Origin of the sequence: Acinetobacter sp. RIT698, assembly GCF_009668065.1 — a bacterium.
GTDB classification, from domain to species: Bacteria; Pseudomonadota; Gammaproteobacteria; order Pseudomonadales; family Moraxellaceae; genus Acinetobacter; species Acinetobacter guillouiae.
Genome location: NZ_WJYH01000020.1, coordinates 1 through 57,363, shown reverse-complemented (window position 1 = coordinate 57,363; position 57,363 = coordinate 1). Strand labels below are relative to the sequence as shown.

Below are 57,363 nucleotides of genomic sequence, written 5' to 3'. Positions count from 1 at the left end.
CATCATCAGGTCCTTGAATCCAGTGTTTTGACCCACGACACATGTCATTCCATTCAAGCTCAATACCAGCATAACCCGCTTGACAGGCACGGAATTCTTCAAGGTCATCAGGGGTTGCCATGCCCGAAGCATTAAAGAAATCTTCGTATTGGCGAATACGTCGTGTACGCGCTTCAGGGCTTTCACCTACAGGTGCAATACAGTAAATCGTCACTTCAGTTTTATTGACTGAAATTGGACGCAATACACGAATTTGTGAACCAAATTGATCCATGAAATAGACATTTGGATAAAGGCATAAGTTACGTGAACGTTCGATCATCCATTTCGACATTGGGGCACCGAATTTTTCAGTGTACTCATCAGCTTTTGGATAATTAGGACGATCTTCAGGGTTTGCCCATTGAGTCCATAACAACATATGTCCATGCTCAAAACCGTATGAGCCGCCACCTTGTTTGCCCCAAGCACCTGCACTCATTGCACGTACATTGTCATTTTCTTGCTGTTTTTCTTTACGTTGCTGTGTGGTCGCTGCATAGTTCCAATGTACAGCTGAAACATGATAACCATCTGCACCATTTTCAGCAGTCAGTTTCCAGTTACCTTCATAGGTATAGGTTGAAGCACCACGTAAAACTTCTAAGCCTTGCTCAGATTGATCAACAATCATGTCAATGATTTTGGTTGTTTCACCTAAAAATTCTTCTAAACTTGGTACATCTGGATTTAAACTGCCAAATAAGAAACCTTTATAGCTTTCAAAACGAGCTACTTTTTTCAGATCGTGTGAACCTTCTTTATTGAAGCAGTCTGAATAACCAGCATCGCTTGGATCTTTAACTTTGAGTAGTTTCCCAGAGTTATTAAATGTCCATCCATGGAATGGGCATGTATAAGTCGCTTTATTACCACGCTTATGGCGGCAAAGCTGTGCGCCACGGTGTGAACACGCATTGATCATGGCATTTAATTCACCATTGCGATTACGCGCAATCATAATGGGCTGACGCCCCATAGTGGTGGTGTAATAATCGTTGTTATTTGGAATTTGGCTTTCATGTGCCAAGTAAACCCAGTTGCCTTCAAAGATGTATTTCATTTCTAGGTCAAAAAGGGCTTGATCTGTGAAAACAGAACGATGAAGTTTAAATTCACCCGTTTCAAAATTATCGACTAAAAGTTCGTCAATTCGATCAAGATGGCTGGTATTTATAACAGGAATACGTGGCATATGGGTTCTCCGACTTTCCAAATGAGAGGAAGTCCCCGAAGTGCTGCAATTGTGCAAACATTTCGGTTCCGTGCGTGTGGGTTTAAGCGCTTGCGCGACGACGATCTACTTCTGTAGATGGTGCTTTAGATTGTTCTTTTACCAGTGCTACATTGAATGAAATCCGTTTAAATGGTTTGTTGAGACCACGACGGGCAATTTCAGCTTCATCACTGATATCAATAGCTGTTGCCACTAAGCCATCACGTGTTGCAAAAGCAAAATCATCCCAAAGGTATTGATCACCTTCGATGTTGAATTGTGTGGTTAATTTGCGATAGCCGGGTGCAGATACGAAATAATGCACATGAGATGGGCGGTTACCATGGCGGCCTAATTTGTTCAGTACAAACTGAGTCGTCCCTTGTGGTGGACAGCCATAGCCAACAGGCATAGTTGTTTGTGCAACGTACTGACCATTGCTATCAGTCAATATGCTACGGCGTAGATTAAAATCTGACTGTGATTTATCAAAGAAAGAGTAATTACCTAAACTGTTGGCATGCCAAATTTCAACTTTAGCATTTGGGATAAGATTGCCATCTGTGTCTGTTACTGTACCTTCAATAAATAGGGTGTCGATTTTATCGCTCTCTGAACCATCGTCCATGCGAGAAAAGCCGACGGACTCAGGCGCACCAGCGACATATAATGGGCCTTCAATGGTGCGTGGTGTGCCACCTGTGATACCTGCTTTTGCATCTGCTTCATCAGCACGTAAATCCAAATAATGTTCCAAACCTAAACCCGCTGCTAAAAGACCAAGTTCATTGGCTTGACCTGCATCAGTAAAATATTCTAGGCCTTTCCATAATTCACTTTGTGAAATGTCTAAATCTTCAATGGCTTGAAACAAGTCAGCTAATAAACGTACCACTACTTGTTGTACACGTGTATCGACTGCACCTGTTGCAGTGTCTACATTCATTTGTTTGACCAAAGTATCGATTTCTTGACGGTTCATACTAGATCTCCTGCAGTATGCGTGGTTTGGCATTGCATACGAAAAAAATCGTTTGAAACTTTGCTACCCACTTTCCATGTTCTTCATGTGCGAGATTTAAAGCTTGAACTGATAAAAGTGATTCATTGGGCTAACAGAATGAGATTCTTTGGCTGGCTGTGAATATCAAAAGTTTTACAGTCTTGCTTTACATCTTGCTTTTGATATACCTTAAAAGAATGGATGATCGCTGTCTAAGATCAAATTTGCATTTTTTTATATCTTAAAGGTATGGAGTTTGAGATGGAACTCAGGCATTTGCGCTATTTTGTTGCTGTTGTAGAAGAACAAAGTTTTACCAAAGCAGCAGAAAAGCTTTATATTGCTCAGCCTCCACTGAGCAGACAGATTCAAAACCTTGAAGGTGAATTGGGTATCGCGCTTTTTGAACGTGGAAGCCGTCCGTTAAAAACCACAGAAGCGGGGCAATTTTTTTATCAACATGCTGTTAAACTTTTGTCTAATGCCGAAGAAGTAAAGTCCATGACCAAGCGAATTGGCTTGATCGAAAAAACCGTAACAATGGGGTTTGTGGGCTCTTTATTGTATGGTTTATTACCCAAAATCGTTTATATGTTCCGTCAACAACAGCCGCATTTAAAAATTGAGCTGATTGAAATGAGTACCAAAGATCAAATTCAGGCGCTTAAAGAAGGGCGTATTGATGTTGGATTTGGACGTTTAAGAATTTCTGATCCTGCCATTAGGCGAGTTTTGTTACGAGAGGAGCCATTAATGTTGGCTGTCCATATCAGTCATCATCTCGCTACAGATTCTAAAGGCACTTATTTTGCCGATATTGAAGATGAGAACTTATTCCTTTACCCAAGTCACCCTAAGCCCAATTTTTCCACTCAAGTACGTCATCTGTTTTCCGAGCATGGTCTAGATCCTAAGAATCTAAAAGAAGTTCGAGAAATTCAACTGGCTTTGGGATTGGTTGCTGCAGGTGAAGGGGTATGTATTGTGCCCGAGAGTGCAAAGACCATTCAATTGCCGAATTTAATCTATATCCCATTGTTAGATAGCTCTGCAAAAAGCCCAATCTTTATGGCAATACGTTGTATGGATGAAAGTGAAAATATTCGGTCTTTATTTGATTGTATTTATCAGGTTTATGATTTAGAAGGCTTTCAATATGATCGTGCGAGCTTTACGACCATCTATTAAACCGCTGTCATCAATCAAAAAATGCGCATATATTGTTAATAAATTAGCATTGAAAGTTCCTTCTCCCTTTGGGAGAAGGCTAGGAAGAGGGTACTTTTATATCGATTTATGATTTAAAAAGGGACTTAGGATAGAAATCCATTCAGTTCAATCATTGAATGAAAAGTTATTTATAGATGTTGTTTTGTGTGAAAAGTAACATATTGAAAAATCAGAACAAGTCGATTGATTTATTCTAAAACTCTAAAAATATCGAGATAATCATTAAAATAAAAAATAAATCATTAAAAATATAAAGCTCGATTTCTTTAATAATTCTTTTTAATCCCTTGTTTATTCATCAAAAAATATTAAACCGACTTTTAAGGTATGGATATATATGCAATCGGTTTTGGACAAAAAATAACAGCTGCCTCATTGTTTGAAAAAATTTCGTAGCGTTTCACCGCAGGAGGCAAAAGTGCAAACGAGCAAACTAAATATTAATCGCATCGTGGATGAAGCAAAATTCACCCCTTTTCATTGGGGGGTTCTATTGTGGTGTTTATTAATTATTATTTTTGATGGATATGATCTTGTTATTTATGGCGTAGCTTTACCTTTATTGATGCAAGAGTGGGGCTTAACTGCTGTACAAGCAGGCTTGCTGGCCAGTACAGCACTTTTTGGCATGATGTTTGGTGCAATGAGTTTTGGAACACTGTCTGATAAGTTGGGCCGTAAAAAAACCATCATGATTTGTGTGGCTATTTTTAGTGGATTTACTTTTCTTGGTGCATTTGCATCAACACCTGTTGAATTTGGAATTCTCAGATTTTTAGCAGGACTTGGTATTGGTGGTGTGATGCCGAACGTGGTGGCTTTAATGACTGAGTATGCGCCTAAACGTATACGTAGCACACTGGTCGCTGTTATGTTTAGTGGCTATGCCATTGGTGGTATGACATCTGCCTTGCTGGGTGCTTGGCTGGTGGTCGATTATGGTTGGAAAATCATGTTTTATATCGCGATTATCCCATTCTTAGCTTTACCCCTTATTTGGAAGTTTTTACCTGAATCATTGATGTTTCTAACTCACCAAGGCAAGACCGATCAAGTGCGAGAAGTGGTACAGAAAATTGCACCGCAGCAACAGATCCATTCCTCGACTCAATTTGAATTAAATGAAGTCACCGCTGGTGATGAAGCACCGTTACGTGCATTGTTTCAGCAAGGCCGTCGATCAAGCACAGTAATGTTCTGGATTGCTTTCTTTATGTGTTTATTGATGGTTTATGCACTCGGAAGTTGGTTGCCTAAATTAATGATCCAAGCAGGCTATTCACTGGGTGCAAGTATGATCTTCTTATTTGCATTAAATATTGGTGGCATGGTTGGTGCAATTGGTGGTGGTGCTTTGGCGGATAAATTTCATATTAAACCCGTATTGACCATAATGTTTACGGTTGGTGCGATTGCGCTCATTTTCCTTGGTTTTAAAAGCCCACAATTCATTCTCTATACCTTGATTGCAATTGCTGGTGCAGCAACCATTGGTTCACAAATTTTACTCTATACCTTTGTTGCACAATTTTATCCAGCAACAGTACGTTCTACAGGTATGGGGTGGGCATCAGGCATTGGACGAATTGGTGCCATTGTTGGACCAGTCTTAACAGGTGCATTGTTGACCCTAGAGTTGCCTCACCAAATGAATTTTCTTGTTATCGCTGTCCCAGGATTTATTGCAGCACTAGCGATATTCTTTGTGAATTTAAATGCTTCAGTGGAAAAAACTCAAACGGCCGAAGCGCCAACAGCTCAGAAAAATATTGTTGGAAATACAATTAACTAAGTTCGTAAACCAAACTCACGCACAAACTGACTTGGTATTTCAGCCTGAATCATGAGGATTAAGGCTGGTTCAAAATAATCAATCGTAGAGAATAGGATGCTTTCTACAATGAAAAAATTTAACTACAACATCATTTTGGTGTCAATGGGATTACTTAGCCTAAATATGGCGCATGCAGATTCGATGACAGAAGTTGAACAGTTACGTAATGAAGTTAAACAATTACGTGAAATGATTGAACAACAGCAACACGTGCAAAATAAGCAAATTGTGGCATTGGAAAATAATGTTAAAGCGGCACAGGTTGTATCGCAGGCAAAAGATCAAACCTTTGCACGAACAAAAGCAGGTGCAGAAGTAACATTATATGGGAATATCCGTGCGGATCTATTGTATCAGTCGGAAGGTGGAAGTGCCGATCGACTGTATAATCAGATCAATAGCGTACCGCTTAAAGGCCATAATGAAAGTAGTGATCAATTAAAATCAACACTTGCCGCGACTCGTTTAGGTTTAGATTTTAAAACTGCTGACAAAGATATTTCAGGAAAAATAGAAGTTGATTTCTTGGGTGCGAATGATGGACTTAGAATTCGCCATGCCTATTTTAATTATGGTCAATGGTTGATTGGTCAAACATGGTCTAACTTTGCAGTTCCCGATTATATGCCAGAAACAATTGATGCTTTGGGTTATGTGGGGGGCGTTGTTAAACGAGATGCACAAATTCGTTATACCCATAAATTTAATGCAGAAACACAGCTAGTAACGGCTTTGGAAGATTCCAAAGATGCCTTATCGAATATGCGGATCCCGGTTTTATCAACTCGACTAAATCAATCATTTGCTGATCGGGCGGGTGCATTGAGTTTGCGAGGCATGGTTAGTGAAAAGAGGACTGTTGCTGATAATGAACTCGCTTGGGGTATTGGACTTGGAGCAAAATACGATATTTCTGCAAAAACCACACTTAAAGCAGATTATTATCATGTTAAAGGTGATTCCAGTTTAGTATCATGGACGAACCAAGGCTTTGCTATAGATGCCAATAAAAATATCATGGCGCTGAATCAATTTGACTCAATCACTGTGGGGGTGACGCAACAGTTTAACTCACAATGGCGAGGAACATTGGGATATGGCTATATGAAAGTGGATGAAAATCAGGATTATATTCGATATTTGAGTGATCCGACCAAAGCCAATAAAACACTTTGGCAAGCTTGGGCCAATGTATTTTATAGCCCGAAAAAGCCGTTAAGTTTTGGTCTGGAATATGTTTATGGTGAGCGTAAAGCCTTTGTTGCAGCGCCAAATGGACAGGATACAGGTGAGGACAATCGTTTTAATGCGGTTGCGATCTATAATTTCTAAGTTATCCGTTGCAGTATGATCACCAAAGAAGCCCTGTTTAATATGCGTTAAACAGGGCTTCTGAAATTCAATTAAGCGGATTCTTTTAAAAATAAACGGATTGCTTGGCTAAATTTCACGGGTTCTGTAATAAGCGGCGTATGCCCTGAACGTTTAAAAATAATATTTTTCGCATTGGCCAAACTGTCAGAAATTTGCATTTGACCTTCAGCAGGATAGAGTGATGACTTTTCCCCAATAAAGAATGTAGTTGGACATTCCAATTGTGAAATTGCCTGACGATAATCTTCATCATGGTTTAGATAATTATCTATATACCAAGTTAAATAATCCATTCGACGAATAGGCAATAAATGTTTTTGTAATTGTGGATGTTTAAGCGCCAAATTAAACATAAATGGGCTTAATTTATTACTGCCTTGAATTTTAATAAAATTTAACCAAATTTGAATCAGTTCAGTTCGTGGTTCAATCGGTAACTCATCAACAAAACGATAGTTTGAATATTGATGTAAAAAATCAGAGAAGTCTTTTAGCAATCTTTTAATTTTAAAATATTTTTTCCCAAATAAACCAAATTCCCATGTTTCATCCGTTGGAATTTTAGGGGTTTGATCAATGTGTAGATAAGCTTTGAGTTTTTCAGCCAAATTGCCATATTGCATCCCATGCATGGCAGTGGTTGCTCCCATGGAATAACCCATAAGAATAAAATGATCTAAATTTAACTGGTCAATTAAGCTTTCAAGATCACGCCAATGGTTGGTAATCGCATCGATTTCTTGAGGGATCTTACAGGTTCTAGAGCCACCAAAGCCACGCCAATCTGGGATATAAAATTTATAATGTTTAATATTAGGCAGTAAAAAGGGAAGCCATTGCCAACTATGCATACCTAAACCAGACAGAACCAGTACAGGTTCACCCTGACCAATTTCACGAACAAATAATTTTTCGCCATCTGGCATTGTATAGTGTGGCATGCAGTTTCCTATGAATTCTCTTTATTCTCAAACGCTTTAAGCTGTGGGATGACTTGGTCGAGCCAATTGATCCAGCCCATTTCTAAGTCTATACCCAATTGTAAAATCATTTTGTGAATATATAAAGTTCGATCCAGTTGCTCGATTTGTTCAAAATCTTTGGAAAAAATCTGGCGGTATAGTTTTAAATTTTCACGATGTAATTCTAAATGACGCTCAAGTTCAGGTAAAACAGTATTTCCACCAAATTGTGCTTCTGCTCGTAAGCGAACCATAATTTCTTCACGTAGCTGGGCAGGTTGGCCTTGTTTGACCATCCAGTCAGCCAGTTCGACCCGTCCAAGTTGCTCAACTTGATAGGTTTTTTTTCGGCCATGATCAGACTGATCTTCAAGGGTGGAAATCCAGCCTTTCTTTTGCATACCGTTAAGTTCACGGTAGATTTGTTGATGCGTTGCATTCCAGAAGAATCCCATAGATCGGTCAAAGCGTCGTGCCAATTCAAAACCTGTACTTGGCTTCTCTATCAGACTGGTCAATAAAACATGGGCTAATGACATTGTGTAATATCACATCAACAAAATGAATATAAAGTCATTATGCAACATGTTGCATAAAAATCAAATCTCGATTATAAATACTCACACTATGCAACTTGTTGCATTAAACAGATATGAAGTGTCATTTAACAGATTGATAGCTAGCGAGAGCACGCCAAGGGAGTTCACATGTCTAATTATCCGCATTTACTTGCGCCTTTAGATTTAGGCTTTACCACATTAAAAAACCGTGTATTGATGGGTTCAATGCATGTTGGACTAGAAGAAGTTCAAGGTGGATATGAACGTATGGCTGCATTTTATGCAGAACGTGCAGCAGGTGGCGTTGGCTTAATTGTGACGGGTGGTATCTCGCCCAATGATCATGGGGTAACATTCTTTGGTGGTTCAAAACTGGATCATTTAGAAGAAGCAGAAAAACATAAGGTCATTACCAAAGCTGTGCATGATGCTGGCGGTAAAATTGCACTGCAAATTTTACATACAGGTCGTTACTCCTATCAGCCTGAAAATGTTGCACCATCTGCGATACAAGCGCCAATCAATCCAACTAAACCGCATGCTTTAACTTCAGCAGAAGTTCATCAAACCATTGCAGACTTTGCGAATTGTGCAAAATTGTCACAAATCGCAGGTTATGATGGTGTGGAAATCATGGGATCAGAAGGTTATCTGATCAATGAATTTATTGCTGCACGTACCAATCACCGTGATGATGAATGGGGTGGAAGTTATGAAAATCGTATTCGTTTCCCGATTGAAATTGTCAGAAGAACACGTCAGGAAGTGGGCGAAAACTTCATCATTATCTATCGTTTATCTATGCTGGATTTGGTTGAAGGTGGCTCTACACTTGAAGAAGTGATTCAACTTGCGAAAGAAATTGAAAAAGCTGGTGCAACCATTATCAATACTGGAATTGGCTGGCATGAAGCACGTATTCCAACCATTGCCACCAAAGTACCGCGTGCCGCATTTACTTGGGTGACTAAAAAATTAAAAGGTTCCGTGAAAGTTCCTTTAATTACCTCGAACCGTATCAATACGCCTGAAATGGCTGAGCATGTCTTGGCTCAAGGTGATGCTGATATTATTTCGATGGCGCGCCCAATGCTTGCAGATTCGCATTTTGTATTGAAGGCTGAACAAGGCCGTGCTGATGAAATCAATACCTGTATCGGTTGTAACCAAGCTTGCTTAGATCATATTTTTTCAATGAAAATTGCAACATGTTTGGTCAATCCACGTGCATGTTATGAAACTGAACTTATTTTTAAAGAATCGCCAGTATCTAAAAATATTGCTGTGATTGGGGCAGGTCCAGCAGGACTTAGTTTTGCAACATATGCAGCTGATCGTGGACACAAAGTCACAATCTTTGAAGCATCTAATCAGATTGGTGGTCAGTTTAATATTGCAAAAACCATTCCTGGCAAAGAAGAGTTCTATGAAACTTTACGTTATTTTAAACGTAAAATTGAATTACAACCGAATATCAAACTGGTACTTAACCACACTGCAAGCTATGAAGAATTAGCAACAGGTGACTTTGATGATGTTGTGGTGGCTACAGGTGTAATGCCTCGTCATTTAAATATTGAAGGTATCGATCATCCAAAAGTTTTGTCATATATCGAGGTTTTACGTGAGCGTAAACCTGTCGGTAAGAAAGTAGCAATTATTGGTGCAGGCGGTATTGGTTTTGATACTGCTGAATATCTTTCCCATGAAGGCGAGAGTGGCAGCTTAAATCCACAAAAATTCTATGATGAATGGGGAATTGATACATCGTATGAACATGTGGGTGGCTTGAAACAACCTGAGATCGAACAATCTCCTCGTGAAATCTATTTACTGCAACGTAAAGCCAAATCTGTTGGCGCTGGTTTAGGTAAAACAACAGGTTGGATTCATCGTACTGGTTTAAAACATCGCCATGTCAATATGATTCCTGGTGCAAGTTACGACAAGATTGATGATCAGGGCTTACATATTACAGTTGGCGAAAAAACCATGATTTTAGATGTCGACAATGTGGTGATTTGTGCAGGCCAAGAACCCTATACAGCAATGTTTGATCAACTCCAAGCTGATGGAAAATCTGTACATTTGATTGGTGGTGCGAAAGAAGCGGGTGAGTTAGATGCGAAGCGTGCAATTCGCCAAGGCGCTGAATTGGCAGCTGTGATTTAAATGGATTAACGCTGTTTGAATTCCTTCTCTTTAAGCCATGTGTAGTGTGAAGCATGCTGCAAGAGAAGGGATTTTATGACTGGATTTTTAAGAAAATGACTGGAAACGAATTCAAAGTATTTTAAATCAAAGGGATATAAAAAATGAGTTATACAAATACCAAACCTGCAATCCAAAAATGGCACAACATGCTGGAAAGTCGAGACATGAGTCTTTTAAATGAATTATTGGCAGACGATGTGGTCTTTCGTTCACCTGTGGCTTATACCCCCTATGAAGGTAAGCAAGTGGTCTTTTTCATTTTAAGCAATGTGATTCAAATTTTTGAAAACTTTACTTACCATCGAGAATTTTTTACAGAGGATGAGCAAAGTGTTGTTTTAGAATTTTCTGCCAATGTCGGCGAAAAAAAATTAAAAGGGATTGATATGATTCGTTTTAATGAACAGGGTCAAATTGTTGATTTTGAAGTGATGATTCGACCAAAAAGTGGTTTGGAAGCATTGGCTGCTCAAATGGGGCAACGTATGGCCAGCTTTATACCTAAGGCCTAATTACGTATATACTGCAATAAATAAAATTAAGCGTGAAAAATTTCTTAATTTTTAAAATGATGATGAGTGATAAAAAGAGTTGAGGTGGAAAATGTCTGTATTACATAAGTTTACTGAGATTAGCCAAGATTTATTGGATCAAGTGACAGGTGCTGAATTACCAAAGCTGTATTTTAATCAGCAAGGAAAAATGTCTGAGATTATCAAGAAACTGCCTCAACTACAGGATAAATATCGTCCTACACCATGGCTCAGCAATACCCATGCTCACCTGTTATATTTTGATTTAATTAAGAAAAAATCCATTAAGCTGGACTATGATCGAATTGATCAGCTGACCATGCAAGATGGTGGGGTCACGGCAATTGCTTGGTATGGCTACGATTTACCACAAGCAACTCCAACTATCGTGATTATGCATACGATTACAGGTACACCTGACAGTATGCGTGAATTGGTCAAAGATCTACATGAATATACAGGATGGCGTATTGCATTATGTTTACGCCGTGGGCATGCGGGCTTACCTATGCCTGTTCCACTAATGTCGATTTTTGGTTCAACCTCTGACTTAAAAGAGCAATTGGCTTCGATTCAAAACACTTTTCCACAATCTGATCTTTATGCAGTTGGTTCTTCCGCTGGTACAGGCCTACTTGTGCGTTATCTTGGCGAACAAGGCCTAGATACACCTTTTAAAGCGGCTTTTGCCATGTGCCCTGGTTATGATACTGAGCTTGGATTTCAAAATGTCCATCCTTTCTACACCAAAGTCATGACCAAAAAATTGTTTAAGGCATTTATTAAGCCTTATGAACAAATCTGGACACCATTACATTCTGTACAAAATGTTTTACAAACGAAAACCCTACAAGAGTTTCAGACTGAATATTTTGAAATGGCTGGATTTTCAGATTATGAAAGCTATTCAAAAGCCACCAATCCAATTTATGTATTTGAAAATGTTAAAATTCCATTAATGATTCTAAACTCAGAAGATGATCCTGTATGTTCAATCAAGAATTTAGAACCGTTTAAAGAAACCATTCAAAATATGGATAATGTTGTGGTGGTGACAACCAAAAAGGGCAGTCATTGTGGTTTTTATGAAGGTCTTAATACCAAATCTTGGGCTTCGCGTTTAATGGCTGATTTTTTAAGACAGTATTCATGATGATACGCAATATCAATAAATATTTATTTAAGTTAAAAAAAACTGACAGATCAAACTATTATCATTAGATCTGTCAGTTTTAATTGTTCAACTGGGGGGATTGATCCTCAGTTGTTAGGTCAAGGTAAATATTAAAAATAAAGACCTATTTAAGCGCTAAATAATTCCAAACAAAATTTATCTTTTGCGAGTAAATAATATTGCTACGAACGATATAAATATCTTGAAAGAAACTATAACCATCAAGTATTTTTAATTTATTTTCATTTATTTCTTCTTCAATCAGTAAGCGAGGCAGCCAAGCTACACCTAAGCCTTGTAAAGCCAAGGCTTTTAAGTCACTGGCATTATCTGTTTCATATAACGTTCGGTAATTGAGTTTACTTTCTATAATTTTATCTACGCATTTTCTCAGATAAGCTTGTTTACTATAGGCTAAAAGGGGGAAGGATTGGTTAAGTTGGTATTTAGGTAATCCATTTTTGCTTGCTGTAACTGGCACAATTTGCATATTTACAATTTTATGATAAGTAAAAAGTGTGAGATCCAATTGTTGTAAAGTGAGTTGATCACAATAACAAATGAGAAAATCACAAGAACCTTCTTTTAATAAATGTATGCCTTGTTGCAGATTTGCAGCAATAATTTCCAACTTTAGATCATTATAGTCTGAGTATAGTTTTTGAATAAATTTGGGAAAAAACTGTGTGATGAGTGAGTGTGATACTGCAAATTTAATTGAGAGTTCATTATCCTTAATATTTTTCTCTAAATACTTTATTGTTGTATCCATTTGGTTCTGAATATTTTTTGCTGTTGAAAGCAAGACTTGACCAGCATCTGTAAAATCAATGTTTTTACTATAACGCTTTAAAATTTGAAACCCTAACGACTCTTCAATATTTTGTATTCTACGTGTAAAAGCCGATTGAGTGACATGACGTATAGCTGCTGCTTTAGAAATGGATTTTTCTTGGTCTAATGCAAGAAGATCCTCTATCCACCGAATTTCAAGCGTCATGTTCAATCACCAATAAATATTTAACTCAAGCAAAGTATAACAAGTGATATGCAAAAAATGCATACAGATATATTTTTTTACATTGGTCAAGTTTAGATTGTTTCACCTAAGATGAATTGATTATCTTCGTAGAGTTACATTGCAAATGAACATTGAAATTAAAACGAGAACTGAGAAAGATTTATTGGGAATGAAAGAAGTCCCATTTCATTGCTATTACGGTGTACAAACATTAAGAGCGGTTGAGAACTTTAACCTAAGTGCGCATAAATTAAGTCATTTTCCTATTTTTATTCAAGCGCTTGCTATGGTGAAGTCTGCTTGTGTAGAGGCTAATTTTAAATTAAATAAAATTGAAGAAAATAAATATAAAGCGATTCAGCATTCATGTCAGCAATTAATAAATGGTTCATACCATAATCAATTCCCTATTGATATGATTCAGGGTGGGGCAGGAACTTCTACAAATATGAATGCAAATGAAGTTATTGCAAACATTGGATTAGAGTTTCTTGGTCATGCAAAAGGCGAATATCAATATCTACATCCCAATAACGATGTAAATATGTCTCAATCGACCAATGATGTATACCCAAGTGCAATAAAAATAGGTCTATTATTTGCATTGGATCATCTCAACGTACCGTTTCAAAAACTAATTGAAAGCCTAGGTCGCAAAGCTGAAGAGTTCTCTGATATCTTGAAAATGGGACGTACTCAGTTACAAGATGCGGTACCGATGACATTAGGGCAAGAATTTAGTGCTTTTGCGCATACCTTACAAAATGATTTGCAAAAGTTAAATCATATTATGCCCGATTCACTTAGTGTGATTAATTTAGGTGGGACTGCAATCGGTACGGGGATTAATACCGAGGTTGAGTATCGCTTAAATGCGATTCAAGCTTTATCAGAAATCACCGGTAAAAACATTTCAAGCTCGCCTGATTTGATTGAAGCGACTACAGATATGGGTGACTTTGTACTTTTATCAAGTTTACTCAAACGTACTGCAACAAAGTTGTCTAAAATCTCTAATGATTTACGTTTGTTATCGAGTGGGCCGCGTACTGGTATAGGTGAGATACAATTGGAACCACGTCAGCCTGGTAGTTCAATCATGCCAGGAAAAGTAAATCCAGTAATTCCTGAAGCGATGAATTTGGCGTGCTATCAAATTATTGCAAATGATTTAGCAATTACTTTGGCTGCAGAAGGTGGTCAACTACAATTAAATGCGTTTGAACCATTAATTGCGCTTAAACTATTTGAATCTATTGAGTTATTAGGCAAAGCGATGCAAATGCTGAATGAAAAATGCATTCAAAATATTCGTGCCAATGCGGCGCATTGTCAGCATTTAGTGGATAACTCAATTGGTATCATTACCGTGCTAAACCCATATTTAGGTTATGAAACCACTACACGAATTGCAAAGATGGCAAATGAATCGGGTGAGAGTGTTTTGGCTTTGATCAAAGCTGAGGGATTACTTTCAGATGAAATTTTAGCAGATGTACTTGCTGTTCATAATATGGTTCAGCCAAAACAACATGCGGCTTAGTTTTTAAAAGCTAAAGGTACAATTAAACTCATTCATGACTTATTATAAGAAATTAAGTTTCATATGGCATATGCAACTTAATACTTATGTAGAGTTATAAAAAAAGGGAAATTATAATTTCCCTTTTTTTAGCGATGCAAAATCTTAGTTTTTCAAAGCTGGTGTAGCAGCAGCGATGGCAGCGGCAACAGCATCATCTTCAGATTGTGCTGAACCAGAGCTTGCTTTTGGTGCTGGTGTTTTGGTTTGTGCAGTTTCAGTTTTTACTGACTCTGCTTTTGCAGGCTTCGCCTCAGTCGCAGCAGGTTTATTTTCCGCTTGTGCACTTGGCATAGTTGCATGGGCTTCATGCGTTGCTTCACGGCGAATTTCAGTGCTTGTATTTGCTGTTTCTGTGCGTTCAACTTCTACATGTGCCGGAATTTCGACTTGTTGCGCATTATTCTGCTCAACGCTTGGTAAGCTTTCAAACTGTGTCGGTTCAGAAGTCGCAGGTCGAGCAGTTTCAACTTTCTCTGGCTCAGCTTCTTTAGGCTCTTCTTTTTTTACACAAGCAGATACCAAAAGCGCTGTCGCAATTGCACCACAAATTAAAAATTTCTTATTCATAATGACTCAAAACAAAACGTATTAAAGAGATGTTACTTAGTATAACAGCAAAATGATATTTAAAAATCACCTTATCAAGTGCTAATTTTTTATTGGAAATGCTGATAGAATAGCCAATTGTTTATTGTTCTATGAATTGATGTGAATTGACTTTGCTTTCTTGGTACAAGGTAAAGTAAAATCGCACAACATTGTAGGCCAATTTAGGCTCCATTGTACGAGAAACTTAATGACCCATTTTATATTCGTAACTGGTGGTGTTGTATCATCACTAGGTAAAGGTATTTCAGCTGCTTCAGTTGCTGCACTTTTAGAAGCCCGTGGTTTAAAAGTAACCATGGTCAAAATGGATCCATACATTAATGTCGATCCTGGGACTATGAGCCCATTCCAGCACGGTGAAGTATTTGTCACAGAAGATGGTGCTGAAACTGACTTAGATTTGGGTTATTACGAGCGTTTCTTACGTCGTGCCAAAATGACCAAATTAAATAACTTTACATCAGGTCGTGTTTATCAAGACGTTTTAAATAAAGAACGTCGTGGTGATTATCTCGGCGGTACAGTACAAGTTATTCCACATATTACGGATAATATTAAAGAACGTGTTCTTCGCGCAGGCGAAGGTTATGACGTTGCCATTGTGGAAATCGGTGGCACAGTAGGTGACATTGAATCTCTCCCATTCATGGAATCTGTACGTCAGTTGATGGTTGAGCTTGGTCATAAACGTACCATGTTGATGCATTTGACTTTATTACCTTATATCAAGTCTGCTGCTGAACTTAAAACCAAACCAACTCAACATTCTGTTAAAGAATTATTGTCGATTGGTATTCAACCAGACATTCTGATTTGTCGTACTGAACATGATGTTGACGCAGATACCACCCGTAAAATTGCACTCTTTACAAACGTTGAAGCGCGTGCTGTTGTGGTGTGTAAAGATGCACGTTCAATTTATCAAATCCCACGTACATTCTATGAACAAAACGTTGATGATTTAATCTGTGAACGTTTTGGTTATGACAGCTTACCTGAAGCCGATCTTTCGGATTGGGATCATGTGGTTGAAGCATTATTGAATCCAGAGTACACAGTTCGTGTGGCGATGGTCGGTAAATATGTTGAATTGCCAGATGCATATAAGTCTGTCAATGAAGCACTTTTACATGCGGGTATTCAAAATCGGGTCAAAGTTCAAATTGATTATATCAATGCTGAAGAGCTTGAAAGCCAAAATCCTGCAGAAGTATTAAAAGGTATCGATGCAATCTTGGTTCCTGGCGGTTTTGGTGAACGTGGTACTGAAGGCAAAATGCAGGCAATTCAATATGCCCGTGAAAACAAAGTACCTTTCTTGGGTATTTGTTTAGGTATGCAATTGGCCGTGATTGAATTTGCTCGTCATGTTGCTGCTATGCCAGAAGCGACTTCTACAGAGTTTAATCGTTCAACAAAATTCCCATTGATTGGTTTAATTACTGAATGGTTAGATGAACGTGGTGAAATCCAGCATCGTAGTACTGAGTCAAACCTTGGTGGCACAATGCGTTTAGGTGCACAAAAATCAGAATTGGTTGAAGGCACTAAAACACGTGAAGTTTACGGCAAAGCTGAAATTACTGAACGTCATCGTCACCGTTATGAAATGAATGATCGTTTTATTCCTGCAATTGAACAGGCAGGTATGAAAATTTCGGGTTATTCTACAGCGCAACATCTTGTTGAAACTGTAGAAATTCCTGAACATCCTTGGTTTATTGCTGTACAATTCCACCCGGAATTTACAAGTTCACCACGTGATGGACATCCATTATTTGCGAGTTTTATCGATGCCGCTAAAAAGCAGCACCAAAACAGCAAGTAAGTATGTAAGAACTTAAACTAGGAAGTTTAAATGTCACAATTAAAACCACAAGAAATTGTACGTTTAGGCGATATACAAATGGCAAATCACTTGCCATTTGTATTATTCGGCGGCATGAACGTACTTGAGTCGAAAGACTTGGCTTTTGAAATTGCAGAAACGTATGTCGATATCTGTACTCGTTTAGAGATACCGTATGTCTTTAAAGCCAGTTTCGATAAAGCCAATCGTTCAAGCTTACATTCGTTCCGTGGCCCTGGTTTGGAAAAAGGCATCGAATGGTTAGGCGACATTAAAAAGCATTTTAATGTTCCGATTATTACCGATGTTCATGAACCTCACCAAGCTGCAGCTGTCGCTGAAGTTGCTGACATTATCCAGCTTCCTGCATTTCTCAGTCGTCAGACTGATTTGGTTGAAGCAATGGCGAAAACTCAAGCCATTATCAACATCAAAAAAGCACAATTCCTTTCTCCTCGTGAAATGAGCCATATTCTAAACAAATGTTTAGAAGCGGGTAATAACAAGCTCATTTTGTGTGAACGTGGTACGTCATTTGGTTATAACAACTTAGTTGTTGACATGCTGGGTTTCGACATCATGAAAGAAATGAATGTGCCAGTATTTTTTGATGTCACGCATGCATTGCAAACACCGGGCGGTCGTGCTGATTCAGCAGGCGGACGTCGTGCGCAAATCACGACCTTAGCACGTGCGGGTATGGCAACAGGGCTTGCAGGTTTATTTTTAGAAAGTCATCCAGACCCTGAAAATGCAAAATGTGATGGTCCTTGTGCATTACGTATGTCACAGCTTGAGCCATTTTTAGCACAGTTAAAAGAATTGGATACCTTAGTTAAAGGTTTCAAAAAGTTAGATACACATTGATGCGCTTAGAAAGCATCTTATTTTTAATCAACTGAGGAATTATTCATGAGCCAAATCGTTGACATTCGTGCACGTGAAATTTTGGACTCTCGTGGTAACCCAACCATCGAAGCAGACGTAATCCTTGACTCTGGCGTTGTTGGCCGTGCATGTGCACCATCTGGTGCTTCAACTGGTTCTCGTGAAGCTTTAGAACTTCGTGACGGTGATCAATCACGTTACTTAGGTAAAGGTGTTCGCACTGCAGTTCAAAACGTAAATGGTCAAATCAAAGACTTATTAAAAGGTCAAAACGTATTTGAACAAAAAGCGCTTGATGACAAAATGATTGCGCTTGATGGCACTGAAAACAAAGAAAAATTAGGTGCAAACGCAACATTGGCTGTATCTTTAGCGGCTGCACGTGCGGCTGCTGTTGAGAAGAAAACTGAATTGTTCCAATACATTGCAGATCTTCGTGGTCAAACAACTTTGTCTATGCCTGTTCCAATGATGAACATCTTGAACGGTGGCGCACATGCTGACAACACTGTTGATATTCAAGAATTCATGATTGAGCCTGTAGGTTTCACATCTTTTGCTGAATCTTTACGTGCTGGTGCTGAAATTTTCCATGCTTTAAAATCTGTATTGAAAAAGCAAGGTTTAAATACTGCAGTTGGTGATGAAGGTGGTTTTGCACCTAACTTACGTTCAAATGAAGAAGCAATTACTGTTATTCTTTCTGCAATTGAAACAACTGGTTATAAAGCAGGTTCTGATATTATGCTTGCGCTTGATTGTGCATCTTCAGAATTCTACAAAAATGGTCAATATATTCTTGCAGGTGAAGGTAACAAAGCATTCACAAGCAACCAATTTGCTGACTATCTTGCTGGTCTTGCTAAACAATATCCAATTATCTCAATTGAAGATGGTTTAGATGAGTCTGATTGGGAAGGCTGGAGCTATTTGACTTCTATCCTTGGTGATAAAATCCAATTGGTCGGTGATGATTTGTTCGTTACAAACCCTAAGATTTTACAACGTGGTATTGATGAGAAAGTAGGTAACTCTATCTTAATCAAATACAACCAAATCGGTACTTTGTCTGAAACTTTAGATGCAATCTATCTTGCTAAAGCGAATGGTTATAGCACTGTGATTTCACACCGTTCAGGTGAAACTGAAGATTCAACAATTGCGGATCTTGCAGTGGGTACAGCAGCAGGTCAAATCAAGACTGGTTCACTTTGCCGTTCTGACCGTGTTGCAAAATATAACCAATTGCTTCGTATTGAAGAATTGACTCATGCTGCTTATCGCGGTAAAGCTGAGTTTAAAGGTTTAAATTAATATCTTTTATTGATTTAAATTAAAAAAAGCCATTCTTTTATTTGATATAGGGAATGGCTTTTTTATACGCAAAAATAATCATGAATAGTATGTTTTAAGTGAAATTTAATATCATGTAATTGATTGATAATAAAATTTAAGGTAAAAATTTAATTAACTTAGTTTATTGAAAAAGAAAATTTATAATAAATAATATCGCGATATGTGAGTTTTTAGCATAAAGATAATTTTTAGATTTTTAATTACAAAGTTGATTATTGATCACCCACTTATTTTTTATAAAAAAGAAAACTTATTTTGTTCTAGTTTTGCAGTTTTCGCATAGTTTAGTGTTCTTCATACAAAATATTTGATGTATATTAGCATCTTAATTTAATGCTGTTACTCAAGACGCAAATCCATGTTAGAAGTCTTTAAAACAACTTCAAGTAAAGTGATTGCAGTACTCGCGATTTTAATCGTTGTGGTATTACAATATCGCTTTTGGTTCGGTGAGGGTGGTCATTTCCCTCATCAAGCTTTACTACAGCAAATTGAACAACAAGCTGAAGTCAATGCTGAGTTAAAAGAACGCAACCGAATTCTTGCTGCCGAAGTGTATGATTTAAAAAATGGTGCTGAAGCCATAGAAGAACATGCACGTTTAGACCTCGGTCTAGTCAAGCCACATGAAACTTTTGTACAGATGAGTACCATCAGTACCCATTACAAACCTATTTATACCGATCCAAGTGTAGATTTAAGAACCAATGAAGATGACAACGAACCTGCGCCAGAACAACCGTAAAATTTGGGCAATTGTTCCTTCGGCTGGCTCAGGTCGTCGTTTTTCAAAAACCGAACTTAAACAATACCAAGTCATCCAAAATCAAACAGTTTTAGCGCATACCATAGCGCGTCTAAACCATTTACCGCTTGCGGGTTATGTACTCGCCGTTGGTGAGCAAGACCATTATGCTCAAACATTACCATTAAAAAATAAACATTTGAGCCATTTTTGTTTGGGTGGTGCAGAACGTGTTGATTCTGTTTTAAATGCATTGCGTTATTTAGAGCAATTTGCACAAGCCGATGATCTAGTTTTTGTACATGATGCTGCTCGTCCTTGTGTAACACAACAATGTCTTGAAAACTTAGTCGATACCGCAATAAACCTGAACAGCAGTGCAATTCTTGCAATTCCTGTAAGAGATACTTTGAAGTTTGTTGAAAATCAGCAAGATATCAATAAAACAGTCAGTCGTGATCAATTGTGGCAAGCACAAACACCACAAATCTCTACTTTTTCAAAGCTTAAAACGGCAATCGAAACAGCTTTAGCGAATAATATTGTCATTACAGACGAGGCGAGTGCATTGGAATATATCAATGAACCTGTCAAAGTGGTGATGGGGCGTTCTGATAATATTAAAATTACCTATCCAGACGATTTGGAGTTGGCTAAGTTAATTTTGCAATCACAGCAGTAAAAACAACGAAAATAAAAAAATAATTATGCATTGATTGATTTTCTCAACTGCTATTTATCTCTATAATTTGACCAGATTAAACTAGGTTTAAGATTTGTATTCATGACACCATCGCCACAGTATAAGTTTTTACGTCAATCAGTCAGAGATGGTTTAAGTATTAATCAAAAAGTTTCAAGGTGGGACAAACTACACCTTGACCCTTGGTTATTGGGCTTTTTAATTATCAATGCGATTTTGGGTTTATTGATGGTCTATAGCGCATCTTCTGAAGATATGTCTATGGTCATTCGACAAGCCGTGAGTTTCGGTGTTGGTTTTGTTTTGCTTTTTATTTGTGCACAAATCCCACCAAAAGTATATCAAGCGATTAGCCCTTGGTTTTATTTGTTCGCAATTTTGTTGTTGATTCTGGTTTTATTGGTCGGTGATGTTCGATTAGGCGCAAAGCGCTGGCTGACCATTCCAGGGATTGGCAGTATGCAACCCAGTGAATTTATGAAGTTTGCCATGCCATTGATGATGGCATGGTATTTTGCACGTAACCCGTTGCCGCCTAAATTTAAACACATTGTGATTGCATTGATCATCATGATGGTGCCTTTCGTACTGGCATTATTACAGCCAGACTTGGCGATTGGTATCGTGATTGGTGGTGTGTTTGCTCTGTTTTTAAGTGGTATGTCGTGGACTTTAATTCTTGGGACTTTAGCGGCATTGGCATTGGCTTTCCCTTTAATTTGGACTTTTGTATTACAAGCTTATCAAAAGAAAAGGATTATGACCTTATTTGATCCTGAGTCAGATGCACTTGGGGCAGGATGGAACATTATCCAATCTAAAATTGCGATTGGTTCAGGCGGAATGACAGGGCGTGGATTCTTAGAAGGAACACAGTCTCAGTTGGGCTATTTACCTGAACATCATACTGATTTTATTATGTCGACTTATGCAGAAGAATTTGGTTTTATTGGGGTGTTCTTCTTATTTGCACTTTATACTGCAATGATTTTTAGATGTATGATGATTAGCTTAAGCAGCTTCCATAACTATGGTCGTTTATTGGCAGGTACGATTGGTTTGTCCCTATTTTTCTATGTATTTGTAAACTCTGGCATGGTCAGTGGGATTTTACCTGTGACTGGCGATCCATTACCGCTGATGAGCTATGGTGGATCAGCCGTGATTGCGTTATTGGCGAGTTTTGGTATTGTTATGTCTATCCATACGCATAAATAAAATCTTCACAATTTAAAATTTTTTAAACTAAAGCTATTCCTTCTCTTTTTTAAGAGAAGGATAGTATCAAACATAAATAAAAAATATTTTTCTTAAAATTAAATCGCTTATATAGCTTCCTGATAGTTTAAAAATCATGTGATATTGTGAATAATTTATCTATTTAAAGTTGAATTAAAGCTGACATTTCAACATCAAATCGGTATTGCTAAATCTGTTCTAAGTGCTAAATTAAAATAGTCATATAAATTATTTCTCTAACTACATCATTTTTATTATAAGACGATTAATTCGTATAAGGTTCGGTTCAGTATGCATATCATCATCATGGGGGCAGGTGTTATTGGTACAACATCCGCCTACTATCTAAAACAAGCAGGTCATGAAGTCACTGTGATTGATCGACAACCCAATGTGGCTTTAGAAACCAGTTTTGCCAATGCTGGGCAGATTTCTCCGGGTTATGCATCACCTTGGGCTGCACCAGGTATTCCACTAAAAGCGTTTAAATGGATGTTTCAACCACATTCACCACTGGCGATTAAGCTAACAGGCGATATGCATCAGTATCAGTGGATGGTTCGCATGTTGGCGGAATGTAATATCAATCGCTATCAAATCAATAAAGAGCGAATGGTGCGGATTTCTGAATATAGCCGTGACTGTCTGGATGAGTTACGTGCAGAAACTAAGATTCATTTTGATGAGCGTCAATTAGGTACATTACAACTTTTTCGTAAACAACATCAATTGGATGTGGCAGGCAAAGATACCGAAGTTTTAAAACATGAAGGTGTACCATTTGAGTTGTTGGATAAAGCTGGGGTTATCAAGGCTGAACCTGCTTTAGCCCACGCGACAGTTGATTTTGTTGGTGGTTTACGTTTACCCAATGACCAGACAGGTGATTGCCAAAAATTCACAACAGAGTTGGCAGAACTTGCAGCCAAACAAGGGGTCAATTTTTTATTTAATACGGTAATCGAATCAATCGAAAAAGATGCTGAACGGATTACATCGATTCATTTAAAAGATGGTAGAAAAATCAAGGGAGATGTTTATGTCATGGCACTGGGTAGTTATAGCCATGAAATGCTCAAACAATTGGAGATAGATGCACCTGTATATCCCTTAAAAGGCTATTCGATCACCACCAAAATTATTGATCCTGCACTATCACCTGTTTCTACAATCCTAGATGAGTCTTATAAAATTGCTTTAACCCGTTTTGATGATCGAATTCGTGTAGGGGGCATGGCTGAAATTAATGGTTTTGATCGTTCTTTAAAATCTAGTCGTGAAGACACTTTGCTTATGGTTTTACAACAATTATTTCCAAATGCAAGTGACATATCAGATGCACATTTCTGGACGGGTTTAAGACCTGCGACACCAGATGGAACACCGATTGTTGGTAAAACAAGATATCAAAATCTATATACCAATACAGGGCATGGAACTTTAGGTTGGACTATGTCATGTGGTTCAGCAAAATTATTATCCGATATTGTTTCTGGAACCACGCCAAAAATTGAATATGATGATTTAAATGTTTTCCGATATGACTCAGTAAATCACTAAGACGATTGTTAAGGCGAGATGAATCAAAATCACCAAGTCGCGGAACAGGAAATTTCATTTTCCAATGTGCATTTTTGGCATTGGTTTCTGCTTTTATTTCGAGGTTTTGATGAAGAAAAGGAGCTGAATTTAGATGAGGCGATTCAGGAAGCGGTTGGCTTAGATCCATATAACAAAGAATTAGCCGCGTGGTATCAATCATTTCTACTCAGTGAAAATAATAGCATTCGAAATTATCAATTTTCCATTAGTGCGGATATTTGGGTAGATATCCAGTTTGCTCAAGAGCAGATTAATTATTATCTAAATGATCTATATATAGGCAATCTGGGTGGGCACTTTGAAGCATGGTTTTTTACGCTAGAAGAGTTTCTGAGTTTTCAATTGAATGATCAGCACTTCTTATTATTGTTAGCAATGCTGGGTGTTGAACCTCAACAGACTTTAGACGCTAAAATTCAAATATCAAAAAGATTAAATAACATTCAGACATTTCAAGGACAACAAGATTACATCGCAAATTGTATCGTGAATGGTTTAAGGATGGGTCAAGAGTTTTATCAGGATGAACAAATCGGGATATCTAATCGACAAAATCATAGTATGCGTAATGTTGAGTTATATCCTGATGGTTTGGAACAGATAAAAACCATTAATCTTATTTTAAAGCATGATTAAATAGGAAAATAACAATGAAAGCGTTGTTTGCCACTATTAGAAATAGGGAAATGACAAACATTCGCTGTAACTTTGCAAGATGTTCGACAACTTTTCAAGGATTGACAAAGCTTGGTGCTGACTTCAATCAAGCTACAACAAAGCCAGAGTTGCTGAACAAGTTATTCGCTCAGCTATTTATTTCTTAAGTGATTTGAAGATCTTAATTTTTAATTTAAAAATTAGAGAATAATTGAACATATTTTACTTGTATTCGAACAAATTCATGGCATATTAATTGCTAATACAAGGAAAGATGATTGCAGGAGAGAAGTCTCTTGCGGACTCGCCGAAGGAGCAACGACCCCGGAAACTCTCAGGCAAAAGGACTGTAATCATTGTAAAACCTCTGGAGAGAAGTCATTCTATTGAAAACAAAAAAGAAATGACTCACCGAAGGGGATGGTAAGGCCTAAATAGTTTAGGTTTTTATCGAAGCTCTCAGGTACACATGACAGATGGGGCATACATTGACAATGTAATAAAAAAATATTGCATTTCAACGGAGTGTGCGTATGTGTCATGTCGTCATTATTGGTTCTGGTATTACAGGTGTTACCTCTGCCTATGAACTTTCTCAATTAGGTTATCAAGTTACTGTTATTGATAAACATTTATTTCCTGCTATGGAAACATCATTTGCCAATGGTGGACAATTGTCTGCGTGTAATGCTGAAGTGTGGAATCAAAAATCCACTGTGTTAAAAGGCATTAAATGGATGGCAAAAAAAAATGCACCATTGTTGCTCAATCCGTCTTTTGATTTGCACAAGTATGCATGGCTGGTCGAATTTCTTGGCAACATTAAACATTATGAAGAAAATACTCAAAATACAGTGAAAATGGCACTTTTAGCGCGTCAAAGGCTATTTAATATTGCTGAACAAGAAGGCATTGATTTTGATTTAGAAAAACGGGGGATCTTGCATTTCTATCATTCTGAATATGATTATAAAGTTGCAACTAGTGTAAATGAATTGCTATGTAAAGGTGGTCTAGAACGCCATGCAGTGACCAATGAAGAAATTAAATCCATCGAACCGAGTTTAATGGGTGAATACTATGGTGGTTTTTATTGCCCAGGTGATGCAACTGGTGATATCCATAAATTTACTACTGGACTTGCCAAAGCCACTGAAAAATATGGGGTAAAATATTTATTTGGTATGGAAGTTGTTGATGTAGAGCACACAGCCAACGGGGTGAATATTAAATACCACTCAAGTGTTGAAAACATGGAAGGCAGCTCAGTAGCAATCGAACAACTCAGTGCAGATGCCGTGGTGATTTGTGGCGGTGTTGGCAGTTATCAATTGGCCAATCAATTGGGCGATCGTGTGAATGTTTATCCTGTAAAAGGCTATTCAATCACCGTACAATTGGATGATGAAAAAAGTATCAATGGCGCACCTTGGGTCAGCTTGCTCGATGAAAGTGCGAAAATCGTCACGTCACGATTAGGTGCCAATCGTTTACGTATTGCAGGAACCGCTGAATTTAATGGCTATAATCGAGATATCCGCTCAGATCGTATCCAACCTTTAACAGATTGGGTTAATAAGAATTTCGATATTTCAACCGAGCATTGTATCCCGTGGGCGGGATTACGTCCGATGATGCCGAATATGATGCCTGTGGTAAAACGTGGAAAACGTGAACGGGTATTTTATAATACAGGGCATGGACATTTAGGCTGGACGTTGTCTGCTGCAACAGCTGTGATGATTAGTCAGGAAATTGCAAGCTCGCATCCGATTTAATCATATAGGCAATACTTTGGTATTTGCACTCTGGTGAATGTCCATATTCACCAGAGTGCTGGTAAAATAATTAGGTGTGTTATGAATATAGAATCAACAACGCAAAAGCACTGGCATGAAACGAGCTATGTAAAGTTAGTTGAATCGATTCAATATATTGCACAAAATTATCACGATGTGTACGCCTTGGCCTTGTACTACTATTGTGACGATGATGAACCTTGTTTTCCCAAAGTTGAACTTAACTTTAATACCAATGCACAGTTTCAAGCGCAAATTTCTGAAGCTTCGAGTCAAGCTGAAGCGAAATGGAATTATGCCTATTGGTTACAAGAACCGTCTTGGGATATTGGTGGAGAGAATGATCAGCTTTTGGCACAATGGTTTGAGCAAACGCCATTTTATTATTCTCAAAAACAGATGGAATATGCTGAACAAGAAGATGATGCGCTATTTAATGAACTTTTAGAAAAAGGCGAGCAGTTTGCTCAATTGTTTATTACACAAATAATCAAAATGGTTCAGCAATTATTTTCTGAAAATATTCTTCAAGATACATTTGGGAAAAATCTTCCAGTCATTATTCATGAGCTTGAATATTATGAAGAACCCATTTCGTGGACCAAAAGAGCCAATCCAAGTGCATTAATCAATGAATTTATGGATGCCTGTGAAAGTGATTTCTCTTAACAAAATATGCTTATGATTCAATGCTGAGGGACGTGATGTGCCCCACAGCACTTATTAAGTAGAAGCAAGCACTTTAAACGTTATAGACGAGTAAAGACTTCTTCTTGGGTTAAACGAGACTTGGGCAATTTTGCATTAAAGTCAGTATCACTACGATAACCGAGTGTCATAATCACAGACGGGACCAAATTCTTTTCAATTAAGCCTAATTCTTCAGTCAGAATATCTTCGTCAAAACCACCGATTGGCGTTGCATCGATACCTTCAATACCTGCAGCTAATAGCATTTGACCCAGTGCGATAAAGGTTTGATTTTCCGCCCAGCGCTGAATATCACCTTTTTCATTGCGATAATAAGAGACATAGCCTGTACGACTGTCTTTTTGACCTTGCTTAGCCTTGTCATCTTTAAAGCGGCCACTGAGATCATCCTGCTGAAGTAAATTACTCAGGTGCTGTTCTGTAATATCTGCTTTGGTACAGAATAAAATCGTATGTGATGAATCTAAAACCTTTGGTGCGTTATAGCTATATTTTCCGACTAAGGCTTTAGCAATACGTTGTTTAGCTGCATCATTGTCAGCAATAAAAAAATGCCAAGGCTGGATATTGATTGACGATGGGGTTAAACGCAGGATTTCAAGTAAACGTGCAAATTGTGCTTGAGGAATCTTTTTAGAAGAATCATAAGCTTTTGTGGTGTAACGTGTTTTTGCTACATTTAATACATCCATAAGGCGATCTCATATATCGTAAATTTTCGATATATTGTATGCTAAAATCGCGAAATGTGAATCTTCAAAACGTAAATAAAGGTGAAAAATCATGATTTTTAATCATGGGTAAAGTGATTTGTGTCTGAAATTGTCCATTTAATAAATTTCCAATCCGCATTTTCATCCACTTCTAAAATCATTGCTTCAGATGTTTTTTCGCGCCAATCCCCTAAAACAATTCTAGTTTTACCATTTACATCATGAATTTCAGGGCGATGGGTGTGACCATGAACCAACAGATCGACATTATTAACTGCTTTTTCAACAGCTTGCTGGTTAACATCCATAATTTCATAGGATTTATTTTGTTGAGACTCACGGCTTTTTTTACGAAAACCATTGGCAAGTTTTTGTCTAAAGCCAAGTGGGGTGCTTTTTAAAAGTCCCAATACAATTGGATTGCGAATAATTTTTTTAAATCGTTGATAAGAGATATCATCGGTACATAAAGCATCGCCATGTTCAAGACGAAATTTTTTATCACCAATGTTAAATGTATAAAATTCAGGAAGTAATTTACCATTAAACTGATTTAAAAATGTCTGCCCTAAAGCAAAATCACGATTACCCACTTGAAAATAAATTTGATTACCAGCTTGCAATGAAAATTGTTTTAGATGCTCAATAATTTCATCTAACCAAGGCGCAGTATAATCATCGCCAATCCAAGCATTAAACCAGTCACCGAGAATAAACAGTTGCGTGTTTTGATATTTATAGTGTTCTAATAAATCAAAAAACCCTCGAACCAGTCGAGGGTGTTCTGGTGACAAATGTAAATCAGCGATAAACAGATAGGTCACTTATTTTTCCTATTTAATAACTCCTCCCAAGCTTGCTTTGTAAGGGGAAAAGTATCCCTTTATTTAAAAGTCAGCTTCGGGAGGATTTATAAATTATTCAGAGATAATTTTTGCAGATTCAATCACAATATTTTCTAAAGGAACATCAGCATGATAACCACGGTTACCCGTGCGAACACCTTTGATTGCTTCAACAATGTCTAAGCCTTCAGTCACTTTACCAAATACTGCATAACCCCAACCTTGAGCAGTTTTACCTGTATGGTTAAGGAAAGAGTTGTTTTTTACGTTGATAAAGAATTGTGCAGAAGCAGAGTGAGGTGCTTGAGTACGTGCCATTGCAATCGTACCTTCGTCATTGCTTAAACCATTGTCCGCTTCATTTTCAATTGAATCACGTGTGGTTTTTTCTTTGAAGTTTTCATCCATGCCACCGCCTTGGATCATGAAACCATCAATAACACGATGGAAGATTACGCCATCATAAAAACCATCACGAACATATTCTAAAAAGTTAGCAACAGTTTTTGGTGCTTTTTCAGAGTTAAGTTCAAGAACAATGCGTCCTTTGTTGGTGTTTAATTCGACTTGAGGAAAACTCATTCTATAATCTCCTAATCATGACTAAAAATGTCATGGGTTTTTGGTTGAGAGAAGCATAAGCAAACTGTAAACTACATAGCAAGTAAAAATGTGAAATTCTTTTGTTAAAAAAGGATAAAATCACATTTTCTATATTCAATTTTAACTTTTAGAAGTGATTTATCAACTATGAAGCCAAATGATGTTGTTTCAGAACTGCCGAAAACCCCGACAAATAGTCCAAGCCCTGTCGATAATGCGCAGCAAGAACAACAAGCGGGCTTAGATTTTGTACGCCAAGTCATTACAGAAGATTTGGCAGCGGGCCGTACACAAAAAGTTGTTACACGTTTTCCACCTGAGCCAAATGGTTATCTACATATTGGTCATGTAAAGGCTATCTGCTTAAATTTTGGCATCGCTCAAGAATACGATGGTTTGTGTAACTTGCGTTTTGATGACACCAACCCAGATGCGGAAGAACAAGAATATGTTGATGGTATTGCCAATGACGTAAAATGGTTAGGTTTTGAGTGGAATGGCGAACCTCGCTATGCATCAAGCTATTTTGACCAATTACATACTTGGGCAGTTCAGTTGATCAAACAAGGCGATGCTTATGTAGATCTACAAAGCCCAGAAGAAATTAGAATTAACCGTGGTAATTTTGTCGAGCCAGGTAAAAACTCACCTTATCGTGATGCATCTATTGAAGAAAATCTTGCTCGTTTTGAAAAAATGAACAATGGTGAATTGGCTGAGGGTGAAGCAGTATTACGTGCCAAAATTGATATGACCTCACCAAATGTACATATGCGTGATCCAATTCTATATCGTGTACTTCATTCAGAACATCACCAAACTGGTGATAAATGGAAAATGTACCCAATGTATGACTATGCTCATCCATTGTCAGATGCGATTGAAGGGATTACCCATTCATTATGTACCTTAGAGTTTCAAGACCATCGCCCATTTTATGATTGGGTGGTTGAGAAAGTACATTCACAATCAGTTCCACGTCAGTATGAATCTAGCCGTTTAAATATAGATTATACGATTACCTCTAAACGTAAATTACGTAAATTGGTAGAAGGTAACTATGTTCATGGCTGGGATGATCCACGGATGCCAACTGTGGTGGGCATGCGTCGTCGTGGTTTTACCCCTGAAGGGTTACGTGAGTTCTGTAAGCGTGTAGGCGTGTCTAAAACAGATGGTATCGTTGATGTGGCTATGCTTGAGTTCTGTATTCGTCAATCTCTTGAAAATACAGCAGCACGTGGTATGGCTGTTTTAAATCCATTGAAAGTGACTTTGACCAACTTGCCAGCAGATTTGGATTTAAGCCATGCACGTCATCCAAATGTAGATATGGGCGATCGTATTATTCCTTTAACCTCTGAAATTTTTATTGATCGTAAAGACTTTGAAGAAGTTCCACCAAAAGGTTTTAAACGTTTAGTTCCTGAGGGTGAAGTACGTTTACGTCATGCTTATGTGATCAAGTGTGATGAAGTGATTAAAGATGCCAATGGCGAAGTGATCGAGTTGAAATGTTCAATTGATCCTGAAACTTTAGGTAAAAACCCAGAAGGTCGTAAAGTGAAAGGTGTTGTTCATTGGGTTTCTGCGTCGAAAGGGATTCCTGCTGAGGTTCGTGTTTACGATCGTTTATTCACCGAAGCTGCACCAGATGCAGATGATGATTTCTTGGCAAATTTAAATCCAGAATCTTTAACGGTACTTCAAGCGGTGATCGAGCCTGCTTTGGCTCAAGCGCAACCAGAAGATCGTTTCCAGTTTGAGCGTGAGGGTTATTTTGTTGCGGATCAATATGATCATACAGCAGATAAACCTGTGTTTAACCGTGTCTTAGATTTGAAAGATAGCTTTAAACCGGGTAAATAATTTTATTCAATCCTGAATAAAATCATGATTTAAGACCTAGCTTCGGCTAGGTTTTTTTATACTGTTTAAAATTGATTGAGGAATACTATAGAAAAGCGATATAGTAAATGCACAAATAATAATCAGGATAAATATATGTCTTCCCAATTTGATTTTGTTACGGTCCATATTAAACCTAATGTTCATTATAAAGGGCGATCAATCAGTTATCTTATCGAATGCAAAGATGGTTCGAAGAAAACATTGGGGGTAATTTTACCCACAGAGAAACCTTTAACTTTTGAAACGCATGTGACTGAGCGCATTGAGATTGTCTCTGGAAAATGCTTGGTTCGGATAGCAGATCAAGAAGAAATGGAAGTCTACAGTTCTGGAGAATCTTTTACTGTACCTGCAAATAGTCGTTTTAGTCTGCAATCCAGTGAAGTTGTAGATTATGTTTGTCATTTGGAATAACGGATAACATTAGCCAAATCATCATTAGAATTCTTTAAAGTAATCCTGTAAATACTCAATAAAAACTTTTACTTTATCAGAGATTAAATTTTTATCTGGAATAACAGCATAAATAGCAGTGGGTTCTACTCTAAAATTAGGAAGAACATGAACCAGTTTCCCTGAATCTAAATCGTTTTTGACATGCCAAAGTGAGTGATTGGATATGCCGAGCCCTGCCAAAGATGCCTGACGAATTCCTTCGCCTGAGTTGGTAATAAAATAGCCATTTACCTGGATATCTAATCTTCTATTTGGGTTACTGTGATCCAGAAAGTTCCATGTATTGCTGATGCCTTGTTGATGACGCTGCACGATACAACGCTGTTGTTGTAAATCCTCTAAACGTTTGGGGATACCAAATTTAGCGAGATATTCAGGTGCAGCACAAAGTAAGCGTTTATTGATAGATAATGGTTTTGCGATGAAAGAAGAATCTTGTAGTTTGCCAATGCGAATCGCAAGATCCATACCTTTGGTAATAAGATCTACATTTTGGTCATTTAAATCTAAATTGATTAATAATTCAGGGTGTTGTTTTAAAAACTCAGCAATAACCTGAACCAGTATCTGTGTTCCAAAGGTTGCGGAAGCGGTGATATTGATGCTTCCTGAAAGTTTTTGATCTTGAAGCTTTAAATTTTCGGTTAATGTCTGGAAATTATCGAGAAGTGGTCGTCCTTGCTCAATCAGTATTTTGGCTTCTTCGGTCAGACTTAGTTTCCGTGTCGTACGATAAAAGAGTTTAAGACTGAGCTGATTTTCAAGCCTTTGCACTCGTTGACTTGCCACTGAAACTGCAATATTGGCTTCTTTTGCCGCTTGGCTGATTGAACCCAAATCTGCGACACGTAAGAAGAATTGGAAGTCTTGTGTATTCATTTTCCATAAAATCGAAAAAGTAATTCCTCATTATCCTGATTTTTAAAATAATACCAAGTTGTTATTTTGTGATGAGACACATTATTCAATCAAGGTGAATGATCATGAAATATAATTTTTTAGGCAATTCTGGTTTAAAAGTATCTGAGTTGGGATTTGGTGCTGGAACCCTTGAAGGAAAAGGTCCTCTATTTTCTGCATGGGGACAAGCAGGGCAGAAAGAAGCCAATCAAATGATTACCACATGTATAGATGCAGGAATTAATTTCTTTGATACGGCCGATGTGTATTCAGACGGTGAATCTGAAAAAATGCTTGGAATTGCATTAGCACCTTATCGGCACAATGCGATTATTTCAACTAAAGTTGCGCTTCGTAGCAATGAACAAGTGAATCAGGTCGGATTGAGTCGTCATTATTTAATTCATGCAGTAGAACAATCGTTAAAACGCTTAAATACAGACTATATCGATGTTTTACAGTTACATCAGTTTGATAGCTTTACTTCGCTAGATCAGCTTATGAAAACTTTAGATGAATTGGTCCGAAGCGGAAAAGTTCGTTATATCGGGGCATCTAATTTTTCAGGCTGGCAATTGATGAAAGCGCAGTCGATTGCAGATCGTTATGGTTATGAAAAAATGGTGGCACATCAGGTGTATTATTCATTGATAGGTCGGGATTATGAATGGGAACTGATGCCTTTAAATCATGATCAGCATATTGGTGCTGTTGTGTGGAGTCCTTTGGGATGGGGACGTTTGACAGGTAAGTTTGATCGTGAGCATCCTTTGCCTGAAAATAGTCGCTTACATGAAACAGCACAATTTGCGCCACCTGTAAACGAAGAATATCTCTATCAAGTAATAGACGCATTAAAACAGATTGCATTAGACACGGGATATTCAGTCCCACAAATTGCTTTAAAATGGCTGTTAACACGAGCTACAGTGTCTACTGTACTGATTGGTGCTCGAAATCAACAACAACTGCAAGATAATCTAATCGCAAAAGATCTAGTGCTTACGGATTCACAATTACAGCGTTTAAATCAAGTCAGTGCGGTTCATCCAGCATATCCATATTACCCGTATTGGAATGGTCAATTTTCAGAGCGCTATCAGAGCATAGTTGAATCATCACTTATTCAAAACTAATTCGTTAAATTTGTTAACAAAAACATGATACTGATTACATAGCACTTATGTTATCAGTATCACTTTGTTATCCATATAGTTCTATATAAGCTTAGAAGAGTAATAAGAATGAATCCAACCATTGAAACTCAAATGTTAATTCGTAAACCCGTATCTGCGGTTTTTAATGCATTTATTGATCCTGAAATTACTTCAAAATTCTGGTTTAGTCGTTCTACAGGACCCCTAAAAGAAGGCAAAATTGTGCAATGGAGTTGGGATAAGTATCAAGTCAGCTCAAAGGTTATGGTATTTAACATTATTGAAAATAAATTGATTCAAATTACTTGGGGTGAACCCAAAACATCGGTAGATTTTATATTTGAAGAAATCAGCTCCGAGCACACCTATTTAAAAATTAGAAATTACGATATTTCGTTGCAAGGCTCTGAACTGATTCAATTTATTATCGATGCAACTGGGGGATTCACCACAGTGCTGGATGGTTTAAAAGCTTATTTGGAACACGGATTAGAACTCAAATTGGTTGAAGACAAATTTCCACCATTTTAATGGTGATTTAAAATCAGGGCTTTGCCTAAGGTCATGTGAACAACCTAGTTGAGTATTTTACTTTTTAGGTTGCTGTTCTTTAAGTGATAAATAGGTTGGAAGTTTTAATTTTGACTGAGCCCTGAGTTTCATTTTTATATATAAAACCAAAGCAAAACAGGTGGTTGCAACTGTTAAAAATAAGCCATTCATATAGGTCATGATTGAACTGATATAGCCAATCGTGGTTAAACGGTTCATCATTTTTACCACTTGAGGACTACTTTCAACTCCTGTAATTGCCCAACTACACAGATGTTCACAATTATTGATAATCAAATGATAGCTGTTTTCGTTCATGCGTGTACGCATACGTCGAACTACATGACGACCAGAAAACTTAGGTTGATCATAGTAACGGACACGGATCACTTTACCATGTGAAAATTTTTCAAGTGAAGTGATTTCGATTGGGCGTTTTTTTACAAAATGTGCCAGCCCAGAATAATGTATAACACGACCTTTTCCAGCATAGATTCCATGATGGCTATAGCCAAAATGTTTGACGATTAAATGCGCACCTAAAGGGTATTTAGCTATTTGTTTTGTCTGCATATTCCACTCAGTTCAAATAAAGTGTACACATGTATTTAATTGAAAGGATAGTTTGATTATAACCATGCAAAATGAATTTGATAGCCCTTAAAGTGATAATTAAGTAAAAAAATGCATTAAAAGTGCTAATTAGCCTTCATTATTCAATAGATCACACGATAAAATATAACACTTTGAATGGGGATGTTATGAATTTGAAAACTGGGGTATATGCGCTGATAAGCATGATGGGATTGAGTGCACTTTCCTTTCAAGTCAATGCCAATACTGACTATATCAAAATAATCAAAGACAAGAAGGTGATCGCAGATGCTGTTCGTATCGATGATCTAGATCAGCTACAACTATTTTTAAAAAACCAACAAGGGCAAATCTATAAAAAGTTCGCAGCTGTGCAAAAAGAGCGTAAAAAATGCCAGATCAGTTTTGCCATGAATGCAGGAATGTATCACCCTAATTTTGCACCAGTAGGCTTGTACATTGAACAAGGTAAACAACAAATAGAATTAAACCAACAAAAAAACAAATTTGGTAATTTTTTTATGCAACCCAATGGTGTGGTTGCTTGGAACAATAAGCAAGCTGTGATTAAAACCACAGAGCAATATCTTAAATCTAATTTTAAAGCTCGCTATGCTACACAATCTGGTCCAATGTTATTGATCAATGGTGAGATCAATCCAATTTTCGTTAAAAACTCAGATTCATTGAAAGTTCGCAATGGGGTGGGAATTAAAAATAATCAACTGTATTTTGTGATAAGTCGTGGAAAAATTAATTTTTATAATTTTGCTGATATTTTTAAGTCGCAGCTTAAAACAGATCAAGCTTTATATTTAGATGGTTCAATTTCAAGTGCATTCATTCCACAAGTGAAAAGGAATGATCAGACTTATGATTTAGGCCCAATGTTTATTTATAGTGAAGCAAAAAATTGTGACGATTAAAATGGCAAAATTAAAGTTTGAGTTTTTATTTACAGGCAAAAATGGATGCCTGCAAACAGAAGCATCCATTTTGTAGATCAAGGATAAATTACTTAACCATGCCAATGATTGAAGATTGTGCTTTACAGGCTTGAATAGCATCTTCTTTAGATAACTTTTTAATTTCTTCTTCAAAGGCTTTTTTCTGTTCTTTTAGTGAATCTTCAGGAATGCCACTTTGTTTTGCCAAGTCTTCCATATGCTTCCAAGATTCTTCACATTCCTTTGGCATACCACCACATGCGGTTAAGATAGTGCCTAAAGCGAGAATTGGAATTAAATGTAATAATTTCATATTCAGATCCTTTAATTTAAGTTGGTTTTTTGCTGAGGTTTATTCATATTGATCATTAAAATTTATAGCGTATACAAATGACGAAAAAATGAATTTGTCTTTGAATAAAAAGAAAAAGACTTCATTCTCAAGTATATACACTAGAATGAAGTCTACGCTAAAAAATAATTTTAACAAGATCATGCATTGAGCATTAGAAACGGTAACCTATTTTTAAACCATAGCCTATGGCATTGTTGTCTCGATAATCGCCTTGTTGGGCAATTTCTGAAGCACCGGGTACCGGAATGTAATAGGTACCATCTTGTGCCGTGGCATCACCAATCCAAATATATTTGATGCCTCCTGCGATAAAGTAATTGTCAGCAGGGTTGTATTGAACACCCAACCCTAAGCCCCAACCGCCTTTGGTAGGATTCAATACAGAAGCAGGATTTCCAGTACCAGAATCCCATGAAACATCAGCCGACGCAGCCCATTTTTGTGTAAATTGATGTCCTAAACCAACAGTGATGCTGTATTGGTCTTTCTGATAGTCATCCAGATTAAATCCACCAGCATATAGGCCTTGGCTTAACTCAGCTGTTGCCAGTTCAGTGAGTGCGCCAAACTGTGTTGGACGGATTCTAAAATCTTTCCAATTTACCCAACGCGCATTTAAATATGCCAGCGTATCTTTATAAACACCTGTTTGAAAATCTAAATTTACCGATTGTGGCGTGTTGATTTCTGTATCTTTATCAGGAGTGAATGCTAAAGGTTGTCCAAAAATGGTTTCTTGAGCATCTATTTTGTGCTTAATTTTAGAACGATAAGTCACGGCTGCCTTTAAAGCAATTTCAGGAATCTGAAAAGCAGCACCAGCAAGCCATCCAACAGCACTATCTTGTTTAAAGTTGGCATCATAGCCATTAAACACACTCATCGAATTACCACGTAAAGACACTTTGCCTTTGACTGTCTGGTATACGCCACCGCCGTAGAGGTTAAAATGAGCATCTGGCTGAAAACCAAATAGCATCGCAATATTTTGAGTATCAACATCCGCAAGGGTACCTTTCATACTGATTTCAGTATCAGAGAAGGTATTATTGCTACGTAAAGGATATTCGATTGCAGCACCATAAGGTTGATCATAGATGAGCCCAAAGGAAACTTTTGGCGCAATTTGCAGTTTTAATGCTGCATTATAGTATTGATATGATTGTGCCATATCACCTGTACTCAAATCATTGCTGCCTGCATTGATTAAATCAGGTCGATTTCGAACTTTACCTGATACTTTCGGGTCAACTGTGGCAATACTGGCTTCGAAATAATTCTTGTCTTCAAGAAACGCCAGTATCGATTGACCAGATTGATCCATCGCAGCTGCATGAGTATAAGCAGTGGGTAAAATGCTGAGGATACTGAGAATGAGTGATTGAGTTTTCATGCTTTTCTTTCCTTGAATGTTTTTTTTATTTCGCATATAAAATTCAGACAAAACTATAGTGAACAATAGAAGTTAAGCTATTAGTTTATTTAAGTTTTATCTGAAAGCTTTATGATTTTAGTGAATCATTTTTACTGGATTTAATAAAGGGGTGTAATGACCAATTTAAGGGGGGATTATCGGACAATTCATATGTGCATTGTCTTAAGAAGTTGCCTTAGATCATTGAAGAATATTGAAGAATCAATCGCTGATTTAAAAAAGATTATTTTCCAAAAAGAATTAATTTAAAATGACTGCTTTGATCGATCAGGAATTGATAGATCAGCAATGGTACAAAATAACCTCAACAAGATAACTAAGTTGATCAATGATTTATTAAATATTGAATGAAGCGATCAGGGTGGATAGCTTATTGCTGCAAAATTTATTAGTATTTAATCTGAATTACCTTGTGGTATCAGCAAGGACAAACTATTCATTGCCAGTTTATTTGGAAAGGAATTTACGTATCGCTATGAACTATAAAAGATCCTCTGTCATGGAAGAGAAAATGCAACAGAACCGCGAGATGATTTTATTGTCTGCACGAGAGCTGGTTGCACAAGGAGGATTTAAAGATGCACAAATTCAAGCGATTGCGGATCGGGCAGGCGTATCAAGTGGTCTGGTCTACCGTTATTTTGAAAATAAAAATCAAGTACTGATTGAAGTTTTAAATGCGGCGATTCATATCGAAGTCAATATTCTCAATGATATTGCACATACCCAACTCAGCGCACTAGAAAAACTAGATCGCGCCGTTACAACCTTTGTAAAAAGGGCAATGAACAGCCCTCGACTGTCTTATTCTTTATTGTTTGAACCTGTCGATCCTCAATTTGAGTTAGAACGCTTTCAAAGTAAGCAATTGATTAAAGAAAGTATTATTAAAATTTTGACCGAAGGACGTCATTCAGGCGAGTTTATTTTTGAGGATCTAAACACCACGGCATTGTGCATCGTGGGTGCAATGACTTTTGTTGTGATTGAACCTTTAAGTATCGCCAAGACCAAGCGTTTTGATAAAAGCTATAAAGAGTATTTTGTAAAACAAATCGCTGATTTTTGTTTGCAGGCAGTGAAAGTCAAACATCCTCAGGAATAATAATATTAATCATCATTGCAAGGCTTAAAGAAATGGCAAAGGACTTTAATAATCCAGTTGTAGTTGAAGGATATGATGCACATATTCGTAAATTAATTCCCGGTTATGAACTGATACATTTACAAGTCCATGCTGTATTAAAGAGCTATGTATCGACTCAAGCAAAGATTTTAGTCGTGGGATGTGGTACAGGTTATGAACTGCAATATTTGGCTGAGCAATTTCCTCATTGGAATTTTACAGCAATAGATCCTGCAGCAAATATGATTGATAAAGCCAAACAACATATAGCAGATTTAGGGCTTTGTTCTCGAATTCAGTTTATACAAGGTGATACATCTGTTCTTAAACGAGTCGATGTGAGTTTTGATGTGGCTTTGGCTATCTTGGTTTCACATTTTGTTCCAGTTGATGCAAAAGCACAATTTTTAAAAGATATTGCAAATCACCTAAGCAGTACTGGTCTATGTTTAAGTTATGAATTGATGGAAATTTGGAATGCCAAACAATTACAAGCTTTAAAAAATCTGAGTTTAGCAACAGGATTAACAGAAAAACAGGTACAACTTATGGCAGATCGTATTGAACAAGATTTTGCTTTAATTTCTGTTGATGAAATGAGCGCTTTGTATTTGCAAGCAGGTTTTAAGCGTGTGGAAAGCTTTGCTCAAGTATTGAATTATCATGGTTTTATTGCATTTAAAACGGACTAAGAAAAACGTATAAGTAATAACTAAAAATCATTTTTTGCTTTAAAGTAAATCAATTAGTTATATTTCTATGAGCTATATACGCTTATAAAAAAGTTCCTTATCCAAGTGGATGAAGGAACTTTTTATTGCGGATCAAAGCCAAAAATAAAGGATTATTTCTCTTTGCTTTCTTTTTCAGGTTCTTTCACAACATTGACATCATACAAATGAGCAAAGGCTGAAAGTAAACGAATTTTAGGATCTGCATTTGAAATCTTAATGCTTTGATCTGCTTCAAGTGTGATTAATTTCTCAGCAACAAAATAATCGACAATTTGTGTGATTTCACTCTCAATCTCAGATTCATCCCATTTTAAAAAGAAGGCTTTTTGTATAAGTGGGTATTGTTCGATGACTTGGGTATATAAATCAGATTTTGAAATCTCAAATTGCTGCTGCTCTGTTTCAACACGCAATACTTTGGCAATCAGTGCTGGCAGGATAAACGTGTGCAGAATGTTATTACTGAAATACTTAAGCAAGCCCACCTGTATATCACTGACTTTCACCCAACGTTCATTATCATGCTCAATCAATTCAACTTGTTTAAGCTTCATGGCATATTGAATGATTTCTGTGTTGGAAAGCTCAGTGATTTGCATACGCTCATCATAACGATGCTGTTTGAGTAGATTACGGAATTGTTCTAAACGTACCAATACTTCACGCTCTGCCAAAGCATGCGTTGGTGCATTTAACAAGACCAGCGAAATCAAACTAATAGGATTAATCACCACGGCTTTATTGATATTTTCCAAAATATCAAATGCAACATCATTGACCGTGGCTTTAACAGACTCAGGCATCTCTTCATGCAACGCAACACGTTGAGGTGCATTGTTCTTTTTTAAGATCTCTTCCAGGAAAACTGGTTCACCTAAATTGACGTGGACAACACCAAAGACTTTTTCAATCTTTTGAATAGATTTAAGTAGTCCAAATAGTGATTCAGCTTGTTTTTTCTGTCCACCCAGCTCTTTTATGTATGAACTGCCTTCGATCAGTTTTTCATATCCAAAGTAAGTCGGAATAAAGGCAATCGGTTTACTATTGCCACGCAAATAACTTTGGATGGTCATTGCGAGCATCCCTTTTTTTGGCGGCAATAAAAGTCCAGTACGAGAACGACCACCTTCAATAAAGTATTCCATCGGTGTATTTCGATTGAGCATACTGTAGATATATTCTTTAAAGACAGCGGTATAAAGCGCATTACCATTAAAGCTACGTCGAATAAAGTATGCACCTGCACCACGCATCAGTTGTCCAACCACAGGCATATTTAAATTAATACCTGCTGCAATATGGGGAACCATCAAGCCACGGTTATAAATCACATAAGACAATAACAAATAGTCAATGTGGCTGCGATGACAAGGGGTATAGACAATTTCATAATCTTTGGCAAGTTCACGAACCGTATCGAAATTATGTACTTCGATACCGTCATAGAGCTGGGTCCATAATTTAGTTAAAGCAATTTCAGCAAAGCGTAAGGTCGAATAAGAAAAATCAGAAACGATTTCATCGAGGTATTTATGCGCGAGTGCTTCGGCTTCATTGATGCTGATTTTTTTATGAATGCTTTCATTGAGAATGGCTTCTTTGACCGCATCACTCAGCATGAGTTTGTTAATCACATTGCGACGATCTGAAATATCAGGACCAAGAATTGCTTCTTTGTAGCCATTAAATTGTTTATTGAGCTCAGTTACCACATAATGCGCTGGTGAAAAATTGGGTGTGAGTTCAATGGCTGAATCAATTAACTGGCGTAAAGAAACTGCTTGATGGAATTCAATATAATTATTACGGCCATACAGGGTAATGTTGAGTGCTTGTTTAATGCCCGTTGGCTTTGCCCAAGCATCAGTCATCAATGCTTTATACCAGCTATCTTCATTCTCTGGTGCACGTCCCCATAAAATCGTTGTTGGTACTAAAAGCACATCTTGCTCAGGATGTTTCAATAAATATTCGATTAAGCGAATAATTTTATCTGGGTAGTATGCAGAAGCATTGCTTTTGGTTGGTTCTAAAGTGATAAAACGATCATCTTCCTGATAATCTGCCCCTAGATTAAGGGGCGCAAAAGCAGGGCTGAGTTTTCTTTTTTCTGTTTCATTATCGATCAAGACTTTATTTGAAGTTGAGTCATCTTGAATGACATAGCAAATCGGAAAATTAGCTGTGTTTGGATCATTAACTGTATTTTCAAGAGTTTTTGTATCGCCTAAAACTTGTGGGCTGACGATTTTATCTAAGATTTTTTTTGTAAATTGACGATAAAATTTTTGATAAGCATTGCTTGCCATAATATTCTCTAAATATGAGTCATATCGTTATTATGCTTGAAATAATATACAAATATATAGTTTGATTTGACGACAAATCGGTCAAACACTTTGCCTAAAAACTAAACTCATGATTTTTATCAATAAACTATTTCGATATTGGTATAATTAAATTCAGTTACTCAATATCAAAGTTTCATAGAAAAGCATTATGATAGATTGATATAAATTCATTTAAATTCAAGGAAAGGTCATGTCTACAGATCCAAATTTTCCAGCAACTGAAAACTTAGGTATTGCTGTTTATTCTAATAATGCTGAGGCAATTGGGAATACACCACTTATTCGTATCAATCGTCTTATTACAGGTGGCGCAACGGTCTTAGCAAAAATTGAAAGTCGTAATCCTGCTTTTTCTGTTAAAGATCGAATTGGCGCCGCACTTATTGCAGATGCAGAGGCGAAGGGGCTTTTGAAAAAAGGCATGCATATTGTAGAACCAACCAGCGGGAATACTGGTATTGCATTGGCATTTGTAGCAGCGGCAAAAGGTTATGCCATCACTTTAACCATGCCAGCAAGTATGAGTATAGAGCGCCGTAAAGTATTAAAAGCGTTGGGTGCAAATTTAATTTTAACTGAGCCCGCAAAAGGTATGAAAGGCGCAGTTGATGAGGCAGTACGTTTAGCAACTGAACAACCTGAAACATATTATTTACCGCAACAATTTGAAAACCCAGCCAATCCTAAAATACATGAGACAACAACTGGTCCGGAAATTTGGGCAGCCACTGGTGGTAAAGTCGATATCCTTGTTGCTGGTGTCGGAACTGGCGGTACCATTTCAGGTATTTCAAGTTATTTTGAAAAGGTCAAGCAGCAAGCGATTTACTCCGTTGCTGTAGAACCCGCAGATTCACCAATTATTGGACAAACCAAACGTGGTGAAACTTTAACGCCTGGGCCACATAAGATCCAAGGGATTGGTGCAAACTTTATTCCGAAGAACTTGGATTTAGACTTAGTTGATGAAGTTATTGCTATCGATAATCAAGAAGCGATTGATTTTGCTCGTCAAAGTGCCACTCAAGAAGGTATTTTTGTCGGTATTTCTAGTGGTGCGGCTTTAGCTGCTGCTGCACAATTAGCTGCTCGTCCTGAAAATGCTGGTAAAACCATTGTGGTGATTCTTCCAGATGCGGGTGAACGTTATTTGTCTTCCGTTTTGTTTGAAGATATTTCAGCAGATTAAGTTTAAATTAAATCGTCTATATCTATGCTGTGTATTATTGTCATAGACTAAAAAATAAACCCGCTCAAGTATCTGCAAGAGTGGGTTTATTTTATTGATATTCAGTTTCTATTCTTAAACTTCTATAAAGAAGACTTTAACTGTTTTTCATGTTGTTTGACTTGTTTCGCGTATCGTTTACCTTGACGTTTCATTTTACGATTTGTTTGGTAATTTGTGGGTCCAACATTGTAGTAGGCTAAGGCTTTTTTCCAGCTTCCTGCACTTTGATTGTATTTAGCCAAGATCATGGTGCCACAGCGTACATTGGTATATTCATCAAACAAATCACCAGGGCAGGCTTGTTGCCAATAACGCGGCATGATTTGGGTAAGCCCAACAGCACCAGATGGAGAGGTGACATAACTCCGATAACTCGATTCTTGACGGATGGTTGCTGCAATCAGTAAAGGATCTACATCATATTGATCTGCGCTTTGTACAATCATTGGGGATACACGATTGGCAACATCGGGAGAGACAGAATAGGCTTTTTGGATTCCAGTCGAAAGTTTAGCAGCACGTTTTTGCACAGAGCCGCCACCCAAAGACGAACATGCTGTGATCGCAAGTGTTAAACCCACTGTAGAAATTATTTTTAACTGATACTGAAAATTCAAAATAAAACCAATGTTATGTATCCAAGATTGCCCTGATGTTAAGTAGCTGATTTAAACCTGTCAATCTATGAAAATTGGTAGATTTATTCGTGATTTGTATCTTAAGCTGTTGGTTGCTTGCTATTTAGGCGTTATTTCGTCATTTTTGCTTGTTTTTTCTGTAACATTATTGCCAACATTAAATGCAATGGATTCTGAGCAGTATATTGGACTTCAAATTGTTGATTTCTATTGTGCTGGTACAGAGCATAAATTACTGGAATATTTAATTTATTTCCGTCAATCACATTTGAGTCTTTATCTAAAAGTTCTTTGGTCATATCTGCAAGTACATTGGTGCTAATCTCTTGTTGAATTACACCTTGGCAAATATATTGTGCACCTTCAAAGTGATCAGTAATCAAATCGATTAGATTTTGTGAATCCTGATTGTCTTTATCAGCCTGTAATTTTTCCAGATTTAATCGCTTTATTTTAGTTAAAGTGATTCCTTCTATAGAAGGTATGGTTTTTGTTGTTGTGTTTGCATTTGGATTAAATTGTTGAGTAAGTTGATTTAATTTTGATCCAAAACTGATATTTACCTGACTTGAGTAGAGTTTTTTTACACGATCAGTCACTTGTTGATTATTACATTCAGACTGATTAAATAAACTGCACCCTTGCAGACCAAAACCTACACAGAGCATTGTAAATATTATTTTGTAATTCATCTATATCTCTCACAATCATGTTTATTCACTAACTCCACCAATATCTTAAAATATGAAAGAAGATGGGTGCAGAAAAGCAGATAGAATCAATCCGATCTAACATCCCACCATGACCATGAATCAACTGTCCCCAATCTTTGACACCGCGGTCACGTTTGATGGCTGACATCACCAAACCACCGAAAAAGCCAAAGATACACACAACCAGTCCTATCAATGCAGCTTGTAGGTAGCTAAATGGAGTGAGCCATGCCATAGCAACACCTAAAGCTGTGGCTAAAACAATACCACCCACTAAGCCTTCAACTGTTTTTGATGGTGACAAGACAGGTGCAACCTTGTGCTTTCCAAAAAGCTTACCACAGACATATTGCAAAACATCGGATGCTTGAACGACCATAATCAGCCAGATTGCTAACCAAATCGGTTCACCTTTAAAACCATTTAGTTTTAAATTGAGTAATGCAGGAACATGGGAAATACAGAAAACACAGACCATGAGTCCCCATTGAATTTTAGAACTACGTTCAAGGAAGTGTTTGGTATCTTCTTGTTTTAGACTGGCTATTGGAATCAGTAAAAATACATAAAGTGGAATAAAAATTGAATATAAGCCGTACCAGTCGATATAGATCAAATAATATTGATAGGGAATAACAAAATAAAAGGCGATAAGTAAAGGGAAATAATCACCACGCCGTGTCGGCAATAGACTGGTAAATTCTCGTAGAGCAAACAGGGAAATAATCCCAAATAAGATAATAAATGCAGTTTGACCCAATAGGATGGCTGCACCAATGACGATCAACATCACCCACCAAGCATTGATCCGTGCGTTTAAATTATCAATCACTGATGAGGGTTTTTGCCCAGCTTTTTGCTTGAGAATAAAGCCCACGCTAGATGCAAAAACTAAAATTCCCGCAAAAATACCAAATAAAAGATAGGTTTTATTCAGATTATCTAAAATCATTGATTCTCAACCTCTTTTAATTGTAATAGCTGCTTCTGTGCATAATCTATAAATGTGGCTTTATCCATTTCTAAATGTTGTTCTAAAGGAAAGCCAAAGCATACGGTAGACAGTAACGGCAAAGGAACAAAAGAACCTTTTGGCATGACACGTCTTAGATTTGAAATCCAAACAGGGACAATCTCAATCTCAGGAAATTGTTTATGTAAGTTATAGAGGCCACTTTTAAAAGGCAATAGCTCAAGATCATCATCAAGATTTCGAGTACCTTCAGGAAAGAAAATAATGGAATAACCCTGAGCAAGAGCGTCTTTAACAGGTTGTAAAGGGTCTGCATTATCTTCGCGATTACGTTGAATCGTAACACCATTAAAGGTGTCTTTAATTAAAAATTGTCTAAAGCCATCTTTCAGCCAATAATCTGAAGCAGCAACAGGTTTAGTTTTACGACGCATCAGTTTTGGAAGTGAAGACCATAATAAGATAAAGTCGATATGACTATTGTGATTGGCATAGTAAATACGTTGTTTCATCTCAGGCTGACAACCAACCCATAAGCTACGAGCACCAGTTAAGAGTCGTGCGCCACGGCGTGTCAAAAATGCAATAAAGCGAGCAATAGAGTGTGATGCTAAATTTCCATTAGATGAATCTAAGTGTTGAGTCTTTTGCTCTAAAGACTGTTTATTGTATGACTCTTTATCTTGTTCGGAACGTTGTTCAGGTAGTTGATTCATTCTCTAAGCCGATTGATATTGAAGCATTTTATTGTGGGGCAAGCTATATAATAGGATGATTAAAGTACAAAATTCTACTTTTTAAGTGACTAAAATAAAAATATAACCAACCTTAGTTTTGAATAAAAAGTAAAAAGCTTGGTTTCCATTTATAAATTTATCATTTCTGTTTTTTGAATCATAGAAGAATTTTATAGCATTTCAAGATATTCACTGCTGAGAAACTGAGAATTTTCTTGATTTAAGACGATTCAAACCATCATACGATAACAATTGAATATATCAGTTCAAACTGTATCAGTTGAGGTTAAAATCGCTTTAAATAATTCTAGAAATCAAAATCATTAAAACCAGATATTGTATCAATAATAAAGCAATTTGAAGTTTTAAAAGTTTAAAACATCCTGCAAAACGCTGTGACCAATCACGTCCTGCTTTGGATGCAGGCATCAATTTCATACTCATTAGAGTTTGATCAAATTGTAGGGTTAAGTTTTCAATAGATTCAGTTTGGGATTCACGTGCAATCATTTTAATGAGTTGAGCATCAAACTTAACTCGAAATGAGAGATAGTGATGAAGCCCAGATAATAACAATGTAATGACAATGAACGTCCAGAACTCAATGGATTGCCAGCCTTTGAACAGGATGGCAAAAATAGATAAGGCAAAAGCCAAATAACCTGAAAGCAATATAGCTGTGGTTGCTGATAACAGTTGCGCAACCACATAAAAATTCATTTTCATGGCACTAAACCTTTCAGTTTTAGATGGTAAATTTCTAATTCTTCCAGTTGGGCTTGTTTTAATACCACCCAAGGGCGAGCTTTACGAATAATGCTTACCATTTCATCAATATTGGCATCTTGGTTTTGTTGAATCAGCCAAGCAGTGAGTACAGCGCTACTTCTTGAATAACCTAAGGCACAAAAAATCAGAATATTTTGGGTAGAGCTATGTTCAAGCTTCGACATCAAATCATTTAATCGTGCTACGGCAAACTCAAGCTGATTGGCTTGTAATGGAATCAAATCTAGACTGAGATATTGCTGATATGCCATTGCATGATTTAGGGGTAACTCAGCAACACAATCAAATATTGCATTGTATTGGTGGTGATCTTGTTGTACTGGAATTCTTCCAATATAGATTTTTTTAAGTTCATGTTGAATGATAAAAGAATCTTCGGGATGCTTTTTGGTCCAAATACGACTATTAAGCCAAGCAAAGATTAAATAAGGCGCAAGCAGTATTTGCGCAGCAACAGTCATTTTACCATTTTCTTGTTTTTGAAAAAAATGTGGACGCACAAAACTATAGCTATGTGCAACGATAAATAGGCTCACAGCAGGGTAAATTAGCCACAATCCCCAAGGTCTAAACTCGTAGGCTAAGATAAAGAAAATCACTGAGCCACAAAGGTAATAACTACCAAGCTTTAAATGTTTTGCTGTTAACAGTTGCAGTCCATCTTTTCTAAATGGGGATTTTACTGAAATTGGAAATAACCATAAGCATAAAGCGCCAACCAGTATTCCAGTGGGAAGGTCAATAAAATGATGCTGCCATGTCGTGAGTACAGAAATTCCAATCAGCACACACCAAAAATCGACCACATATTTCCATGCCCCAGATACATGGCGACGATAGAAATCCCAAAGAATCATCAGCAAAACAATATGTAATGAGGGCGCTTGATTAAAGGGCTTATCAAAGCCCATGAGGACATCAAACCATAGACCGAAAAAACCATCTAAAGGTGGACGTTCAAAACTAAACTTTAAAGGGAACAGTAAGAAGCAACTAATCGAAATGACTTGCGCTAAAAATAGCCTAAGCGCTTGTTGTTTAAGCTCAAATTTGTTCCAACAAAGTAATAAGGAGAGGCCATAAAACAGGTCAATTGACCAATACGGCACAATCGTCCAAGCCCAAAGTGGAATATGCTTTTCCCAAGCAAAGACAATACTTGGAACATCACTAAGACCTGATGCATATTGATTTGCAAAGCCATAAGTGAGGAAAAAGAAAGGCGCAAGAAAAACTAAGCAAAGTACGCCCCATTTCCAAGTCCCAGTTTCTTTGATTAGATTATTGCTCATAAAATTTTTATTAAGTTGATAAGGTTGGAGATTTTTAGAATAATCAGAAACAATCTCTGTATCCGTAATGTGTGATTCAGAATCAGATAGAGTATTCATTTCAGTTATCGAATGATTTGGTTTTAAAAGTCTTTCCTTAGGTAGATGAACCTCTTGAGAAAGAATATCTTTAATTTCCAAAGCTAATTCTACGGTATCTACTTGAATCCAAATCGTAGAAAATGCAAAATCATTTCCTATTGTTATTTTTTCATCACCAATTAAATATGTAAGTTCAATAAAATCTTCATATGGTTCGAAAGGCGGTTCTGAAATGACCTCAATAGGATAAATTTTTTCTAATACATTTAAAATATGTGTTACACACTCACGCCATTCATAATTATCACCATCAAAATCTACATCATAATTCAGACGGAATTGGTTTTTAGGCCAAAGTGGAAATCTACGCATATCTTCAAGTGTGTACATATTCTTTAATCCATTTCTAAGTTAAGTGCGCATCCTTGCACATTTGATTGATCCTAACTTGATTACATGGTGTCAAAGTTTCTGTGCGACTGAGACGGTAAATATTCCAAACTCATCAATACATTGGTCGACCTTTTTAAAGCCAGCAGCTTCAACAAGTGCGTCCATTTCCGCTTGTGAGCGTAAACGCATTACCCAAGCATCACCTTCACGATGTGAGGTTAATGCACGCGCAATAAACTCTTGCTGTGGGTGCCAAATTTGACCGGTATAAATCAAGTAACCATCTTTAAGAATTGCTTTACTTAAACCTTCAAGTGATTGACGTAGCAAATCATTGTCTGCAAATAACTCATATAAACCCGAAACCACGGCAAGTGATGGTTTTGGTTTAACTGAGGCCAAAGACTGTGTATCAAATGCATCTGCTTGAACAAATTCAGCAATGTCATTGAGTCCTCGCGCTGCAATCATTTGCTGACCAGCTTGTACATTGATATCGCTATAATCACGTAATAAAATCGAATCTGGTCGTTTTGGCAGTTGAACCACAGCATCTAAAATATAACGTCCATGACCAGATGCAATATCCATGATTCTCAATGGTTTGCGTTTTTTAATCAGAATATCCGCATATTTCTGAACCAAATGTTCAATGTTTTGTTTACGAACACGGATCCCACGCCAACCAATCGCATTTAAATACTGGCGGTCAATGATTTTGCCAATAGGATTGCTACTTTCAGATTGGTTACGATAGACAAAATCTAAAGTACTTCCAGAGTCATAGCCTGTGTCTTCACCAATTTTTAAGCCTTTAGATAAATGGCTACCAATTTTTAGATTCTTTTTGGTGATTTCCCAAAATGCATTCTTCATTGATTTAGCGGGTAATGGCGAACTGAGATCTTCTGCTATAGCGCAACTTGGACCAATTTTGTCCGCATTTAAAACGTCTGGAGCTTGATATTCAACCGCAAAACATTGCTGGATAAATCGGCGTATTTTCTCTGTTGCTATATAGCGATCTTTTTCACCTAAAGTATCGTGAAAGAAGCCATCTAAAATGTGTAATTCTTTTTTAGGATGCGGAAGCTTTTGGTAAAACTCACGTTGCGGTTTTTGAAAAACCACAAAATCTGAACCTGAGCATAACACTTGAGTCGGTACAAAGATGTTTTGTGAATCTGCAACAATTCGCTTAGAGGCATCATAGAGCCCAAGCAACATTCTCACCGAAATGGCTTTAGCAATTTTAGGATCGGTATCATAGCTTTGGGCACGTTCTTCATCATGGGTCAGCATTTTGGCTTTAACATAACTTTGGATGAAAAAATTACCGCGAATTTTTTCCATGACTCTTAAACTAGGTTCGGCAAATGGCACATAAAGCTTAATATCAAAAGCAGGGGAAGCGAGGCACAAGGCGCGAATTTTAGGCGCATAATCATGTACCCATGTTGCGGCTAATACAGCACCCACACTTTGTGCAACCACAGCAATATTCTTGACGTCGATACCATAGTTTTCTTCAATATGTTGGACAAAATATTGAATATCTTTTACACATGCTGAGAAGCTAGGTGCATCACCACGTTCACCAGGGGAATCGCCGTGACCGCGGGCATCCCATGCAAAGAAATCAAAATCACTTAAATTGAGTTCCTTGACCAAATGCGCCATACGTCCTGAATGTTCATGTCCACGATGAAACAGAAGAATGGCTTTTTTTGTTTCGCTTGGTGAGTTGGTTGCCCAATGTTGATAAAACAATTCTGTTCCATCATGACTCTTAAAGGTGTGATGACTGTTGTTATACATACGAATTTACCCTAAATATGAAACTGTTTTATAAAGCTGTTTTTAAGCTATTTTTAATTCGGTTATAGATGGTTAAACTAAGCAGCAGACCAATTAAAATGAGTATGCCATTACAGATTAAGCCGAGAAGTTGTAAATTTGTAGTGAATAATGGCACGGTGACAATCACGACTGTGATTAAACTAAACCAAAATGCACGGTCACTTTTCCCCATTGGGCCATCATAACGACGTTCTTGCCCAATCAGTGGCGCCATTACACCAGTGTATTCACTTAGAATTGCAAGGAAAGCAATCAATAACAGTAATTTTGCACTGATAAAGCCAAAAGCAATCAAGCATAGATAGAGTGCTGTGTCCGAAATAACATCACACAATTCATTGTAAAATGCACCTAAGTTGGATTGTTGTTTAAATTCACGAGCAAGCATTCCATCGATGGCGTTGAAAGCCATTCGTAGCAACATCCACAAGGGAAAGAGCAATAACCACCCATTTACAGCATGATTCAGATAATACTGGTATAGAAAAAAGCTTAAACCGAGCGATATAAACATCGCTAACAAAGTGACTTGATTTGCCGTGATTCCGATATTAAAAAGCTTTTGAACAAAAGGGCGCAGTAAGTTTTGAAATGCTGGTTTTAATTGATAGATTGATGGCATTGTTCTAGTAATATAAGGTATATGACAGGATTTTAATCAAGTTATCCATGATTTTACAAGTATTAATTTTCACCATTTAAATTTGTATTGTTATTTTAAAATTTATATAAATAGTCCTATAATTCAAAAGTCTTCTTAATTTTGATCTTGTTTATTCTATGACACCTGCTTGCAAAGTTTTAAAATCAAATAAAATTGAATTTTCAATTCATGAATATGAACATGATGTAAATGCAAAAAGTTTTGGCTTAGAGGCTGCTGAAAAATTAGGCTTAAATGTTGAAGAAGTGTTTAAAACGTTGATGGTGACAGATGATAAAAATTATTTTGTTGCCATTCTTCCAGTGAACCATCAATTAAATTTAAAGAAAGTGGCGAGTGCTTTTGCTTGTAAAAAATTACATATGGCTGATCCTAAAGATGCAGAGCGTTTAACTGGATATTTAGTCGGTGGAATCAGTCCTGTAGGTCAAAAAAAGCGTTTAAAAACGGTTATTTGTGAAAGTGCACAGCAGTTAAGTAAAATGTATGTCAGTGGTGGAAAAAGGGGCTTAGATATTGGGGTTAATCCACTAGATTTAGCTAAGGTTTTGGGTGCGAATTTTGCTGATATTGTTGATGTATAATCCATCCTTTTATTGATGAATTTTAATTAAAAATAATAACGTTACTCACTATGTTACTCACAAAAAGATTTGCTCAAAAATAAAGCCACTTAAGTGGCTTTATTTTTTGAATCTATATCTAATATTACAGACTGGACATATGAACTGAACCAATAACTCTTCCGACCATCCTTAAATGGCTTCGTGTAGCGTCCTTCTCTAATTCTGGCGTCTAGAGTTTCGGGTTCTATATTCAGCAAGTGAGCAAATTCGGCGCGGCCAATTCTACGTTCTTCTTTTTGGTTAACAAGTTTCTCAACAAGACTCGTTAAATGTTTGAGAGATTCAGAATCAATATTTAATACACCCATTACTAGTTGTCCTTTATTGTAATTAAGCCCTTAAGCCTGATTTAGCCAATTGTTCAATTTCTGCTTTAACTGCATTTAATTGGTTTGTTTCAATTTGAGTAAGTGCATCAATTCCCAAATGTTCGCAAATCGATTTAACATCAAAGCCTCGTTCATCAATAAAGTTTTGAAGAGCATCACGTTGTTCATCATTTATGCCCTTAAACTCTGGTGGGTTGAACCAGCGCTTCTTCTCCTTATCAAACGAGCATTTTAAGGCGTCAGCTCTAAGCAGCATTGTCTGACGCATGTTTTGGTAATACATGTGCTCTTTATCAAGCGATTCAGTCAATTGATTTAGATCGCCAGCATGTTCAGCCTCAGCACAACTTTGCTTCCAGTTTTCAAAATCTTGTTGAGCCTTAATCGTTACTATTTGCGCAGGTGTTAAAGTATTAATATGGCTTTTAGCTTGACTAATTATGTCAGCCAAAAAAGTTGGATTGGTTTTAAGATCTGGTACCCAGACTTCTCCGGTTTCACCTCCAAGTGCTCCAGCATTTTTGGCATGATGTGTATCAGATGGACTAAAACTTATAACTCTTGCAGATTTACCTTCTTGCGTTCTAACCGTTGTTAAATACCCCATAACGTCAGCTATACGGTAAAGTTCGTTTCGATTCTTACCACCTAGATCTGGTCGATTAATTCTCTGATCGCCATTTTCACTCTCTACAGCATGGGCAATAAAAACTACATCCTTACCCATAGCTATAAGCATATGGATATAGCTTTTAAACATATTGTTCGCAGATCCTTGTGCCTTTAATTTCAAGGTTCCATCTTTTTGTCTATTTTCAGGAATATTTAACAAATGGGATTTAATGCATTCAAGCATTGCTCCAACTGTATCGATCACGACAGTATTAAAGGGTGAAAGGTCTTGAACAGTTAGATTGGTAATATCAGTCCATTTTTCCACTGGTACAACAGCACCGCGACGTAATTCACCTGTACGATGAGAACCTTTATCAAAGTCAAAAGAAATAGCTTTATCAGCTGTAAAGCCCATAGATGTTTTACCTAAACCCGGATCAGCATAGATATAGGTAATAATTGCGCTAACACTCAATGGTTGATCAGCAGTAATAATATTTAAAGCCATTGGTTAACTCCTTAATTATATTTCGTATTGTTATAAGCAATGCGTTGATTCGATGAGTAGGGCGTGCGCTTAAAGCAAGGTTGGTTGAATAATTCAGCTTTAGCTTTACGCTTTTGGAATTTGCGCTCACGTTCAAAATTTATAAGAATCCAAGGCTTCTCTAAATGTTCTGCGAAATCGATAAGGTACAAATAGCCTGATTTACTAACCCGGTAAATTTCACCATTTTTCTGAATGTATTCAGACGAATAAATACGCATGCGGAATTCACCGTTTTCATCGCTGATGAATTCTGATTTTTTTGGAGTTGATGTATTCATTAGACAGCCTCCACCATACGGTTACGCTCGATATAACCGATAATTATCTGATTGATATTTCGGTGATCGTTGTAATCTGTGAAGTCGTTATATTCCTTGCCGTTAATGTCTTTGATCTCATCAATTGCTAAGTTCGTGATATCAACTGCAGTAAATTCAGAACCAGGTACGCCGTAATTATCAAGATGAGATTCAAAATCAAAGCTAACTTTAAGTAAGAAGCTATCAAGTTTAACAACGGCCATGCCAGATGAATTAGAAGTGACTTTTAAAGCTTGAATGCTATATGAAGAAGGGGCGGTGTTAGGAACTACTACTGCAGGTTTGTATTCAGTGGCTTTTTGATCATATGTAAGACCGATAGCGCCTACTGTGAATAAACCACTGATTGCTGCAACTTTGATAAAGCTGAATGGCTGTACACGATGTGTAACAGCAGGGTTGATAGAATTTGGATTTGTGTTCATACTTATATCACTCGCTTGAGTAAAAGCACATTTGATTAGAGGTCCGATGTGCTTTTTTGTTATTTGATGAAATTAAGTTTAGTAAACTAAACAAAATTGGTCAATAGTTTTGTTTATAAAAATAAACTTTTATTATTTATGTTTATACTTCTGTACTTTATAGACAAAATAATACCCACACAGGGTGGGTTTTATTTTTTTAGAATTTTGTATTAGCAATCAATATTGTATCTAGCTTTATATGAATCTATTGTTTTTTGAAAATCCGTACTTGTATTGAGATCTTTTGGATCAGCCAGCTTTAAATAAATTGGAAGGTATTCTTGTTCGTAGGTAACAGGGAAATCCTCGCAAATAACTTTTTTGCGTTCTTCTAATGGGGTAGAGGGACCTGCTAGCGTTGCAAGATATATAGTCATTTTTAAATCAACTTCTTGAAATTTTTCACTAAGGTGTTCGCGTTCAGGCGATATTTGTTCTGAATTATCGCAACCAAATATAGAAAGAGTTAACAAACATATAAATGATACAGTTTCCATAATGTAGGTTCTTCTTAGGTTTTTGAGCAAAAGAAATCTCATGCTGAGTGGGAGGTGAAGTTTACTAAAGTGGTTAAATCTTATTTTTTGATCATGCGTTTATTTTCATACATTTTTTCATCAGCTTCTTGAACCGCTTCTAATAAACTAAAAGAAGGATTTCGAATTGCGAAGCCAACAGCGATGCTGATATTAGCATTTGCAAAAATTTCTTGAATTCTATCAATTAAAAGTTCTGCTCCCTCTTTTGTATTTTCAATGCTGAGGATTGCAAATTCATCACCACCTATTCGAGCCACAATATCATTATTACGGACGCAAATTTTTAATAGATTTGCTGTCTTTTTTATTAATTCATCACCAATAAAATGTCCAAATTGATCATTTACAATTTTTAAATTATTTAGATCAATCATAAAAATAGCAGCAGGATGACCGTAACTTTTACATCGGGCTTCTTCTTGTGCGAGAAGTTGATCCCATCCTCTACGATTAAATAATCCCGTTAAAGAATCACTTAAAGCTACGGCTTCAAAAAACTCTTTTTGACGTTTCTGTTCATTTTCCCGTAATTCAACTTGCAAAATATAGCTTAGAATTTTACCAAAAAGATTAATTAATTCTTCTTCCTGTAGTAGTGATTCGGATTGAGGATTGGGATCAATAGCACAAAGAGTACCAAATAAAGTTCCATCTTCTTTTATAAGTGGTTGACCTATATAAGCTTTAATATCAATTTTTTTAGCTATTGGTGCATTTAAGTATAAGGGGATTTTTTCTGAATGAGGAGCTATTTTAGGAGCTTTTCCTAAAACCATATGAGAGCAAAATGAATCCGCCCATGAGAAAACTTGTCCTGGTATAACATTATAGCCTTTATCTTCACATTGAAGGACGATCCAATTATCTCCTTCTGTACGAGTGATCATCCATAAATTGAATCCAAATTTTTGAGATAAAAATTTTAAAACAGTTTGTCCAGCCTCTTCAAAGTTTTTAAATATTATATCTTTCATATTGTGGGCCTATTTCATTGTTTAAATTAAAAATTATTATAGTACTTAATCGTTTGAATATTTTTCCAAAAACTCATCTATCCATCCTTGTGCTAATTCAAGATTGGTTATATCGGTTAATTTTAAATTAGTTTCTTCAGCCTCGTTAAACCCTTGAATAATGGCTTCAAAGATATTTGCTTCACTAATGATCTCATTTGCAATTTCAGAAGAATCGTAGCTTTGTTTGGCTTTTTTAAAAGAAGCTATTTGTTTATCAATTCCAGTACCAACTTTAGCTAAAGCTAATTTAAATTCTTGACGATTTATTGTTAGCGCAGTTTTAGACTTATTAAGTGTTGCTATCATAATACTTTCTCTCTTAAAGATTTTAGTTGTATTTATGGTTTTACCAGAGCTAGCTCTAGACGCCCAACAAAGTTGATCTCATTCAACTGTTCATTTGTAATAAACTCATCGGGATATCTATTTTTATCAGGATTATCACTTGTCAGCCTAACTGTTTTTGAACCTGCATAACTTACAAAAATTCGTTTCATGCGTAATTCATGATTATGAGTGAAAACGTAAACACTTCCATTTTTTAATGCATCATGATCTTTATCAGAAATATCAACAAATAAAGGGCTATCAGGTGCAATGGTTGGATACATACTATATTCAGCTGAATAAATAATACGCAAATTAACAGGGTTGGTCTGAATACCCATTAGTTTTAATATCTGCGGATCTATTTCAAGGTACTCACTAGCATCCTCTAAAAAGTTTTGAATTCCTGTGCCGCATGAAGCTTTAACATCTTTGTATATTGGAATACGTACGTTCGTTAGGCGACCTTTTGTATTTGCACTTATAAATTCAACTGGTGCGAAATGAATACTTTCTGAGTCTCTAATCTCAGTGGAAGTGCCATTTAACAACCACTCAGATGTAGTCCCTAAAACTTGAGCTAACTGAACTAATCGGTTTCCGGTTGGATTATTTACACCACTAATCCAATTGGTAACAGTTCCCTTGCTTGCTCCAGTCGCAGCAACTAAATCTTTATGCTGTAGACCAAGTTGGCGCATTCGTAACGAAATTCTATCAGACGTGGTTTGCATAATTGATAAACCTAATATTTGTTTAAAATACTAAACAATAAAATTGACATGTTCCTAAACTTATAGTTCAATTAAGTGAACAAATTGTTCTGGAAACTAAACATGACTGTTGATGATCTTAAAAATCACTTTCAGGCTAAAAACGATGCTGAACTTGCTCGAATCCTTAATAAAGATAGATCCGTAATAAGTTATTGGCGAAAAAAAATCCCTCTTAAAACTCAAGCTGTATTTGAAATTCAAACCAATGGAGAGTTGATTGCTGATCGCAAAGGATTAAATAGCATTAGCTCTTAATAAGCCTAATTTCTTACTAAAGTACGAAAAGGTAAACGTGAATAAATACAAAGGATTCACATATGGAAATTAATTTAAGCCGAGAAGCCCAAAACGCAATTTGGCAGATGATAAGTAATACACCGGGATTTACGCCTAAAGATATTGCGCAGGTACTTGGAGATTCACATAACACAATTTGCAATTACGCAAATATCAATATGCCGAACCATTTACCCAGTATTAAAAAGTTAGAAGCAATTCTCTATTACACCCAGAACCCAGCGCTTTTAAAAATTTGGGCGCATGAACTTGGCTTTGCATTAGTTCCTGTGACATGTGACCGCAGTAAACACCACGAATTGTCGATTTTTGAGGCAATGATGCAGCACAACATTAAGTCAGGAAAGACTAACAAAGCTGTCTATGAAGCGTATGAGGATGGTGTAGTAACACCACAAGAATATGAAGAGATCCATCAATTGACATTGCATCTAATTGAATTGGCGACAGCTGTAGATCAAGCAGCATTAAAACAAATGAAAAGATATACATCAGGCCCTGAAAAAGAAAAAGCCTGAGGCTCATATCCCAGGCTTTCCTATATT

General features: G+C 36.9%; 59 protein-coding genes and 1 riboswitch (1 of these 60 only partly in view). Of the genes, 29 read left to right on the top strand and 30 right to left on the bottom strand.

Features of this window, described 5'->3' with window-relative positions:
• Positions 1 to 1,234 carry the 5' portion of a benzoate 1,2-dioxygenase large subunit gene (gene benA / locus GJV03_RS10825; protein ID WP_004719896.1) on the bottom strand. Its footprint begins 167 nt before the window's first position, so 1,234 of the gene's 1,401 nt are visible here — the first part of the coding sequence; it begins with the start codon at positions 1,232 to 1,234; its stop codon lies off the left edge, out of view.
• 82 nt (positions 1,235 to 1,316) lie between these two features.
• Positions 1,317 to 2,237: a catechol 1,2-dioxygenase gene (catA, locus tag GJV03_RS10820; protein WP_004719897.1), complete on the bottom strand. Its 921-nt coding sequence runs from the start codon at positions 2,235 to 2,237 to the stop codon at positions 1,317 to 1,319.
• 282 nt (positions 2,238 to 2,519) lie between these two features.
• Between catA and GJV03_RS10815 the strand changes: the two genes are divergently transcribed.
• The 3 genes from GJV03_RS10815 to GJV03_RS10805 all read left to right on the top strand — a co-directional run bounded on the left by GJV03_RS10815 (position 2,520) and on the right by GJV03_RS10805 (position 6,654).
• Positions 2,520 to 3,446 carry a LysR family transcriptional regulator gene (locus tag GJV03_RS10815; protein ID WP_004821871.1) on the top strand — a complete coding sequence of 309 codons (927 nt, stop codon included), beginning with the start codon at positions 2,520 to 2,522 and terminating at the stop codon, positions 3,444 to 3,446.
• A gap of 460 nt (positions 3,447 to 3,906) precedes the next feature.
• Positions 3,907 to 5,280: an MFS transporter gene (locus tag GJV03_RS10810; protein ID WP_004719899.1), complete on the top strand. Its 1,374-nt coding sequence runs from the start codon at positions 3,907 to 3,909 to the stop codon at positions 5,278 to 5,280.
• A 108-nt stretch (positions 5,281 to 5,388) separates the two neighbouring features.
• Entirely contained in the window at positions 5,389 to 6,654 is a 1,266-nt protein-coding gene (locus tag GJV03_RS10805; protein WP_154130068.1) for a DcaP family trimeric outer membrane transporter, read from the top strand.
• Positions 6,655 to 6,725: 71 nt separating this feature from the next.
• On the opposite strand, the gene GJV03_RS10800 is transcribed toward GJV03_RS10805, so the two are convergent.
• Both GJV03_RS10800 and GJV03_RS10795 read right to left on the bottom strand, forming a co-directional pair.
• Positions 6,726 to 7,637, bottom strand: a complete 912-nt coding sequence (locus GJV03_RS10800; protein ID WP_004719901.1) for an alpha/beta hydrolase — start codon at positions 7,635 to 7,637, stop codon at positions 6,726 to 6,728.
• A gap of 8 nt (positions 7,638 to 7,645) precedes the next feature.
• A complete protein-coding gene (locus tag GJV03_RS10795) occupies positions 7,646 to 8,197 on the bottom strand; it encodes a PadR family transcriptional regulator (protein ID WP_004719902.1) in 552 nt (183 codons plus the stop codon).
• 168 nt (positions 8,198 to 8,365) lie between these two features.
• On the opposite strand from GJV03_RS10795, the gene GJV03_RS10790 reads away from it, so the two are divergent.
• The 3 genes from GJV03_RS10790 (at position 8,366) to GJV03_RS10780 (ending at position 12,118) form a co-directional block, all read left to right on the top strand.
• Positions 8,366 to 10,390, top strand: coding sequence for an NADPH-dependent 2,4-dienoyl-CoA reductase (locus GJV03_RS10790; protein ID WP_105712512.1), 2,025 nt, complete (start codon positions 8,366 to 8,368; stop codon positions 10,388 to 10,390).
• A gap of 143 nt (positions 10,391 to 10,533) precedes the next feature.
• Complete coding sequence (locus GJV03_RS10785) at positions 10,534 to 10,944, top strand: nuclear transport factor 2 family protein (RefSeq protein WP_105712513.1); 411 nt, start codon at positions 10,534 to 10,536, stop codon at positions 10,942 to 10,944.
• A 91-nt stretch (positions 10,945 to 11,035) separates the two neighbouring features.
• The gene (locus tag GJV03_RS10780; RefSeq protein ID WP_105712514.1) at positions 11,036 to 12,118 is read left to right on the top strand and encodes an alpha/beta fold hydrolase; all 1,083 of its coding nucleotides are present in this window, start codon (positions 11,036 to 11,038) and stop codon (positions 12,116 to 12,118) included.
• A 145-nt stretch (positions 12,119 to 12,263) separates the two neighbouring features.
• Here GJV03_RS10780 and GJV03_RS10775 read toward each other — a convergent pair whose 3' ends face one another.
• Complete coding sequence (locus GJV03_RS10775) at positions 12,264 to 13,139, bottom strand: LysR substrate-binding domain-containing protein (RefSeq protein WP_004719911.1); 876 nt, start codon at positions 13,137 to 13,139, stop codon at positions 12,264 to 12,266.
• A gap of 145 nt (positions 13,140 to 13,284) precedes the next feature.
• On the opposite strand from GJV03_RS10775, the gene GJV03_RS10770 reads away from it, so the two are divergent.
• Complete coding sequence (locus GJV03_RS10770; protein ID WP_154130067.1) at positions 13,285 to 14,703, top strand: aspartate ammonia-lyase; 1,419 nt, start codon at positions 13,285 to 13,287, stop codon at positions 14,701 to 14,703.
• Positions 14,704 to 14,847: 144 nt separating this feature from the next.
• On the opposite strand, the gene GJV03_RS10765 is transcribed toward GJV03_RS10770, so the two are convergent.
• Positions 14,848 to 15,312, bottom strand: coding sequence for an internalin (locus GJV03_RS10765; protein WP_154130066.1), 465 nt, complete (start codon positions 15,310 to 15,312; stop codon positions 14,848 to 14,850).
• A 229-nt stretch (positions 15,313 to 15,541) separates the two neighbouring features.
• On the opposite strand from GJV03_RS10765, the gene GJV03_RS10760 reads away from it, so the two are divergent.
• The 11 genes from GJV03_RS10760 to GJV03_RS10710 all read left to right on the top strand — a co-directional run bounded on the left by GJV03_RS10760 (position 15,542) and on the right by GJV03_RS10710 (position 26,861).
• Positions 15,542 to 17,182 carry a CTP synthase gene (locus GJV03_RS10760; protein ID WP_004719920.1) on the top strand — a complete coding sequence of 547 codons (1,641 nt, stop codon included), beginning with the start codon at positions 15,542 to 15,544 and terminating at the stop codon, positions 17,180 to 17,182.
• Between the two features lie 30 nt (positions 17,183 to 17,212).
• Positions 17,213 to 18,070, top strand: coding sequence for a 3-deoxy-8-phosphooctulonate synthase (gene kdsA, locus GJV03_RS10755; protein WP_004719923.1), 858 nt, complete (start codon positions 17,213 to 17,215; stop codon positions 18,068 to 18,070).
• Between the two features lie 45 nt (positions 18,071 to 18,115).
• Positions 18,116 to 19,405: a phosphopyruvate hydratase gene (eno, locus tag GJV03_RS10750; protein ID WP_154130065.1), complete on the top strand. Its 1,290-nt coding sequence runs from the start codon at positions 18,116 to 18,118 to the stop codon at positions 19,403 to 19,405.
• Between the two features lie 400 nt (positions 19,406 to 19,805).
• Complete coding sequence (gene ftsB, locus GJV03_RS10745) at positions 19,806 to 20,192, top strand: cell division protein FtsB (protein ID WP_004719933.1); 387 nt, start codon at positions 19,806 to 19,808, stop codon at positions 20,190 to 20,192.
• Positions 20,155 to 20,874: a 2-C-methyl-D-erythritol 4-phosphate cytidylyltransferase gene (gene ispD / locus GJV03_RS10740; protein WP_154130064.1), complete on the top strand. Its 720-nt coding sequence runs from the start codon at positions 20,155 to 20,157 to the stop codon at positions 20,872 to 20,874. The genes ftsB and ispD overlap by 38 nt, the downstream gene beginning before the upstream one ends.
• A 102-nt stretch (positions 20,875 to 20,976) precedes the next feature.
• A complete protein-coding gene (gene rodA / locus GJV03_RS10735) occupies positions 20,977 to 22,113 on the top strand; it encodes a rod shape-determining protein RodA (protein WP_056511518.1) in 1,137 nt (378 codons plus the stop codon).
• A 312-nt stretch (positions 22,114 to 22,425) separates the two neighbouring features.
• Positions 22,426 to 23,694, top strand: coding sequence for a D-amino acid dehydrogenase (locus tag GJV03_RS10730; RefSeq protein ID WP_154130063.1), 1,269 nt, complete (start codon positions 22,426 to 22,428; stop codon positions 23,692 to 23,694).
• Positions 23,695 to 23,712: 18 nt separating this feature from the next.
• Positions 23,713 to 24,372 (top strand): Imm19 family immunity protein, encoded by a 660-nt coding sequence (locus tag GJV03_RS10725; protein ID WP_154130062.1) that lies wholly within the window; start codon positions 23,713 to 23,715, stop codon positions 24,370 to 24,372.
• Between the two features lie 14 nt (positions 24,373 to 24,386).
• Complete coding sequence (locus GJV03_RS10720; protein ID WP_154130061.1) at positions 24,387 to 24,560, top strand: hypothetical protein; 174 nt, start codon at positions 24,387 to 24,389, stop codon at positions 24,558 to 24,560.
• A 104-nt stretch (positions 24,561 to 24,664) separates the two neighbouring features.
• A riboswitch (glycine riboswitch) is annotated at positions 24,665 to 24,753 on the top strand.
• Between the two features lie 173 nt (positions 24,754 to 24,926).
• A complete protein-coding gene (locus tag GJV03_RS10715; protein WP_004719949.1) occupies positions 24,927 to 26,171 on the top strand; it encodes a D-amino acid dehydrogenase in 1,245 nt (414 codons plus the stop codon).
• 81 nt (positions 26,172 to 26,252) lie between these two features.
• Positions 26,253 to 26,861, top strand: a complete 609-nt coding sequence (locus tag GJV03_RS10710) for a DUF4303 domain-containing protein (RefSeq protein WP_154130060.1) — start codon at positions 26,253 to 26,255, stop codon at positions 26,859 to 26,861.
• 80 nt (positions 26,862 to 26,941) lie between these two features.
• Here the strand turns inward: GJV03_RS10710 and nfsB are convergent, their stop codons facing one another.
• The 3 genes from nfsB to GJV03_RS10695 all read right to left on the bottom strand — a co-directional run bounded on the left by nfsB (position 26,942) and on the right by GJV03_RS10695 (position 29,043).
• The gene (gene nfsB, locus GJV03_RS10705; RefSeq protein WP_004719955.1) at positions 26,942 to 27,595 is read right to left on the bottom strand and encodes an oxygen-insensitive NAD(P)H nitroreductase; all 654 of its coding nucleotides are present in this window, start codon (positions 27,593 to 27,595) and stop codon (positions 26,942 to 26,944) included.
• Positions 27,596 to 27,693: 98 nt separating this feature from the next.
• Positions 27,694 to 28,440 carry a UDP-2,3-diacylglucosamine diphosphatase gene (locus GJV03_RS10700; RefSeq protein ID WP_234623586.1) on the bottom strand — a complete coding sequence of 249 codons (747 nt, stop codon included), beginning with the start codon at positions 28,438 to 28,440 and terminating at the stop codon, positions 27,694 to 27,696.
• 93 nt (positions 28,441 to 28,533) lie between these two features.
• Positions 28,534 to 29,043, bottom strand: coding sequence for a peptidylprolyl isomerase (locus tag GJV03_RS10695; RefSeq protein ID WP_004821835.1), 510 nt, complete (start codon positions 29,041 to 29,043; stop codon positions 28,534 to 28,536).
• 168 nt (positions 29,044 to 29,211) lie between these two features.
• Between GJV03_RS10695 and GJV03_RS10690 the strand changes: the two genes are divergently transcribed.
• Complete coding sequence (locus GJV03_RS10690; protein WP_004719961.1) at positions 29,212 to 30,933, top strand: glutamine--tRNA ligase/YqeY domain fusion protein; 1,722 nt, start codon at positions 29,212 to 29,214, stop codon at positions 30,931 to 30,933.
• Positions 30,934 to 31,068: 135 nt separating this feature from the next.
• Positions 31,069 to 31,389, top strand: a complete 321-nt coding sequence (locus GJV03_RS10685) for a pyrimidine/purine nucleoside phosphorylase (RefSeq protein WP_034615323.1) — start codon at positions 31,069 to 31,071, stop codon at positions 31,387 to 31,389.
• A 24-nt stretch (positions 31,390 to 31,413) separates the two neighbouring features.
• Here the strand turns inward: GJV03_RS10685 and GJV03_RS10680 are convergent, their stop codons facing one another.
• Positions 31,414 to 32,310 (bottom strand): LysR family transcriptional regulator, encoded by an 897-nt coding sequence (locus tag GJV03_RS10680; RefSeq protein ID WP_105712527.1) that lies wholly within the window; start codon positions 32,308 to 32,310, stop codon positions 31,414 to 31,416.
• 104 nt (positions 32,311 to 32,414) lie between these two features.
• On the opposite strand from GJV03_RS10680, the gene GJV03_RS10675 reads away from it, so the two are divergent.
• Together GJV03_RS10675 and GJV03_RS10670 are read left to right on the top strand one after the other, a co-directional pair.
• A complete protein-coding gene (locus GJV03_RS10675) occupies positions 32,415 to 33,467 on the top strand; it encodes an aldo/keto reductase (protein ID WP_154130059.1) in 1,053 nt (350 codons plus the stop codon).
• Between the two features lie 108 nt (positions 33,468 to 33,575).
• Positions 33,576 to 34,019 carry an SRPBCC domain-containing protein gene (locus GJV03_RS10670; RefSeq protein ID WP_004719972.1) on the top strand — a complete coding sequence of 148 codons (444 nt, stop codon included), beginning with the start codon at positions 33,576 to 33,578 and terminating at the stop codon, positions 34,017 to 34,019.
• 57 nt (positions 34,020 to 34,076) lie between these two features.
• On the opposite strand, the gene GJV03_RS10665 is transcribed toward GJV03_RS10670, so the two are convergent.
• Positions 34,077 to 34,613 (bottom strand): lecithin retinol acyltransferase family protein, encoded by a 537-nt coding sequence (locus GJV03_RS10665; RefSeq protein ID WP_004821822.1) that lies wholly within the window; start codon positions 34,611 to 34,613, stop codon positions 34,077 to 34,079.
• 188 nt (positions 34,614 to 34,801) lie between these two features.
• On the opposite strand from GJV03_RS10665, the gene GJV03_RS10660 reads away from it, so the two are divergent.
• Positions 34,802 to 35,560: a phosphodiester glycosidase family protein gene (locus tag GJV03_RS10660; protein ID WP_056511482.1), complete on the top strand. Its 759-nt coding sequence runs from the start codon at positions 34,802 to 34,804 to the stop codon at positions 35,558 to 35,560.
• An 88-nt stretch (positions 35,561 to 35,648) separates the two neighbouring features.
• Here GJV03_RS10660 and GJV03_RS10655 read toward each other — a convergent pair whose 3' ends face one another.
• Both GJV03_RS10655 and GJV03_RS10650 read right to left on the bottom strand, forming a co-directional pair.
• Positions 35,649 to 35,894, bottom strand: coding sequence for a hypothetical protein (locus tag GJV03_RS10655; RefSeq protein WP_105712531.1), 246 nt, complete (start codon positions 35,892 to 35,894; stop codon positions 35,649 to 35,651).
• Between the two features lie 193 nt (positions 35,895 to 36,087).
• Entirely contained in the window at positions 36,088 to 37,329 is a 1,242-nt protein-coding gene (locus tag GJV03_RS10650; protein ID WP_154130058.1) for an outer membrane protein transport protein, read from the bottom strand.
• Between the two features lie 517 nt (positions 37,330 to 37,846).
• On the opposite strand from GJV03_RS10650, the gene GJV03_RS10645 reads away from it, so the two are divergent.
• Both GJV03_RS10645 and GJV03_RS10640 read left to right on the top strand, forming a co-directional pair.
• Positions 37,847 to 38,476, top strand: a complete 630-nt coding sequence (locus GJV03_RS10645; protein WP_056511474.1) for a TetR/AcrR family transcriptional regulator — start codon at positions 37,847 to 37,849, stop codon at positions 38,474 to 38,476.
• Positions 38,477 to 38,508: 32 nt separating this feature from the next.
• Complete coding sequence (locus tag GJV03_RS10640; protein WP_105712533.1) at positions 38,509 to 39,189, top strand: class I SAM-dependent methyltransferase; 681 nt, start codon at positions 38,509 to 38,511, stop codon at positions 39,187 to 39,189.
• Positions 39,190 to 39,341: 152 nt separating this feature from the next.
• On the opposite strand, the gene plsB is transcribed toward GJV03_RS10640, so the two are convergent.
• Complete coding sequence (gene plsB, locus GJV03_RS10635; protein WP_154130057.1) at positions 39,342 to 41,543, bottom strand: glycerol-3-phosphate 1-O-acyltransferase PlsB; 2,202 nt, start codon at positions 41,541 to 41,543, stop codon at positions 39,342 to 39,344.
• A gap of 232 nt (positions 41,544 to 41,775) precedes the next feature.
• Here plsB and cysK point away from each other — a divergent pair, with 232 nt between their 5' ends.
• The gene (gene cysK, locus GJV03_RS10630) at positions 41,776 to 42,774 is read left to right on the top strand and encodes a cysteine synthase A (protein ID WP_154130056.1); all 999 of its coding nucleotides are present in this window, start codon (positions 41,776 to 41,778) and stop codon (positions 42,772 to 42,774) included.
• Positions 42,775 to 42,896: 122 nt separating this feature from the next.
• Here cysK and GJV03_RS10625 read toward each other — a convergent pair whose 3' ends face one another.
• From GJV03_RS10625 to GJV03_RS10590, 8 genes are all read right to left on the bottom strand, one after another.
• On the bottom strand, positions 42,897 to 43,433 hold the full coding sequence (locus tag GJV03_RS10625) for a transglycosylase SLT domain-containing protein (protein WP_016539727.1): 537 nt from the start codon (positions 43,431 to 43,433) through the stop codon (positions 42,897 to 42,899).
• 131 nt (positions 43,434 to 43,564) lie between these two features.
• Complete coding sequence (locus GJV03_RS10620; RefSeq protein WP_105712536.1) at positions 43,565 to 44,146, bottom strand: hypothetical protein; 582 nt, start codon at positions 44,144 to 44,146, stop codon at positions 43,565 to 43,567.
• 28 nt (positions 44,147 to 44,174) lie between these two features.
• The gene (locus GJV03_RS10615) at positions 44,175 to 45,119 is read right to left on the bottom strand and encodes a phosphatidate cytidylyltransferase (RefSeq protein ID WP_004719987.1); all 945 of its coding nucleotides are present in this window, start codon (positions 45,117 to 45,119) and stop codon (positions 44,175 to 44,177) included.
• Positions 45,116 to 45,856, bottom strand: a complete 741-nt coding sequence (locus tag GJV03_RS10610; protein WP_004719989.1) for a lysophospholipid acyltransferase family protein — start codon at positions 45,854 to 45,856, stop codon at positions 45,116 to 45,118. Before GJV03_RS10610 ends, GJV03_RS10615 begins: the two co-directional genes overlap by 4 nt.
• 318 nt (positions 45,857 to 46,174) lie before the next feature.
• Positions 46,175 to 46,603: a hypothetical protein gene (locus tag GJV03_RS10605; protein ID WP_004719991.1), complete on the bottom strand. Its 429-nt coding sequence runs from the start codon at positions 46,601 to 46,603 to the stop codon at positions 46,175 to 46,177.
• Positions 46,600 to 47,958 (bottom strand): phosphatase PAP2/dual specificity phosphatase family protein, encoded by a 1,359-nt coding sequence (locus GJV03_RS10600; RefSeq protein WP_035372462.1) that lies wholly within the window; start codon positions 47,956 to 47,958, stop codon positions 46,600 to 46,602. Before GJV03_RS10600 ends, GJV03_RS10605 begins: the two co-directional genes overlap by 4 nt.
• A gap of 543 nt (positions 47,959 to 48,501) precedes the next feature.
• Positions 48,502 to 50,250 carry a bifunctional alpha/beta hydrolase/class I SAM-dependent methyltransferase gene (locus tag GJV03_RS10595; RefSeq protein WP_154130055.1) on the bottom strand — a complete coding sequence of 583 codons (1,749 nt, stop codon included), beginning with the start codon at positions 50,248 to 50,250 and terminating at the stop codon, positions 48,502 to 48,504.
• A 28-nt stretch (positions 50,251 to 50,278) separates the two neighbouring features.
• Positions 50,279 to 50,914 carry a CDP-alcohol phosphatidyltransferase family protein gene (locus GJV03_RS10590; RefSeq protein WP_056511447.1) on the bottom strand — a complete coding sequence of 212 codons (636 nt, stop codon included), beginning with the start codon at positions 50,912 to 50,914 and terminating at the stop codon, positions 50,279 to 50,281.
• Positions 50,915 to 51,072: 158 nt separating this feature from the next.
• On the opposite strand from GJV03_RS10590, the gene ybaK reads away from it, so the two are divergent.
• Entirely contained in the window at positions 51,073 to 51,540 is a 468-nt protein-coding gene (gene ybaK, locus GJV03_RS10585) for a Cys-tRNA(Pro) deacylase (RefSeq protein ID WP_154130054.1), read from the top strand.
• Positions 51,541 to 51,629: 89 nt separating this feature from the next.
• Here ybaK and GJV03_RS10580 read toward each other — a convergent pair whose 3' ends face one another.
• The 8 genes from GJV03_RS10580 to GJV03_RS10545 form a co-directional block, all read right to left on the bottom strand.
• The gene (locus tag GJV03_RS10580; protein ID WP_154130053.1) at positions 51,630 to 51,890 is read right to left on the bottom strand and encodes a hypothetical protein; all 261 of its coding nucleotides are present in this window, start codon (positions 51,888 to 51,890) and stop codon (positions 51,630 to 51,632) included.
• A gap of 22 nt (positions 51,891 to 51,912) precedes the next feature.
• Positions 51,913 to 53,034 (bottom strand): ATP-binding protein, encoded by a 1,122-nt coding sequence (locus GJV03_RS10575; protein WP_154130052.1) that lies wholly within the window; start codon positions 53,032 to 53,034, stop codon positions 51,913 to 51,915.
• Positions 53,035 to 53,045: 11 nt separating this feature from the next.
• On the bottom strand, positions 53,046 to 53,354 hold the full coding sequence (locus GJV03_RS10570) for a hypothetical protein (RefSeq protein WP_154130051.1): 309 nt from the start codon (positions 53,352 to 53,354) through the stop codon (positions 53,046 to 53,048).
• Positions 53,354 to 53,821 carry a hypothetical protein gene (locus GJV03_RS10565; RefSeq protein ID WP_154130050.1) on the bottom strand — a complete coding sequence of 156 codons (468 nt, stop codon included), beginning with the start codon at positions 53,819 to 53,821 and terminating at the stop codon, positions 53,354 to 53,356. The genes GJV03_RS10570 and GJV03_RS10565 overlap by 1 nt, the downstream gene beginning before the upstream one ends.
• Positions 53,822 to 54,033: 212 nt before the next feature.
• Positions 54,034 to 54,360, bottom strand: coding sequence for a hypothetical protein (locus GJV03_RS10560; protein WP_154130049.1), 327 nt, complete (start codon positions 54,358 to 54,360; stop codon positions 54,034 to 54,036).
• Positions 54,361 to 54,440: 80 nt separating this feature from the next.
• The gene (locus GJV03_RS10555; RefSeq protein ID WP_154130048.1) at positions 54,441 to 55,376 is read right to left on the bottom strand and encodes a sensor domain-containing diguanylate cyclase; all 936 of its coding nucleotides are present in this window, start codon (positions 55,374 to 55,376) and stop codon (positions 54,441 to 54,443) included.
• A 45-nt stretch (positions 55,377 to 55,421) separates the two neighbouring features.
• Positions 55,422 to 55,724, bottom strand: a complete 303-nt coding sequence (locus GJV03_RS10550; RefSeq protein ID WP_154130047.1) for a hypothetical protein — start codon at positions 55,722 to 55,724, stop codon at positions 55,422 to 55,424.
• Between the two features lie 32 nt (positions 55,725 to 55,756).
• Positions 55,757 to 56,479, bottom strand: coding sequence for a LexA family transcriptional regulator (locus GJV03_RS10545; protein ID WP_154130046.1), 723 nt, complete (start codon positions 56,477 to 56,479; stop codon positions 55,757 to 55,759).
• Positions 56,480 to 56,581: 102 nt separating this feature from the next.
• On the opposite strand from GJV03_RS10545, the gene GJV03_RS10540 reads away from it, so the two are divergent.
• Positions 56,582 to 56,776, top strand: coding sequence for a hypothetical protein (locus GJV03_RS10540; protein ID WP_154130045.1), 195 nt, complete (start codon positions 56,582 to 56,584; stop codon positions 56,774 to 56,776).
• A 62-nt stretch (positions 56,777 to 56,838) separates the two neighbouring features.
• Entirely contained in the window at positions 56,839 to 57,336 is a 498-nt protein-coding gene (locus tag GJV03_RS10535) for a phage regulatory CII family protein (protein WP_016539718.1), read from the top strand.
• Positions 57,337 to 57,363 lie beyond the last annotated feature (27 nt).

Excerpts from the sequence above, each read along its gene's own strand:
- GJV03_RS10800 (WP_004719901.1), bottom strand. The coding sequence starts at position 7,637 with ATGCCACACTATACAATGCCAGATGGCGAAAAATTATTTGTTCGTGAA.
- GJV03_RS10540 (WP_154130045.1), top strand. The coding sequence starts at position 56,582 with ATGACTGTTGATGATCTTAAAAATCACTTTCAGGCTAAAAACGATGCT.
- GJV03_RS10655 (WP_105712531.1), bottom strand. The coding sequence starts at position 35,894 with ATGAAATTATTACATTTAATTCCAATTCTCGCTTTAGGCACTATCTTA.
- GJV03_RS10545 (WP_154130046.1), bottom strand. The coding sequence starts at position 56,479 with ATGCAAACCACGTCTGATAGAATTTCGTTACGAATGCGCCAACTTGGT.
- GJV03_RS10535 (WP_016539718.1), top strand. The coding sequence starts at position 56,839 with ATGGAAATTAATTTAAGCCGAGAAGCCCAAAACGCAATTTGGCAGATG.
- GJV03_RS10695 (WP_004821835.1), bottom strand. The coding sequence starts at position 29,043 with ATGAGTTTTCCTCAAGTCGAATTAAACACCAACAAAGGACGCATTGTT.
- GJV03_RS10790 (WP_105712512.1), top strand. The coding sequence starts at position 8,366 with ATGTCTAATTATCCGCATTTACTTGCGCCTTTAGATTTAGGCTTTACC.
- rodA (WP_056511518.1), top strand. The coding sequence starts at position 20,977 with ATGACACCATCGCCACAGTATAAGTTTTTACGTCAATCAGTCAGAGAT.
- GJV03_RS10795 (WP_004719902.1), bottom strand. The coding sequence starts at position 8,197 with ATGTCATTAGCCCATGTTTTATTGACCAGTCTGATAGAGAAGCCAAGT.
- GJV03_RS10580 (WP_154130053.1), bottom strand. The coding sequence starts at position 51,890 with ATGGGTGTATTAAATATTGATTCTGAATCTCTCAAACATTTAACGAGT.
- GJV03_RS10550 (WP_154130047.1), bottom strand. The coding sequence starts at position 55,724 with ATGATAGCAACACTTAATAAGTCTAAAACTGCGCTAACAATAAATCGT.
- GJV03_RS10650 (WP_154130058.1), bottom strand. The coding sequence starts at position 37,329 with ATGAAAACTCAATCACTCATTCTCAGTATCCTCAGCATTTTACCCACT.
- GJV03_RS10595 (WP_154130055.1), bottom strand. The coding sequence starts at position 50,250 with ATGTATAACAACAGTCATCACACCTTTAAGAGTCATGATGGAACAGAA.
- catA (WP_004719897.1), bottom strand. The coding sequence starts at position 2,237 with ATGAACCGTCAAGAAATCGATACTTTGGTCAAACAAATGAATGTAGAC.
- nfsB (WP_004719955.1), bottom strand. The coding sequence starts at position 27,595 with ATGGATGTATTAAATGTAGCAAAAACACGTTACACCACAAAAGCTTAT.
- GJV03_RS10730 (WP_154130063.1), top strand. The coding sequence starts at position 22,426 with ATGCATATCATCATCATGGGGGCAGGTGTTATTGGTACAACATCCGCC.
- GJV03_RS10765 (WP_154130066.1), bottom strand. The coding sequence starts at position 15,312 with ATGAATAAGAAATTTTTAATTTGTGGTGCAATTGCGACAGCGCTTTTG.
- GJV03_RS10570 (WP_154130051.1), bottom strand. The coding sequence starts at position 53,354 with ATGAATACATCAACTCCAAAAAAATCAGAATTCATCAGCGATGAAAAC.
- GJV03_RS10565 (WP_154130050.1), bottom strand. The coding sequence starts at position 53,821 with ATGAACACAAATCCAAATTCTATCAACCCTGCTGTTACACATCGTGTA.
- GJV03_RS10770 (WP_154130067.1), top strand. The coding sequence starts at position 13,285 with ATGAACATTGAAATTAAAACGAGAACTGAGAAAGATTTATTGGGAATG.
- kdsA (WP_004719923.1), top strand. The coding sequence starts at position 17,213 with ATGTCACAATTAAAACCACAAGAAATTGTACGTTTAGGCGATATACAA.
- GJV03_RS10675 (WP_154130059.1), top strand. The coding sequence starts at position 32,415 with ATGAAATATAATTTTTTAGGCAATTCTGGTTTAAAAGTATCTGAGTTG.
- GJV03_RS10620 (WP_105712536.1), bottom strand. The coding sequence starts at position 44,146 with ATGAATTACAAAATAATATTTACAATGCTCTGTGTAGGTTTTGGTCTG.
- GJV03_RS10815 (WP_004821871.1), top strand. The coding sequence starts at position 2,520 with ATGGAACTCAGGCATTTGCGCTATTTTGTTGCTGTTGTAGAAGAACAA.
- GJV03_RS10555 (WP_154130048.1), bottom strand. The coding sequence starts at position 55,376 with ATGAAAGATATAATATTTAAAAACTTTGAAGAGGCTGGACAAACTGTT.
- GJV03_RS10715 (WP_004719949.1), top strand. The coding sequence starts at position 24,927 with ATGTGTCATGTCGTCATTATTGGTTCTGGTATTACAGGTGTTACCTCT.
- GJV03_RS10785 (WP_105712513.1), top strand. The coding sequence starts at position 10,534 with ATGAGTTATACAAATACCAAACCTGCAATCCAAAAATGGCACAACATG.
- GJV03_RS10725 (WP_154130062.1), top strand. The coding sequence starts at position 23,713 with ATGAATCAAAATCACCAAGTCGCGGAACAGGAAATTTCATTTTCCAAT.
- ispD (WP_154130064.1), top strand. The coding sequence starts at position 20,155 with ATGAAGATGACAACGAACCTGCGCCAGAACAACCGTAAAATTTGGGCA.
- GJV03_RS10600 (WP_035372462.1), bottom strand. The coding sequence starts at position 47,958 with ATGAGCAATAATCTAATCAAAGAAACTGGGACTTGGAAATGGGGCGTA.
- eno (WP_154130065.1), top strand. The coding sequence starts at position 18,116 with ATGAGCCAAATCGTTGACATTCGTGCACGTGAAATTTTGGACTCTCGT.
- GJV03_RS10640 (WP_105712533.1), top strand. The coding sequence starts at position 38,509 with ATGGCAAAGGACTTTAATAATCCAGTTGTAGTTGAAGGATATGATGCA.
- GJV03_RS10615 (WP_004719987.1), bottom strand. The coding sequence starts at position 45,119 with ATGATTTTAGATAATCTGAATAAAACCTATCTTTTATTTGGTATTTTT.
- GJV03_RS10760 (WP_004719920.1), top strand. The coding sequence starts at position 15,542 with ATGACCCATTTTATATTCGTAACTGGTGGTGTTGTATCATCACTAGGT.
- GJV03_RS10560 (WP_154130049.1), bottom strand. The coding sequence starts at position 54,360 with ATGGAAACTGTATCATTTATATGTTTGTTAACTCTTTCTATATTTGGT.
- cysK (WP_154130056.1), top strand. The coding sequence starts at position 41,776 with ATGTCTACAGATCCAAATTTTCCAGCAACTGAAAACTTAGGTATTGCT.
- GJV03_RS10610 (WP_004719989.1), bottom strand. The coding sequence starts at position 45,856 with ATGAATCAACTACCTGAACAACGTTCCGAACAAGATAAAGAGTCATAC.
- GJV03_RS10710 (WP_154130060.1), top strand. The coding sequence starts at position 26,253 with ATGAATATAGAATCAACAACGCAAAAGCACTGGCATGAAACGAGCTAT.
- GJV03_RS10670 (WP_004719972.1), top strand. The coding sequence starts at position 33,576 with ATGAATCCAACCATTGAAACTCAAATGTTAATTCGTAAACCCGTATCT.
- GJV03_RS10685 (WP_034615323.1), top strand. The coding sequence starts at position 31,069 with ATGTCTTCCCAATTTGATTTTGTTACGGTCCATATTAAACCTAATGTT.
- GJV03_RS10780 (WP_105712514.1), top strand. The coding sequence starts at position 11,036 with ATGTCTGTATTACATAAGTTTACTGAGATTAGCCAAGATTTATTGGAT.
- GJV03_RS10690 (WP_004719961.1), top strand. The coding sequence starts at position 29,212 with ATGAAGCCAAATGATGTTGTTTCAGAACTGCCGAAAACCCCGACAAAT.
- GJV03_RS10605 (WP_004719991.1), bottom strand. The coding sequence starts at position 46,603 with ATGAAAATGAATTTTTATGTGGTTGCGCAACTGTTATCAGCAACCACA.
- GJV03_RS10590 (WP_056511447.1), bottom strand. The coding sequence starts at position 50,914 with ATGCCATCAATCTATCAATTAAAACCAGCATTTCAAAACTTACTGCGC.
- ybaK (WP_154130054.1), top strand. The coding sequence starts at position 51,073 with ATGACACCTGCTTGCAAAGTTTTAAAATCAAATAAAATTGAATTTTCA.
- GJV03_RS10665 (WP_004821822.1), bottom strand. The coding sequence starts at position 34,613 with ATGCAGACAAAACAAATAGCTAAATACCCTTTAGGTGCGCATTTAATC.
- GJV03_RS10805 (WP_154130068.1), top strand. The coding sequence starts at position 5,389 with ATGAAAAAATTTAACTACAACATCATTTTGGTGTCAATGGGATTACTT.
- GJV03_RS10575 (WP_154130052.1), bottom strand. The coding sequence starts at position 53,034 with ATGGCTTTAAATATTATTACTGCTGATCAACCATTGAGTGTTAGCGCA.
- GJV03_RS10775 (WP_004719911.1), bottom strand. The coding sequence starts at position 13,139 with ATGACGCTTGAAATTCGGTGGATAGAGGATCTTCTTGCATTAGACCAA.
- GJV03_RS10660 (WP_056511482.1), top strand. The coding sequence starts at position 34,802 with ATGAATTTGAAAACTGGGGTATATGCGCTGATAAGCATGATGGGATTG.
- GJV03_RS10680 (WP_105712527.1), bottom strand. The coding sequence starts at position 32,310 with ATGAATACACAAGACTTCCAATTCTTCTTACGTGTCGCAGATTTGGGT.
- GJV03_RS10645 (WP_056511474.1), top strand. The coding sequence starts at position 37,847 with ATGAACTATAAAAGATCCTCTGTCATGGAAGAGAAAATGCAACAGAAC.
- ftsB (WP_004719933.1), top strand. The coding sequence starts at position 19,806 with ATGTTAGAAGTCTTTAAAACAACTTCAAGTAAAGTGATTGCAGTACTC.
- plsB (WP_154130057.1), bottom strand. The coding sequence starts at position 41,543 with ATGGCAAGCAATGCTTATCAAAAATTTTATCGTCAATTTACAAAAAAA.
- GJV03_RS10720 (WP_154130061.1), top strand. The coding sequence starts at position 24,387 with ATGAAAGCGTTGTTTGCCACTATTAGAAATAGGGAAATGACAAACATT.